Annotated in this window: 36 protein-coding genes, 1 tRNA gene and 1 pseudogene (1 of these 38 running past the window's edge); 10 read left to right on the plus strand and 28 right to left on the minus strand. The window is 66.7% G+C overall.

The features are described from left to right. Nucleotides 1-868: the 5' portion of an ROK family glucokinase gene (locus QRM95_RS19030; RefSeq protein ID WP_285248998.1), read on the minus strand. It extends 224 nt beyond the left edge of the window; the window shows 868 of its 1,092 coding nt (coding positions 1-868); its start codon is at nt 866-868; its stop codon lies beyond the left edge, outside the window. 172 nt (nt 869-1,040) lie between these two features. Here QRM95_RS19030 and QRM95_RS19035 point away from each other — a divergent pair, with 172 nt between their 5' ends. Beyond that, complete coding sequence (locus QRM95_RS19035; protein ID WP_285248999.1) at nt 1,041-2,849, plus strand: AMP-dependent synthetase/ligase; 1,809 nt, start codon at nt 1,041-1,043, stop codon at nt 2,847-2,849. A 72-nt stretch (nt 2,850-2,921) separates the two neighbouring features. Here QRM95_RS19035 and QRM95_RS19040 read toward each other — a convergent pair whose 3' ends face one another. Then, on the minus strand, nt 2,922-6,320 hold the full coding sequence (locus QRM95_RS19040) for a pyruvate carboxylase (RefSeq protein ID WP_285249000.1): 3,399 nt from the start codon (nt 6,318-6,320) through the stop codon (nt 2,922-2,924). A 302-nt stretch (nt 6,321-6,622) separates the two neighbouring features. Between QRM95_RS19040 and QRM95_RS19045 the strand changes: the two genes are divergently transcribed. Beyond that, nucleotides 6,623-7,441, plus strand: coding sequence for a ParA family protein (locus QRM95_RS19045; protein WP_285249001.1), 819 nt, complete (start codon nt 6,623-6,625; stop codon nt 7,439-7,441). 66 nt (nt 7,442-7,507) lie between these two features. On the opposite strand, the gene QRM95_RS19050 is transcribed toward QRM95_RS19045, so the two are convergent. The 5 genes from QRM95_RS19050 to gcvH all read right to left on the minus strand — a co-directional run bounded on the left by QRM95_RS19050 (nt 7,508) and on the right by gcvH (nt 10,595). Next, a complete protein-coding gene (locus QRM95_RS19050; RefSeq protein WP_018763528.1) occupies nt 7,508-8,101 on the minus strand; it encodes a MerR family transcriptional regulator in 594 nt (197 codons plus the stop codon). A gap of 231 nt (nt 8,102-8,332) precedes the next feature. Continuing rightward, nucleotides 8,333-8,836, minus strand: coding sequence for a bifunctional nuclease family protein (locus tag QRM95_RS19055; protein ID WP_285249002.1), 504 nt, complete (start codon nt 8,834-8,836; stop codon nt 8,333-8,335). Beyond that, entirely contained in the window at nt 8,836-9,552 is a 717-nt protein-coding gene (gene ftsR, locus QRM95_RS19060) for a transcriptional regulator FtsR (protein WP_018763526.1), read from the minus strand. Before ftsR ends, QRM95_RS19055 begins: the two co-directional genes overlap by 1 nt. A 23-nt stretch (nt 9,553-9,575) precedes the next feature. Beyond that, a complete protein-coding gene (locus QRM95_RS19065; RefSeq protein ID WP_018763525.1) occupies nt 9,576-10,052 on the minus strand; it encodes an FHA domain-containing protein in 477 nt (158 codons plus the stop codon). A 156-nt stretch (nt 10,053-10,208) separates the two neighbouring features. Further along, nucleotides 10,209-10,595 carry a glycine cleavage system protein GcvH gene (gcvH, locus tag QRM95_RS19070; RefSeq protein WP_018763524.1) on the minus strand — a complete coding sequence of 129 codons (387 nt, stop codon included), beginning with the start codon at nt 10,593-10,595 and terminating at the stop codon, nt 10,209-10,211. A gap of 167 nt (nt 10,596-10,762) precedes the next feature. Between gcvH and QRM95_RS19075 the strand changes: the two genes are divergently transcribed. Beyond that, complete coding sequence (locus tag QRM95_RS19075; RefSeq protein ID WP_285249003.1) at nt 10,763-11,632, plus strand: Fpg/Nei family DNA glycosylase; 870 nt, start codon at nt 10,763-10,765, stop codon at nt 11,630-11,632. A 97-nt stretch (nt 11,633-11,729) separates the two neighbouring features. Here the strand turns inward: QRM95_RS19075 and QRM95_RS19080 are convergent. The 10 genes and pseudogenes from QRM95_RS19080 to QRM95_RS19125 form a co-directional block, all read right to left on the minus strand. Continuing rightward, nucleotides 11,730-11,806: transfer RNA gene (locus QRM95_RS19080), tRNA-Pro, on the minus strand. Between the two features lie 148 nt (nt 11,807-11,954). Further along, nucleotides 11,955-13,505: a ribosome biogenesis GTPase Der gene (gene der / locus QRM95_RS19085; protein WP_285249004.1), complete on the minus strand. Its 1,551-nt coding sequence runs from the start codon at nt 13,503-13,505 to the stop codon at nt 11,955-11,957. A 10-nt stretch (nt 13,506-13,515) separates the two neighbouring features. Then, nucleotides 13,516-14,233 (minus strand): annotated as a pseudogene (locus QRM95_RS19090) (lysophospholipid acyltransferase family protein). After that, a complete protein-coding gene (gene cmk, locus QRM95_RS19095) occupies nt 14,226-14,939 on the minus strand; it encodes a (d)CMP kinase (protein WP_018763520.1) in 714 nt (237 codons plus the stop codon). The pseudogene QRM95_RS19090 and the gene cmk overlap by 8 nt, the downstream one beginning before the upstream one ends. Continuing rightward, the gene (locus QRM95_RS19100) at nt 14,939-16,048 is read right to left on the minus strand and encodes a prephenate dehydrogenase (RefSeq protein ID WP_285249005.1); all 1,110 of its coding nucleotides are present in this window, start codon (nt 16,046-16,048) and stop codon (nt 14,939-14,941) included. Before QRM95_RS19100 ends, cmk begins: the two co-directional genes overlap by 1 nt. 3 nt (nt 16,049-16,051) lie before the next feature. Then, a complete protein-coding gene (locus tag QRM95_RS19105) occupies nt 16,052-17,263 on the minus strand; it encodes a pseudouridine synthase (RefSeq protein WP_285249006.1) in 1,212 nt (403 codons plus the stop codon). 112 nt (nt 17,264-17,375) lie between these two features. Next, nucleotides 17,376-18,044, minus strand: coding sequence for an SMC-Scp complex subunit ScpB (gene scpB / locus QRM95_RS19110; protein ID WP_285249030.1), 669 nt, complete (start codon nt 18,042-18,044; stop codon nt 17,376-17,378). Nucleotides 18,045-18,046: 2 nt separating this feature from the next. After that, on the minus strand, nt 18,047-18,862 hold the full coding sequence (locus QRM95_RS19115) for a segregation and condensation protein A (RefSeq protein WP_285249007.1): 816 nt from the start codon (nt 18,860-18,862) through the stop codon (nt 18,047-18,049). Between the two features lie 8 nt (nt 18,863-18,870). Continuing rightward, nucleotides 18,871-19,770, minus strand: coding sequence for a ParA family protein (locus QRM95_RS19120; protein WP_018763515.1), 900 nt, complete (start codon nt 19,768-19,770; stop codon nt 18,871-18,873). A 231-nt stretch (nt 19,771-20,001) separates the two neighbouring features. Then, a complete protein-coding gene (locus tag QRM95_RS19125; RefSeq protein WP_285249008.1) occupies nt 20,002-21,345 on the minus strand; it encodes a cation:dicarboxylate symporter family transporter in 1,344 nt (447 codons plus the stop codon). A 158-nt stretch (nt 21,346-21,503) separates the two neighbouring features. Between QRM95_RS19125 and QRM95_RS19130 the strand changes: the two genes are divergently transcribed. Together QRM95_RS19130 and QRM95_RS19135 are read left to right on the plus strand one after the other, a co-directional pair. Then, nucleotides 21,504-23,138 (plus strand): sensor histidine kinase, encoded by a 1,635-nt coding sequence (locus QRM95_RS19130; protein ID WP_285249009.1) that lies wholly within the window; start codon nt 21,504-21,506, stop codon nt 23,136-23,138. After that, complete coding sequence (locus QRM95_RS19135) at nt 23,135-23,848, plus strand: response regulator (protein WP_285249010.1); 714 nt, start codon at nt 23,135-23,137, stop codon at nt 23,846-23,848. The genes QRM95_RS19130 and QRM95_RS19135 overlap by 4 nt, the downstream gene beginning before the upstream one ends. 25 nt (nt 23,849-23,873) lie before the next feature. Here QRM95_RS19135 and QRM95_RS19140 read toward each other — a convergent pair whose 3' ends face one another. Then, complete coding sequence (locus QRM95_RS19140; RefSeq protein WP_285249011.1) at nt 23,874-25,778, minus strand: propionyl-CoA synthetase; 1,905 nt, start codon at nt 25,776-25,778, stop codon at nt 23,874-23,876. A gap of 173 nt (nt 25,779-25,951) precedes the next feature. On the opposite strand from QRM95_RS19140, the gene QRM95_RS19145 reads away from it, so the two are divergent. The 4 genes from QRM95_RS19145 (at nt 25,952) to QRM95_RS19160 (ending at nt 30,224) form a co-directional block, all read left to right on the plus strand. Beyond that, nucleotides 25,952-26,608: a GntR family transcriptional regulator gene (locus tag QRM95_RS19145; protein ID WP_285249012.1), complete on the plus strand. Its 657-nt coding sequence runs from the start codon at nt 25,952-25,954 to the stop codon at nt 26,606-26,608. Beyond that, entirely contained in the window at nt 26,601-28,121 is a 1,521-nt protein-coding gene (locus QRM95_RS19150; RefSeq protein WP_285249013.1) for an MmgE/PrpD family protein, read from the plus strand. Before QRM95_RS19145 ends, QRM95_RS19150 begins: the two co-directional genes overlap by 8 nt. Further along, entirely contained in the window at nt 28,121-29,023 is a 903-nt protein-coding gene (gene prpB, locus QRM95_RS19155) for a methylisocitrate lyase (protein ID WP_109864181.1), read from the plus strand. Before QRM95_RS19150 ends, prpB begins: the two co-directional genes overlap by 1 nt. A 61-nt stretch (nt 29,024-29,084) precedes the next feature. Beyond that, a complete protein-coding gene (locus tag QRM95_RS19160) occupies nt 29,085-30,224 on the plus strand; it encodes a bifunctional 2-methylcitrate synthase/citrate synthase (RefSeq protein WP_285249014.1) in 1,140 nt (379 codons plus the stop codon). A gap of 114 nt (nt 30,225-30,338) precedes the next feature. On the opposite strand, the gene QRM95_RS19165 is transcribed toward QRM95_RS19160, so the two are convergent. From QRM95_RS19165 to QRM95_RS19210, 10 genes are all read right to left on the minus strand, one after another. Next, nucleotides 30,339-30,821, minus strand: coding sequence for an 8-oxo-dGTP diphosphatase (locus QRM95_RS19165; RefSeq protein ID WP_285249015.1), 483 nt, complete (start codon nt 30,819-30,821; stop codon nt 30,339-30,341). A gap of 175 nt (nt 30,822-30,996) precedes the next feature. Beyond that, nucleotides 30,997-32,040, minus strand: a complete 1,044-nt coding sequence (xerD, locus tag QRM95_RS19170; RefSeq protein ID WP_285249016.1) for a site-specific tyrosine recombinase XerD — start codon at nt 32,038-32,040, stop codon at nt 30,997-30,999. Further along, the gene (locus QRM95_RS19175; RefSeq protein WP_285249017.1) at nt 32,040-32,699 is read right to left on the minus strand and encodes an NUDIX domain-containing protein; all 660 of its coding nucleotides are present in this window, start codon (nt 32,697-32,699) and stop codon (nt 32,040-32,042) included. Before QRM95_RS19175 ends, xerD begins: the two co-directional genes overlap by 1 nt. 27 nt (nt 32,700-32,726) lie before the next feature. Next, entirely contained in the window at nt 32,727-34,502 is a 1,776-nt protein-coding gene (pyrG, locus tag QRM95_RS19180; RefSeq protein ID WP_285249031.1) for a CTP synthase, read from the minus strand. Nucleotides 34,503-34,529: 27 nt separating this feature from the next. Beyond that, nucleotides 34,530-36,269: a DNA repair protein RecN gene (gene recN / locus QRM95_RS19185; RefSeq protein ID WP_285249018.1), complete on the minus strand. Its 1,740-nt coding sequence runs from the start codon at nt 36,267-36,269 to the stop codon at nt 34,530-34,532. A gap of 4 nt (nt 36,270-36,273) precedes the next feature. After that, the gene (locus QRM95_RS19190; protein WP_285249019.1) at nt 36,274-37,299 is read right to left on the minus strand and encodes an NAD kinase; all 1,026 of its coding nucleotides are present in this window, start codon (nt 37,297-37,299) and stop codon (nt 36,274-36,276) included. 13 nt (nt 37,300-37,312) lie between these two features. Then, nucleotides 37,313-38,128, minus strand: a complete 816-nt coding sequence (locus tag QRM95_RS19195; RefSeq protein WP_285249020.1) for a TlyA family RNA methyltransferase — start codon at nt 38,126-38,128, stop codon at nt 37,313-37,315. Beyond that, complete coding sequence (locus QRM95_RS19200) at nt 38,128-38,376, minus strand: hypothetical protein (RefSeq protein ID WP_285249021.1); 249 nt, start codon at nt 38,374-38,376, stop codon at nt 38,128-38,130. The genes QRM95_RS19195 and QRM95_RS19200 overlap by 1 nt, the downstream gene beginning before the upstream one ends. 9 nt (nt 38,377-38,385) lie before the next feature. Then, complete coding sequence (locus tag QRM95_RS19205) at nt 38,386-39,375, minus strand: HAD-IIA family hydrolase (protein ID WP_285249022.1); 990 nt, start codon at nt 39,373-39,375, stop codon at nt 38,386-38,388. Between the two features lie 6 nt (nt 39,376-39,381). Continuing rightward, nucleotides 39,382-40,419, minus strand: a complete 1,038-nt coding sequence (locus tag QRM95_RS19210; RefSeq protein WP_285249023.1) for a hypothetical protein — start codon at nt 40,417-40,419, stop codon at nt 39,382-39,384. A gap of 18 nt (nt 40,420-40,437) precedes the next feature. Between QRM95_RS19210 and QRM95_RS19215 the strand changes: the two genes are divergently transcribed. Continuing rightward, nucleotides 40,438-41,088 (plus strand): hypothetical protein, encoded by a 651-nt coding sequence (locus QRM95_RS19215; protein WP_285249024.1) that lies wholly within the window; start codon nt 40,438-40,440, stop codon nt 41,086-41,088. Nucleotides 41,089-41,825: the final 737 nt, after the last annotated feature.

Consider the following 41,825-nt stretch of genomic DNA (forward strand, 5'->3'; position numbering starts at 1 on the left):
CCAGTCCCAGGCCAAGCCATTCGCCCACTTCCTCGATCAGCTCGCGCGACGCACGGTCGCCTGCCAGGGCCAGTTCCGTGACGATAGCACCCGTGATGGCTTCCGCTCGTCCGCCCACGGCCGCGAGCAGGTCCTGGGCTACGGGCGAATTTGCCCGGGCGAGGAGCCGGGCCTCCCGGCCCAGGGCGTTGCCCGACGCGTACTGTTCCCAGCATCCGCGGTTGCCGCACTCGCACCGGTGGCCGCCGGGCATGATGATCTGGTGGCCAAACTCGCCGGCGACTCCGAAGCGGCCGCGTTCCACCCTGCCGTCCATCACCATGGCCCCGCCGATTCCGGTCCCCAGGGTGATGCACACCAGGCGGTCCTCCCCTTGGCCGGCACCGAAGCGCCATTCCGCCCAGGCCGCAGCATCGGCGTCATTGGTCAGGAGCACAGGGCGGCGAAGGAGCCGCTGCAGGTTCTCGCGGAGGGGTTCGTTGCGCCAGGCCAGGTGCGGACTGAAGAGGACAGTTCCGCCGGCCAGGTCCATCCACCCTGCGGCGCCGATTCCCACTGACCAGATGCGGTGGCCCCGGCCCAGTTCCTCGACGAGTTCCACGATGACCTGCTCCACCGCCCGCGGGTCGGTGCCCGGCGTGGACCGGCGCGCTTCGCTGAGAATCCTGCCTTCGGCGTCCACAACGCCCGCGGCGACCTTGGTCCCCCCGATATCGATCCCGATAGCCAATCCCTTGCGGCCGAGGCGCAGGTGCCCGCGGACGCCGGCGCCGTGCAACCGTCCGGCGCGCTGGATGGCGGGACGGCGCCGCCAGGGAGCCGGTCTTCCAAGGGGGCCGGCCTGATCGCCGGGCAACGCTCCGTACATAGTCCACCATTCTAGGCGGGCACCGGAATTGTCTTGACATACACGGCCGCATGCGGCGCTCATTGACGGCTAAGTTACTCGCCAGTAGGTTTGTGTACTGCACGGTCCCGCCCGGGGTATTAGTCTTTAGGCAAACCCCTTGCGCGGGACTTCAGATATCAAAGGAGCTATAGTGCGCGAATTCAGTGTTCCGCCCCTGGTTGTTGTCCCACCCGAATCCAACATCACCGACCTGGTGTTGCGGCAGGCAGGCAAGGCCAGCAATCCGGCACTGTTTTCGCGCCTGGATGCCGCGGGCGCGTGGGAGAACGTGGCCGCCACAGAGTTCCTGGCCGATGTCAGGGCCTTGGCCAAGGGCCTGATCGCCAGCGGCGTCGCTGCAGGCGACCGCGTGGGCATCATGTCCCGTACCCGCTATGAGTGGGCCCTGGTCGACTTCTCCATCTGGTTCGCCGGTGCGGTGTCGGTCCCCATCTACGAAACGTCCTCCCCGTCCCAGGTCGCCTGGAACCTCGGCGATTCGGGCGCTGTGGCCGCTTTCGCCGAATCCGCGCACCACGAGAACGTCGTCCGCCAGGCCGTTACGGCCGAGGGGCTCACCGACGTGCAGCACGTCTGGCAGCTTGAGGGCCAGGGACTCGACGCGCTCCGCGATGCCGGCCGGGACGTCACCGATGAAGAACTCGAAGGGCGACGCAGCGCACCGAACCTTGGCGACGTCGCCACCATCATCTACACCTCGGGAACCACGGGACGGCCCAAGGGCTGCGAGCTGACGCACGGGAACTTCGTGGAGCTCTCGGACAACGCCCTGGCCATCATCGGCGACATCGTCCACGAGAACGCCAAGACCATCATGTTCCTGCCGATGGCCCACGTGTTCGCCCGCTTTATTTCCGTGCTTGCGATGGCCGCAGGCACCACCGTGGCCCACACCCCCGACATCAAGAACCTCCTCGGCGACCTGCAGAGCTACGAACCCACCTTCATCCTGGCGGTCCCTAGGGTCTTCGAGAAGGTCTACAACTCCGCCCTGACCAAAGCGGAGGACGGCGGCAAGGGTGCCATCTTCCATCGGGCAGCCGAAACCGCCATCGCATTTTCCAAGGCACGCCAGGACGGACGGGTGGGGCTGGGCCTGAAGCTGCGCCACGCCCTGTTCGATAAACTGGTGTACGGCAAGTTGCGGGCGGCGATGGGCGGACACGTCGCGCACGCAGTGTCCGGCGGCGGCCCCCTGGGTGAGCGGCTGGGTCACTTCTTCCAAGGAATCGGGCTGCAGGTGCTGGAGGGATACGGACTTACCGAGACCACCGCTCCCATCACAGTCAACACGCCTTCACGGATCAAGATCGGATCAGTGGGCAAGCCGCTGCCGGGCAACGCGGTCAAGATCGCCGACGACGGCGAGATCCTGGCCAAGGGCGTCTGCGTCATGCGGGGCTACTACCGTCGGGAAGACCTCACCGCCGAGGCATTCACGGACGGCTGGTTCCACACCGGTGACATCGGCCGGCTGGACGAGGAAGGCTTCGTATGGATCACCGGGCGTAAGAAGGAGATCATCGTTACGGCCGGGGGCAAGAATGTGATCCCGGCCCTCCTGGAGGACCAGATCCGCGCTGACGCCCTGGTCTCCCAGGTCCTGGTGGTGGGCGACAACAGGCCCTTCATCGGTGCCTTGGTCACCCTGGACCAGGAAGCACTGCCGGGCTGGCTCCAGCGCCACGGCCTTCCAGCGGACACCACGCTCGAGCAGGCCGCGGGCAATCCGGTGGTGAAGGCGGCCGTCCAGGACCTGATCACCGCCGCAAACACGTCGGTGTCCCAGGCCGAGGCCATCAAGTCCTTCCGGATCGTTCCGGCGGACTTCACCGAGGCCTCCGGGCACCTGACCCCCTCCATGAAGGTGAAGCGGGCCCAGGTGATGAAGGACTTCGAAACGGTCATCGAGGAAATGTACTCCGCGCCGCGTTCGTAACAGGGCGTCAGCACATCGAAGGGGGCCTCCCGTTGCCGGGAGGCCCCCTTCGTTTGCCGGGCTGTGGCCCGTCTACTCCTCGATCACCAGCAGCAGATCCCCGCCTTGGACCTGCTCGACGGCGGAGATGGCGAGCCTGGCCACCTTGCCGGCTACCGGCGTCGTGATGGAAGCTTCCATCTTCATCGCCTCGATCGTTGCCACGGTGTCTCCGGCCTTGACCGTGTCGCCGGGCTTGACGGTGACAGTGACGGCGCCGGCGAAGGGTGCGGCCACCTGGCCGGGCTGGCCGGGATCGGCTTTCTCGGCCGCCTTGACGTTACTGACCACGGAACGGTCGCGCACCACGACCGGCCTGGACTGGCCGTTGAGGGTGCACATGACGGTGCGCATGCCCTTCTCGTCAGGCTCCGAAACGGCTTCCAGGGAGGCGATAAGGCGGACGCCGCGTTCCAGCTGGATTTCGTGCTCCGTGCCGCGCTGGAGGCCGTAGAGGTAGTCGCGGGTGTCCAGCACGGAAATGTTGCCGTACGTGTCCACGCTCTTGAGGTAGTCCTTGGTGGGTCCGTCGAAAAGCAACCGGTTCAGCGTGTGCTGGCGGGTCTTCGAATCGGACTTCAGTGCCGCACTGTCCTCGGCGCTGAGCTCGGCATCGCGGACCTTCACGCTCCTGCCCTGCAGGGCCTTGGTACGGAAGGGCTCGGGCCAGCCTCCCGGAGGATCACCGAGCTCGCCGGACAGGAAACCGATGACGGAGTCGGGGATGTCGTAATTCTGCGGATTCGCTTCAAAATCCGCGGGATCGGCGTTGAGGCCCACCAGGTGGAGCGCAAGGTCGCCCACCACCTTCGAGGACGGCGTCACCTTCACCAGGTGGCCCAGGATCCTGTCCGCGGCCGTATACATGTCCTCGATCGCTTCGAACCGCTCGCCCAGGCCCAAAGCCATGGCCTGCTGGCGGAGGTTGGACAACTGGCCGCCCGGGATTTCGTGCTTGTATACGCGGCCCGTGGGGCCCGGCAGGCCGGACTCGAACGGAGCGTAGACGCGGCGCACCGCTTCCCAGTACGGTTCCAGTGAGCTGACGGCGTCCAGGCTGATGCCGGTGTCGCGCGGCGTGTGCGCCAGGGCCGCGACCAGGGCCGACGCCGAGGGCTGGCTGGTGGTTCCGGCCAGCGATGCCGCTGCGACGTCCACGGCGTCCACACCGGCGTCGACGGCGGCGAGCAGGGTGGCCAGCTGGCCGCCCGCAGTATCGTGGGTGTGCAGGTGGACGGGCAGGTCGAACCGTTCCCGCAGGGCGGCCACGAGCTTTGCTGCCGCCGCAGGGCGGAGCAGGCCCGCCATGTCCTTGATCGCCAGGATGTGGGCGCCGGCGTCCACGATCTTCTGCGCCAGTGCCAGGTAGTAGTCCAGGGTGTAGAGCTTCTCTTCCGGGTCCAGCATGTCGCCGGTGTAGCAGAGCGCCACTTCGGCGACGGCGGTGCCGGTGGCGCGGACCGCGCGGATGGCCGGGGCCATCTGGTTGACGTCGTTCAAGGCGTCAAAGATACGGAAGATATCGATGCCGGTGGCGGCGGCCTCGTTGACGAAGGCCTCGGTCACCTCTTCGGGGTACGGCGTGTAACCAACCGTGTTGCGTCCGCGCAGGAGCATCTGGATGCACACGTTCGGCATCGCCTTGCGGAGCGCAGCGAGCCGGTCCCAGGGGTCCTCGCCGAGGAAGCGCAGGGCAACATCGTAGGTTGCACCGCCCCATGCCTCAACGGACAGCAGCTGCGGGAGCAACGCCGTGACGGCAGGCCCGGCGGCAACGAGGTCGCGGGTGCGGACGCGGGTGGCCAGCAGGGACTGGTGTGCGTCGCGGAACGTGGTGTCCGTGACCGCCACGGCCGTCTGCTCGCGCAGTGCCTTGGCGAAGCCCTCCGGGCCCAGCTCGAGGAGCCTCTGGCGCGAACCCGCAGCCGCCTCCTTGCCCTTGACGTCGGGCAGCTTGTCGGCCGGGTTGGAGTGCACAGTCAGCTCGCCGTTGGGCTTGTTGACGGTGACCTCGGCGAGCCACGTCAGGAGCTTGGTGCCACGGTCGGCCGAGACACGGGCCTTGAGCAGCTCAGGGCGCTGGTCGATGAAGTTGGTGGCGACGTCGCCTGCGATGAAATCGGGGTCGTCCAGGACGGCCTGGAGGAAGGGGATGTTCGTGGAGACACCGCGGATGCGGAACTCGGCCAGCGCCCGGCGGGCACGGGCCACCGCTGACGGGTAGTCCCGGCCGCGGCAGGTGAGCTTGACCAGCATGGAGTCGAAGTGGGGGCTGATCTCGGCACCGGAGTACACCGTGCCGCCGTCGAGCCGCACGCCGGCGCCGCCGGCCGAGCGGTACCCGGTGATCTTTCCGACGTCGGGCCGAAAACCGTTGGCGGGATCCTCGGTGGTGATGCGGCTTTGCAAGGCGGCGCCGCGGAGCTTGACGGTGTCCTGGGACAGTCCAAGGTCGGCCAGGGTCTCGCCGGAGGCGATCCGCATCTGGGCCTGCACCAGGTCCACGTCCGTGACTTCCTCGGTGACGGTGTGCTCCACCTGGATGCGGGGGTTCATTTCGATGAAGACGTGCTGGCCGGCGCGCTCACCCTCGGTGTCCACCAGGAATTCGACCGTGCCGGCGTTGACGTAGTTCAGGGCCTTGGCGAACTTCACGGCGTCCCGGTAGAGGGCCTGCCGGATTCCCTCATCGAGGTTGGGGGCGGGGGCGATCTCGATGACCTTCTGGTGCCGCCGCTGGATGGAGCAGTCGCGCTCGAAGAGGTGCATGACGTTGCCCTCTGCGTCAGCAAGGATCTGCACTTCGATGTGGCGGGGGCGCAGGACGGCCTGCTCCAGGAACATGGTGGGGTCACCGAACGCCGCGTCCGCCTCGCGCATGGCGGACTTCAGGGCCTCAGGCAGGGCTTCCCGGGTGTCCACCCGGCGCATGCCGCGGCCGCCGCCGCCGGCTACAGCCTTGGCGAAGATGGGGAATCCGATCTCATCGGCGGCCGCCAGCAGCTCGTCCAGGTCCTTGGAGGGCTCGCTGGACTTCAGCACCGGGACACCGGCCTCGCGGGCAGCCTTGAGGGCCGCGACCTTGTTGCCGGCAAGCTCCAGCACTTCCGCAGGCGGACCCACGAAAGTGATGCCCGCGGCCTTCGCCGCGCGGGCTAGCTCAGGGTTCTCGGAGAGGAAGCCGTACCCCGGGTAGATGGCGTCCGCGCCGGACTCCTTGGCAACCCGGACCACCTCGGCCACGTCCAGGTAGGCCCGGACCGGGTGTCCTTCCTCGCCGATCAGGTAGGCCTCGTCCGCTTTCTGGCGGTGGATCGAGTTTCGGTCCTCCTGCGGAAAAACGGCAACGGTCTTGGCGCCCAGCTCATAGCCGGCGCGGAAGGCCCTGATCGCGATTTCACCGCGGTTGGCCACCAGAACTTTGGAAAACATACTTCTCCTGCATCATTGCGGGGTGGATCGATGAGTGGTCACAGTGTCTAGGACCTACAAGGACAAACACAAATCTTTGTGGCCACCATCACAGATTTCCCCGTCATGTCCCGAACGCTTTCAGCCTGGCTGGCGGAAACCGCCCCGGCAGCACAGTCGATGCCATGCCGACGCGCGATAAAACAGGATTCGCCGACGCATCAACATATGATGAGTAGGGCGGCAGGACCGTCCGGCTTCGGCTCTGCCGAGGCAAACATTACCCCCAACACGGCATCCGGCGTTAGGTTTTGGTCTCTCAAGTGCAAGTAGTCAGCATCAGCAGCCTTAAGGGTGGAGTCGGCAAGACTTCCGTCACCACAGGATTGGCGTCTGCGGCGCTTGCCGCCGGAATTCGCACGCTGGTGGTGGACCTCGATCCGCATGCCGACGCCACCACGGCCCTGGGAGTCCAGCCCGGAGATCACCTGGACATCGGCAGGATGCTGAAGAGCCCCCGCCGGGCAAAATTGGCCGAGAACGTAGTGCGAAGCAACTGGGCTGACCGCGTCCCCGCCAATGGTTCCGGCCCCGCCGTCCTGGACGTCGCCGTCGGCTCCGCCTACACGGGCATCTACGACCGGCCGGACCTTGGCCGCCGCGACCTCCGCAGGCTGTCGGCCGTACTCGCCGGTGCCGAGGACTACCAGCTGGTCCTGATCGACTGCCCGCCGTCCCTCAACGGGCTGACCCGCATGGCCTGGGCAGCCAGCGACAAGGTTGCCCTGGTCGCCGAGCCGGGCCTCTTCTCGGTGGCAGGTACCGAACGGACCATGCGTGCCATCCAGCTGTTCCGCCAGGAGTTCGCCCCCAACCTTTCGCCTGCCGGCATCGTGGCCAACCGGGTCCGCACGGGCTCCTCCGAGCACACCTACCGGCTGGCGGAGATGGAATCCATGTTCGGCGAACTCCTGCTGAGCCCGAGGATCCCGGAACAGGCCAACTGGCAGCAGATCCAGGGTGCGGCCCACCCCGTGCATCACTGGCCCGGCGACTCGGCCAAGTCCGCGGCAGCGTTGTTTGACGACCTCCTGGCCAACCTCATGGCCGCAGGCGCCGGCCTGCGCAGCCGTACCCGCTAGGACCCGTTACAACGAGTAAGGGCCACCCTCCGTCCGGAGGGTGGCCCTTACTTATTGGAAACCGTGTCAGCTGATCTTCCGCGCCGCACGGCGCTTGCTTAGTTCGTCGTCGGGAAAGGACTGCTCCGCGGCATGTTCGCTGGGCAGCGACGCGAGGCTGCCCTCCACTTCCCGCCAGACGCGGCCGACGGCGATGCCGAAGACGCCCTGTCCGCCCTGGACCAGGTCGATGACCTCGTCAGCTGAGGTGCATTCGTAGACGCTGGCGCCGTCGCTCATGAGCGTGATCTGCGCCAGGTCCTCAACTCCGCGTTCCCGCAGGTGTTCGACGGCGGTCCGGATCTGTTGCAGGGAAACCCCGGTATCCAGGAGGCGCTTGACCACCTTGAGGACAAGGATGTCGCGGAACCCGTAAAGCCGCTGTGAGCCGGAGCCTGCGGCACCGCGGACGGCGGGTTCCACCAGACCGGTCCTCGCCCAGTAGTCGAGCTGCCGGTAAGTGATGCCGGCCGCCTTGCAGGCAGTGGGTCCGCGGTAGCCTGCGTCCTCATCCAGTACCGGAAGGTCCTCGGTGAACAGGAGGCCCTGGGCACCGCTCACGGGCACAGCAACACCAGCCGTGGGCTGTTTCAGCCCGCCTGCTTCGCCTTTGGGACTCACCTGGATCCTCCTTGTCGTACGCTCCCAGGAACTCTCTAAGGCAGCTTCGGCATGAAGACCATGCGTGTAATTGTCGCGGGGCGCACTTTCCAGTGTGACTTGCGCGGCTGCCGTAAGCAAGGGAACTTGATACTTCGACGTTAGGCCCGGCAGGTCCCGAGGTCAAAGACGTTGAGGGGTTCGAAGAGGCGTGTCGAAACTTTCAGCCTCAACTTTAACCTTAACGTGACCTTAGCCGTCGAAATCCTCGGGCTCCACATCGTCGAGGAACTCGCGGAACCGGCGCATTTCGCGCTCCTCGTCCACCGTGGGGCCCGGCTCGGTGTCCTCCCCCTCATCGTGCTCCGTGATGCGCACTCCGGCCTCGTCCATGACCGAATCGGCACACCAGATCCGGCACTTGGCCCGCAGCGCGATGGCCAGGGCGTCGGAGGCGCGGGAGCTGACCGTGATGCCGTTCTCGAACTGCAGCTGGCCGTAAAAAATGTTGTCCTCCACAGCCACGATGTTGACGCTGACAACGGAGTGCCCCAGCGACTCCACCACGTCCACCAGGAGGTCGTGCGTCATGGGCCGGGGCGGGACAACACCCTGCTGTGCCAGCGCAATGGCACTGGCCTCAGGGGTGCCGATCCAGATGGGTACGTGGCGTTCGCCGTGCATCTCCTTGAGCAGGACCAGCGGCTGGTTGGACGGCAATTCGATGCGAACGCCTACGATCTCTACTTCAATCATCAGATGTCCATGCGTGAGATGTGGTCTTGCACCAGGGCCCGGTGCAGGGTGAGGCAAAGATCGCTGATCTCGCGGGCGGCCTCGGCCGCTCGTGCCTGCGATGCCGAGTCCTTGCGCGAGGCCAGCGGCGCGACGGCACGTTCCACCAGGCCAAATTCCCTCTCGGCCGCCGCCTGGAAAGGGCGAAGGTGGCGCGGCTCGAGCCCATGGCTTTCAAGCTGCACGCACGCGCGGGCGACTTGGAGGGCATGCTCGTCGAACTGTCCGTTGCTGTGGCTGATGAGGCCGAAGCTCAGCAGGGATTGCAGCAAGGGGACGCTGGCTCCGGATTCGGTCCGAAGCTGCTCCTCGCTCAGTTTCCGTCCCCTGTTCTGCAACTCGGCGGCAAGTTCGTCCGAGACGATACGCGGGGACACCACGACGCCGGGCGGCAGGTTTTCCGGCCGCTCTCCCCTGTCGATCGCGTCAAGGTAGTCCTTGATGACCTTCAGGGGCAGGTACTGGTCGCGCTGCAGGGCGAGCACGAACCGCAGGCGTTCGACGTCGCCGTCCGAATACTGGCGGTAGCCGGCAGGTGTGCGGCGCGGATTAATCAGGCCCTTTTCCTCAAGGAAACGGATCTTCGACGCCGTCATGCCCGGGAAGTCAGCACTGAGCTGGGCGAGGACCTCGCCGATATTCAGGACCTGGGGGCCCCGGCGTTCCGGTTGTGCCATTGCCACAGGCAGTGGTCCCCGGGTCAGCTGCGGCCTGCAGCCGTGGCAGGGCTCAGGTAGAAGGTGAGGCGGAACTTGCCGATCTGGACTTCACTGCCGGACTTGAGCTCCACGCTGTCCACCCGGTCATGGTTGACGTAGGTGCCATTGAGGCTGTTCTTATCCACGACTTCGAAGCTGCGCGCGGTGCGGCGGAACTCGACGTGCCGGCGCGAGACCGTGACATCGTCCAGGAAGATATCCGCATCCGGATGGCGGCCGGCGGTGGTTACGTCCGAATCCAGGAGGAACCGGGCACCGGCGTTCGGGCCGCTGTGGGCCACCAGCAGCGCGGAACCGGCAGGCAGGGCCTCCACGGAATTGCGCTCGTCCGAGGAAAGCTTCGGGGCGATGGTGGGCTCATCGGTGACCGGCGTGAGATGGATCGAGGTGGTCTCCGACGCCTTAGCCGCACCCGTGCCGTAATCCCCATCGGCAGGGTTGTGTCTGTGGCCAGCCATGGATTCCTCCTCTTAGATGTGCAGGGCCTTGGCCCGCAACCGACGATTGCTCACCGACCCTGCCCGGCAGGTCCGGCACCGGCTCCCGATCCGGCCACTGACGTGCGAAGACGTCCTGCCTGCAATGCGGGGCCGGACCGGATTAACCGGTTAGCTTTAGCCTACCTGTTGTTCGTACTCCGATGCACTGAGCAGCGACTCGACGGCGTCAGGTTCGGCCAGTTTGACCTCGATAAGCCAGCCATCACCGTAGGGATCGGTGTTGATCAGGGCAGAATCGCTGTCCAGGGAGTCGTTGCGCGCCACGACTTCACCGGAAACGGGCGCGTAGATGTCGCTCACGCTCTTGGTGGACTCGACTTCGCCCACCACTTCGTTTGCCGTAATCTTCGTGCCGACTTCGGGCATCTGGGCGTAGACGACGTCGCCAAGGGCGTCCTGGGCGAAGTCGGTGATTCCCACGCGGACCACGCCGTCGGCATTGGGGGCCGTAACCCACTCATGTTCGGCGGTGTAGGACAGGTCTTCGGGAATGTTGCTCATGGGGGGCCTTTCATCGGGGTGCGCGCCAAGGTCACGAGGGGCCCGGAAATCGGGCCGCCGCTGAAAGTATAGGCATAACTGCCGGGGCGGGCACCGGGGTTTCTGACAAGATGGGACCCATGAGTGCAAGCACTGGTGCAGCATCCTTGCGGCGGGGCAGGTAAGCCATGCCGGAACTGCCCGAAGTGGCCGGCCTGGCCACGTTCCTGGACGAACAGCTGCGCGGGTGCACGATCTCAAGGTTGCAGATCGTGTCCTTCGCCGTCCTCAAAACCGCCGACCCGCCCTTCAGCGCCCTTGAGGGACAGCTGGTTTCCGGGGTCCGGCGGTTTGGAAAATTCATCAGCATCGACGCCGCGGGCGTGTCGCTGGTGTTCCACCTGGCGCGCGCGGGGTGGGTTCGCTTCACCGACTCCCCCGCGGACAGCCAGCTGAGGATGGGCAAGGGGCTGATCGCCGTCCGGTGCACCTTCAACGGCCCGGACGGCCCGCGGGGCCTGGACCTGACCGAAGCGGGCACCAAGAAGAGCCTCGCGGTTTACGTGGTGCGCGATCCGCAGGATGTGCCGGGCATTGCGGCGCTGGGTCCCGATCCGTTCACGGAGGCGTTCGACGCCGGCATGCTGGCGGAGATCCTGCAGGGCAGTTCGCAGCAAATCAAGGGGCTCCTGCGCAGCCAAAGCGTCATTGCAGGCATCGGCAATGCCTACAGCGACGAAATCCTGCACGCCGCGCGGATCTCCCCGTTCGCCATCGCCAAGTCCCTGGACCGGGAGACGGTCCAGGTGCTTTATGACGCGATCCACAGCGTGCTGGGCCAGGCGCTGGTGGAAGCCCGCGGCAAGCCGCCCAAAGACCTCAAGGACGTCAAGCGAAGCCACATGCGGGTGCACGCCCGCGCCGGCCAGCCCTGCCCTGTCTGCGGCGATACCGTCCGTGAAGTCTCTTTCGCGGACACGGCGCTGCAGTACTGCCCCACCTGCCAGACGAAGGGCAAGATCCTGGCAGACCGGAGGACGTCGAAGTTCTTGAAATAGGCAGTCCCGGAACCAGGCACCCGGCCGGACCGGGAACGGCCGGGAACGCCAAAAAAGCGGAAAGCGCCGGAGATGATCTCCGGCGCTTTCCGCTTTTTGGTCGGGCTGACAGGATTTGAACCTGCGACCCCTTGACCCCCAGTCAAGTGCGCTACCAAGCTGCGCTACAGCCCGCTGGTTCCGCCGTTCTCCGCTGATCCGGATCCAGGGATTCCTCCAAGGATTTCCATCAGCAGTCCGGCCGAACCACCTAGAAGAGCTTACACGATCCGGAGGGGTGCCTGTGACACTTTCCGGTGATCAGCCCCAAGGTGTGTCGCAATTAACGCTTCCGGCCGCGCTTCTCACGCACGCGCATGCTGACCTCGATGGGGGTGCCTTCGAAGCCGAAGGTTTCGCGCAGCCGGCGGGTGATGAACCGGCGGTAACCGGGGTCCAGGAAGCCGGTGGTGAACAAGACGAACTTCGGCGGCCGGCTGGAGGCCTGGGTGCCGAAGAGGATGCGTGGCTGCTTGCCGCCGCGGACCGGGTGCGGGTGCGCGGCCACGAGTTCGCCAAGGAAGGCATTGAGGCGCCCGGTGGGGATGCGCCGGTCCCAGTTCTCCAGGGCCAGGTCCAGGGCCGGAACCAGGCGGTCTTTGTGCCAGCCGGTCTTGGCGGAGATGTTGACCCGCGGAGCCCACTCAACGTGGGCAAGGTCCTGCTCGATTTCCCGTTCCAGGTAGCGGCGGCGTTCGTCGTCGAGCAGGTCCCACTTGTTGAAGGCCAGCACCAGGGCGCGTCCGGACTCGATGGCCAGCTGCAGGATACGGACGTCCTGTTCACTGAGGACCTCGTCCACCGCGAGGAGGACGACGGCGACCTCCGCCTTTTCGAGCGCGGCCTGCGTCCGCAGGGAGGCATAGTAGTCCGCGCCCTGGGCCATGTGCTGGCGGCGGCGGATACCGGCGGTGTCCACGAAGCGCCACGTGCGGCCGCCGAGTTCGATGAATTCGTCAACGGGGTCACGGGTGGTGCCGGCGGTATTGTCCACCACCACGCGTTCGGATCCGGCGAGCTTGTTCAGCAGCGAGGACTTGCCCACGTTGGGACGGCCGATCAGGGCGATCCGGCGGGGACCGCCGGACCGTTCTACGCCCTCGACGGTGGAGAACTCGGGGAGGACGTCCATGACGTGGTCCAGGAGGTCGGCCACGCCGCGGCCGTGGAGCGCTGATACCGGGTACGGTTCACCGAAGCCGAGGCCCCACAGCGCGGCGCTGTCCGCTTCCTGGGCGAAGTCGTCCACCTTGTTGGCCACCATGATGACCGGCTTCTTGCTGCGGCGGAGCATCTTCATGACGCCTTCGTCCGTGGCGGTGGCGCCGACGGCGGAGTCCACCACGAAGAGGACGGCGTCGGCAAGTTCCACGGCCATCTCGGCCTGCTCGGCCACGCGGGCGTGGATGCCGCGGGCGTCATGTTCCCATCCGCCGGTGTCCACCAAAGTGAAGTTGCGGCCGTTCCAGTTCGCCGAGTACATGACGCGGTCCCGGGTGACGCCGGGGGTGTCCTCCACCACGGCCTCGCGCCGGCCCAGGATTCGGTTCACCAGCGTAGATTTGCCCACGTTCGGGCGGCCGATAATGGCCAGGACCGGATCCAGCTTAAGAGGGCCCTCAAGGTCTTCGTCGCCGTAATCCCCGCTGAGCAGGGCGGCGTCGTCCTCGTCGAGGTCGTAGTCCTCAAGGCCGGCCCGGAGGGAGGCGGCACGCAGCTCCGCTTCGTCGTCGTCTATTGCCGCCAGCCGTTCGGCGACCTGGTCGCTGCCGGAGGGTACGTATTCGTCGTCGCCGGCACCGGAATGCCCGGAAGTCTGGGTGGTGTCGCTCATTGCACTGTCCTTAGTGGTCATCTGCCGGCGTCCCCGGCTACTGCTGTCAGGTCTTGGTGACCAGCGAAAGGCAAGGGCTGCCCGCTGGTGGTGATGGTGTCCTGGACATGCCCGGCCAGGGCCGCACGGATTTCCTGCGCCGCCCTGTCCATTGAAGCACGCCCGCTTTCGCCGGCCCGGCGGGCCAGGGTAAGGGCTGTCCCGAAGCTGACGTGGAAGCGCCGCCCGGGCCGCGGAACGGAATCGAGGTGTTCGGCTCCCTGGCGGGTCCCGAGGATGGCCACCGGAACCACCGGCGCGCCGGTGTTCAGGGCCAGCCACGCCACGCCGCCGTTGATGTCCGCTGCTGCCCCGCTCCCCCGCGTACCCTCCGGAAGAATCCCAACGCAGCGTCCGGCGTCGAGCACAGCCTTGCTGCGCTGCAGCGCGCCCCGGTCCCCGCGCCGGTCCACGGGAAGTTGTCCGGAGGCGGTGAGGACCCGGCCCAGGAAGCCTTTGAACATCTCCTGCTTCACCAGGATGTGCATCGGCCGGGGGGCCGCGCCGAACATCACCGGCCCGTCCAGGAAGCTGATGTGGTTGGCCGCAAAGATGACGGGACCGCCGGTGGGGACGTTGCTCCTCCCGGTCACGGAGGTCCGGTAAACCACGTGGTCCAGCACCCAGCCCACGGGCCTGCTCCATACCGTGGTCAAACCGGACGGCAGGCCGGCTCCGGTGTCAGTCACGGTTGAGCACCTTGGTGACGATCACGAGCGCGGCGTCCACGGTCTGTTCGAAGTCCAAGTCCGAGGAGTCCAGGGTGACCACGCCGTCCGCTGCCTGCGTGAAGTTGACCACGGTTGAGTCCTTGGCGTCCCGGTGCGTGACCTGGGCGGCAAGTTGTTCGGCGTTCTGGGTGCCGCCCAGTTGGATGCCGCGCCGGCGCAGGCGGGCTTCCTCGCTGGCCGTGAGGAGCATGCGCACTTCGGCGCCGGGCGCGACGACGGTGGTGATGTCCCGGCCTTCCACCACCATGCGGCGGTGATGCTTTTCAATCAGGTCCCGCTGCCGGCGGATCAGTTCGGTCCGGGCGCCGAGGGTGGTGGCGACGGCGCTGACGGCCGAGGAGATTGCGGGCTCACGGATGGCGTCAGTGACGTCCACGCCGCCGACCCGCACGTATTCCTCCTGCGGGCTGGTGCTCAATTCCAGCACAAAGTCGCGGGACGCCTGCTCCACGGCAGGGGTGTCCGCCAGGTCGATGCCCTCGCTCACGCAGTACCAGGTCAGGGCACGGTACATGGCACCGGTGTCCAGGTAGGCAAGCCGGAGCCGGCGGGCGACCTCCTTGCTCACGCTGGATTTACCGGAGCCGGACGGCCCGTCGATGGCGACCACCAGGGGCCGGCCGATACGCAGCGCGCGCATGGTTTCGAGAAGTTCCTGTGTCATTACTGGAGTACCCGCCATCCGCGGTCGTTGAGGGCTTCGATCAGGTGGTCGTGCTTGTTCGGCAACACTGACAATTCCACCATGCCGACGTTTTGTCCGGATGAATGATCCAGCCGAAGATCTTCGACATTCACGCCGATTTCACCGATCTCGGTGAGCAGCTGCGCGATCTGGCCCGGTTTGTCATCCACCAGCACCGTCAGCCAGGAGTACGCCTGCGGTGGGCCGCCGTGCTTGCCGGGAATCCGCGCCTGCCCGGCGTTGCCCTCGCTGATGAGCTGGGCCAGGTCCAGGCGGGCGCCCGGTGCAGTGGGCTGCTCCAAGGTTCCGATGAGCCGGTTCAGGTCCTCGCGGACGCCGTAAAGGATCTCCACGACCTTGGCCGCGTTGCCGCCCAGGATCTGAACCCACAGGGTGGGATCGCTGGCGGCGATCCTGGTGACGTCGCGCAGGCCGTTGCCCGCCAGGGACAGGGCATGCAGCGGCGTGCCCTGCAGCCGGCTGGCCAGCAGCGAAGACATGACCTGGGGCAGGTGCGACACCAGGGCGACGGCTTCATCGTGTTCCTCCGCCGTGAACTGCGAGACGACGGCGCCGAGGTCCGAGGCAAGAGAGCGGGCCACCTGCAAGGCGTGGTCCGAAGTTTCCTCTGACGGGCAGAGCACCCACGGCATGGAAGTGAACAGCTCGCCGCGGGCGGCTACCGGACCGGACTTTTCCCTGCCGGCCATGGGGTGCGTGCCCACATACCGTGAAAGGTCGGCATCCAGGCTCCGAAGCCGGGCAAGGATGTCCGCCTTGACGCTGGCAATGTCCACGACCACGGCGTCAGGGTAGTCGGAGAGTGCCTGGCAGACGACGTCGGCCGTAACGTCCGGCGGGGCGGCAACCACCACGAGTTGGGCTTTTCCGCTGCCGAGCTCGGACAGCGGGCGGCCCGCCCCGATATCCACCGCCACTGCCTGGTTGGTGGGTGAGGGGTCGGACAGGAACACCGCTACGCCGCGCCCCCGCAGGCCCAGCCCGATGCTGGCACCCAGCAGTCCGGCGCCAATGACCACCACAGGCCCGTCCAGGTGGCCGCGGCCGTGGCTTTTGAACGCGGACATGGATCAGAGCCCTACGGATGCCAGCAGGTGGCCGACTTCCTGCTTGCCCAGGTTGCGGATGCTGCCCTGTCGCTGGTCTCCGAGCCCAATGGGGCCCACCTTGACGCGGACAAGCCGCTGCACCGGGAACCCGACGGCGTCGAAGAGGCGGCGGACGATCCGGTTCTTGCCGGAGTGGAGTACAACCTCGATCAGCACGTGGCCGGGCGTGGAGTCCACCAGTCGGAAGGAATCGACGCTGGCAAAACCGTCCTCAAGCTCGACGCCGGCCTTCAGCTGGGCACCAACACCCTGCGGGAACGGCCCGCGCACCTGGACCAGGTAGGTCTTGGGTACCTCGTAGGAGGGGTGGGTCAGCCGGTTGGCGAGCTCGCCGTCGTTGGTCAGCAGCAGCAGCCCCTCGGTGGCGACGTCCAGCCGGCCCACGTGGAAGAGGCGTTCGCCGGTGTTCTTGTTGTTCTTCAGGAAGTCGCTGATGCAGGGGCGGCCCTCCGGGTCCTCCATGGTGGATACCACGCCCTTGGGCTTGTTGAACACCATGTAGACCAGGTTTTCGTCGAGCTGGATCCGCAGGCCGTCGACGTGGATGACGGCGGTCTTGGGATCGACGCGGACACCGAGCTCGGTGACCACCTGGCCGTCCACTTCCACCCGGCCCTCCGCGATCATCTCTTCGCAGACACGCCGGGACGCCACTCCAGCCGACGCCATCACCTTCTGGAGGCGGACGCCGTCGGCATCGTGGAGTTCGGACTGGGGAACGTTGCCGCGGGGGCCCTTCCTGCGGGCCGGTTTGCGGACCGGGCCGAGGTTCTGGCCGAAGCGTTCGCTGCCGAAGGCGCGGGAGGCGGCGGCGCCGGGCGCGCCCGTCCGCGATTTGGGCTTGGGTGCGCCGGGAGTTCCGGGGGCCTTCTTGGACCCCGGCTTGCGGGCTGCGGGCTTGCGCGACGACGGCGCGGCCGGCTTGGAGCCTCCTGCTGCGCGTCCTTGCTGGTCCCCGGCAAGGTCGGGGTCGATGAAGCGCTCCTCGCGCGGCTTAGGTGCCCGCTGCGGGCGGTCGCCGCCGAACGCGGACGCACGCTTTGCCGCGCCGCCCCGTGAGCCTCCGCCCTGGTTGCCGCGCTGGGGTGAATTCCCGCGCTGTGACGCGTTGCGGTCGCTCCCGCCGCGTCCTGATCCGTTACGTGGTGAACCCTGGCGTCCCGCCTGTGTCATGACCCGTCCTTCGATGTTTTGGCCCGCAGAGATGTCCAAGGACAACCCTAGCCAGCCGTGCAGACTTCGTCTGCCCTGGTAAGTGAATTGACGCGGACAGGGCGTGCCCTGCCTACATCATGTCGGCGTCGTAGAACTCTGCGATCCCGTCGAGCCCCGGTAGGTGCGGCGACAGGTGGGGCAACTCCCCCACTGAACCGATTCCCATCCGTTCAAGGAAATAGGAGGTGGTCCGGTAAAGGATTGCGCCGGACTCGGGATCGGTTCCCGCATCCTCGATCAGCCCGCGCTGGGCGAGTGTCCGTACGACAGAATCAACATTGACTCCGCGAATTGCAGACACCCTGGCCCGTGAAACGGGTTGGCGGTACGCGATGACAGCCAGTGTTTCCAATGCCGCCTGGGTGAGCCTGGTGGTCTGCCCGTCGAGCACGTACTTGCCCACGATGTCGGCAAATTCGGCGCGTGAGTAGATCCGCCAGCCACCGGCGATGTTCCGCAATTCAAAACCCCGGGGCCTGGAGCCAAAACCAGCGTGGCTGGCATTCTCCATATCCGGGGCGTTAACAGTATAGCCGTCATACTCGCGTTGAAGTTCTTCCAGCAGGGAGCGCACCGAGGCGGGCGTGAGGCCGACCCCCGCGGCGAGCTCATCCTCCGTGGCCGGCTCGTCCAGGACCATCAGGACGGCCTCAAGGGCGGCCTTGGCGCCCCCGGGAAGCCCTTCGGCGTCGTGGGCATCGCCAAAGTCCTCTTCCGGCTCCGGCTGTTGCGGTTCCAGGTTCACGATTGTTCCTCGTATTCTTCGCTGAGATGCTCCGCCGACCAGTCCCGGCCATCGGCTGTCCAGTGGATTGCCAGCTCTGCCAGCGGGGACAGCTGGTCGAACGAGACGGCCTTGTCGCGGAACAGCTCCAACAGCGCCAAGAACCGGGCGACCACCACCAGGGTTGACTCGGCGTCGGCGATCAGGGAGCGGAAGGTCAGCGGGGACTGCCGTTGCAGGCGCAGCCCCAGCATCTCGGCCTGCTCCTTGACGCTGACGTTGCCCCCGTGGAGGTGGCCAAGGGCCACCTGCGGCGGCTGCGCCGGAGCCTTGGGCCGGAGTGCGGCCCCGGCCAGGGCGGCGAATTGTTCAGGCGTGTGCTTCCAGACGAGTTCGGGAAGCATCGCCGCGAACTGCTCCTCCAGTGCCACCTGCCGCGGGAAGCGCCGGCCCTCCCGGTGCAGGGTCTCGCCCAGGATTCCGGCCACGTGCTTGAAGGCCTTGTACTGGAGCAGCCGGGCGAAGAGCAGGTCCCTCGCTTCGAGGAGGGCGATGTCTTCGTCGTCCTCGACCTCGCCGGCGGGGAGGAGCCGTGCCGCCTTCAGGTCGAGCAGAGTCGCGGCGATCACCAGGAATTCGCTTGCCTCATCCAGCGCCCATTCTTCGCCGAGTTCCTGGAGCTTCCGGATGTATTTGATGAACTCATCCGTCACCGTGGCGATGGCCACCTCGGTGATGTCCAGCTGGTGCTTGGCAATGAGGCCCAGGAGGAGGTCGAAAGGGCCGGTGAAGTTGGCCAGCCGCACCTCGAAGCCGGGCTTTGGTTCGGCCACGGCGTTGGTTATGGTGCGCCGCCGCGGGCGATCAGTTCCTTGGCCAGCCGGCGGTAGGCGTCAGCCCCCACGTGGTTCCCCGCGTAGCTGGTGATGGGTTCGGCGGCGACTGTGGCGTCGGCGAACTTGATGGAGCGCTTGATGACGGTCTCGAAGACCTTGTCGCCGAAGGCCTCCACCAGGCGGGTGATGACCTCCCGGCTGTGCAGGGTGCGGGCGTCGTACATGGTGGCCAGCACGCCGTCCACCTGCAGGCGCGGGTTCAGCCGGTCCTGGACTTTGTCGATGGTTTCTACCAGGAGCGCCACCGCGCGGAGCGCAAAGAACTCGCAGATCAGAGGAATGATGACACCGTGTGCTGCCGTGAGGGCGTTGACGGTCAGGAGGCCGAGGGACGGCTGGCAGTCGATGAGGACGACGTCGTAATCGTCTTCGACTTTCTTGAGTGCACGGTCCAGGACCTGCTCGCGTGCCACTTCGTTGACCAGCTGGACTTCCGCGGCGGAGAGGTCGATGTTGGCCGGCAGGAGGTCGACATTCTCGACGCCGGTCTGGTGGATGGCGTCGCGGATGTCCACCTTCCGGTCCATCAGGACGTTGTAGACGGTCAGGTCAAGCTCGTGCGGATTGACTCCCAGGCCCGCCGAGAGCGCACCCTGGGGGTCGAAGTCCACCAGCAGGACGCGGCGGCCGTATTCCGCGAGCGCTGCGGCGAGGTTGATGGTGGAGGTCGTCTTCCCGACGCCGCCCTTCTGGTTGACCATGGCAATGACGCGGGCCGGGCCGTGGGAGGACAGCGGCGCGGGTTCCGGGAACTCCCGGTATGGGCGCCCGGTGGGGCCCATCACCGCGTTTTCCAGGTCGAATTCCGTGCCCTCCAGAGTTGCTGAACCCTGTTCGCTGCTCACGTATCTGTCCACACTTTCGATGACGGTGATTTCCTGCCGCTGGCTCGCCAGCGCCGTTCGTTCTGATCCTTAGGTTACAGCGCCCGACACGGCATTCGACGGAACTTGACTTTCCGCGAATGTTGAGCCTTGACCCTCTAGTTGAGGTCGAAGGTTGAGGGCTGGACGCAACAAAACCGCCCCTGCAGCGGAGGCTGCAGGGGCGGTTTCGGGCGTTGTCGCAGGTGCCGGTCAGGCCTTGGCGACCTCGAGGGCGCTTTCTTCCTTGGGTGCCATTTCGCCGTGTCCGGCGATCATGGTCTGCTCATCGAACGGGGCCTCGCCGGAGAGGACGCGGGTGACCTGGCCGCCGTCGATCTCCTTGACCCAGGTGCCGATCAGGACGGTGGCGACGGCGTTGCCGGTGAAGTTGGTCAGTGCACGGGCTTCGGACATGAAGCGGTCGATGCCGACGATCATTCCCACGCCGCCGAGCAGCTCGGGACGGTGTGCCTGCAGGCCTGCGGCGAGGGTGGCCAGGCCGGCGCCGGTCACACCGGCGGCGCCCTTGGACGCAATGATCATGAAGATCAGCAGGGAGATCTGGGCGCCGAGGTCCAGCGGGGTCCCCATGGCGTTGGCAACGAAGAGGGACGCCATGGTCAGGTAGATGGCCGTTCCGTCCAGGTTGAAGGAGTATCCGGTGGGAACGGTGACGCCGACGACGGGCTTCGAGACACCCAGGTGTTCCATCTTCGCGATCAGCCGCGGGAGCGCAGCCTCGGAGGAGGACGTTGAGAAAATGAGGAGGTATTCGCGGGCCAGGTACTTCATGAGTTTGAAGATGTTGACGCCGGCCACCACCTGGAGGAGTCCGCCGAGGATCACGACGATGAACAGGGCACAGGTGATGTAGAACGCCACCATCAGGGTGAACATGCTCACGATGGCCTGGACGCCGGTAGCGCCCACGACGGCGGCGATGGCACCGAAGGCGCCGACCGGGGCGAGCCACATGATCATGATGAGGATGCGGAACACCAGGGCCTGGCCGTGGCCGATGGCCTTGAGGATCGGAGCGCCCTGGGGGCCCATCTTTTGCAGTGCGAAGCCCACCAGGATCGCCGCCAGCAGGGTGGGCAGCACGGGGATGTCGCTGGGGATGATGCCCAGCAGGAAGTCGACGGTGCTGTCCGTGGCTGCCTTCTTGTTGGGGTCATAGGGGCTGAGCTTCAGGCCCTCGCCGGGGTGGATCAGGTTGCCCACCACCAGGCCGATGGCCAAGGCGAAGGTGGACATGATGACGAAGTAGCCCAGCGCCAGGCCGCCCACCTTGCCCACGGTGGCCGCCTTGGCGATGGATCCGATGCCCAGGACGATGGTGCAGAAGATGACCGGCGCGATCATCATCTTGATGAGCTTGATGAACCCGTCGCCCAGCGGCTTGAGGTTCTTGGCGACCTCCGGGAACAGCAGGCCCACCAGTGCGCCCAGGATAACTGCAGCGATGACGGCGATGTACAGGTAGTGGGACTTGTCCAGTCCCTTGCGCCGCGGCGTCGCGGTTCCGAGCGACTCTCCTCGTTGAGAAGCCATGATGTGTCTCCTTGTGGATATTCTGATAGACGCTGCGGCACAGGCTCTGGGCTCGATACGTCCTTGCAATGTGATATCCATCATTGGGCACCCCGTGATCCAGCTCACCGTTGCGTTCATATTGGTCGCGGCACCCGCAGGGTCAGATGGAGGTACGCATGATCCACCGTTGGAGTATCGCCCGCCGGCTCTTCGTGGCGAACCTTCTGATCGTCGTGTGCTTCATCGCCATCGTGGGAACTGCCGCCTACCTCGACGCACGGGACCGGACCTATGACGAAGCCGGCCGCCGGATGGAGGGCGTGGCTGCCTCCATCGCCGCCAATCCTTTGGTGCTCCAGGCAGCAGCCACGCCGGATCCCTCCGTCCTCCTGCAGCCGTACGCCAAGGATGTCACCGCCGCGGCACAGGTGGACTTCATCACCATCATGGCCCCCGACCGGACCCGCTGGACGCATCCCCGGGATGAGGAACTGGGCCGCCCCTACATCGGTTCCATCGATGCCGCCCTGCAGGGGCGCACCTTTACGGAAGTCACGGCAGGTACCCTGGGCCCTTCCGTCCGGACCATCGTTCCGGTCAAGGATTCAGCGGGAACAATCAAGGCGCTGGTGGCTGTGGGTGTGACGGTCCGCAACGTCGACGTTGCGTTCGCTGCCCGGCTCCCCGTGCTGCTGGCCCTGGGCATTGCCCTGCTGGTGGGCGGGTCCCTGGCCTCCTGGCTGCTGGGCCGGTACCTCCGCCGCGTGACCCGCGGATGGGGCCCCGAACAGTTGGCCCAGCTGTTCGCCTACTACGAGTCGGTACTCCACTCGGTCCGGGAAGGGCTGATCCTGATCGATGCCAGGAAGCGGGTGGTGATGTACAACGACCAGGCCGCCGAGCTGCTGGGCCTCACCGAGACCGGAAACAACGATCCCACCAAGCCGCCGTCGTTGGCCGATCTCCCGCTGGACAGCGAGCTTCGCAGCCTCTTCGAGTCCGGACGCACCACCAAGGACGAGATGGTCCTGACAGGTTCCCGCGTGCTGGTGGTCAACCAAGGCCCCGCCCGGGGCCCGGAGGCCCCCGGTGCGCGCGGCAAGGTACCGGTGTACGGCACAGTTGCGACACTCCGGGACAGGACGGAGATCGAAGCACTGGGCAACGAGCTGCAGACCATGCGGACCCTGTCCGATGCGTTGCGGGCGCAGACCCACGAACACGCCAACCGGCTGCACACCATGGTCTCGCTCCTTGAGCTGGGCCGGACCGGGGAGGCACTGGAGTTTGCCACGAAGGACCTGGCGTTAAGCCAGCAGCTGACCGATGACATGGTGAGCTCCATCGACGAACCGGTGGTGGGCGCCCTGGTCATGGGCAAGGTGGCCGAGGCCCACGAACGCGGGGTGCAGCTGGATGTGTCCACCCTGGGTTCGGGCTCAACGCCGGGGGTGGCAGTCCAGGACCTTGTGACGATCATGGGCAACCTGCTGGACAACGCCATTGACGCGGCAGCCGATGCTCCCGCTCCGCGGCGGGTCCAGCTGACCCTGGAAGCTGACGAGGAAGGACTGGACATCGCCGTCAACGATTCCGGGACCCCCATCGACCCGGCCGATGCCGGACTGATCTTCCGGCATGGCTTCAGCACGAAGCCGGCCGGCCCCGGAGGCCGCGGGGTCGGACTGGCGCTGGTCCGACAGGCTGTGGGGCGTTTGGGCGGTACGCTGGCCATCAATGGACGGAACGGCGCCAAGTTCGAAGTATTCCTGCCCGCGGCGGTGCCCCCGGAGAAGGAGCACACCCAGTGAGCAACATCCGGGTCCTCGTCGTTGAGGATGAAGCGATCGCCTCCGCAGCCCACGCCGCCTACGTGGGACGGCTGCCCGGATTCGAGCTTGCCGGGACCGCCCCGGACGGCCAGTCGGCCCTGCGGCTGCTGAACGAGTTCGTGGCAGCCGGAGAGCCCGTGGAACTGGTCCTGCTGGACATGAACCTGCCGGACCTGCACGGCCTGGACATTGCCCGGCGCATGCGTTCGGCCGGAATCCTCGCCGACATCATCGCCATTACCGCCGTCCGCGAACTGGCCATCGTCCGCAGTGCCGTCGCCATCGGCGTGGTCCAGTACCTGATCAAGCCGTTCACGTTCGCCACGTTCTCCGACAAGCTCGAAAGCTACCGCCAGTTCAGGCAGCAGTTGGCCGGGTCCGGTGCCGGGGCCGGCAGAGGGGGCGCCTCGCAGAGTGATGTGGACCAGGCCTTTGCCAGCTTGCGGGCTCCCTCGGAACTGCCGTTGCCCAAGGGGCTCTCCACCTCCACCCTCGGTTCGGTCCAGGAGTTCCTCCGCCAACAGCCCGACGCAGTATCTGCCACCGAGGTCATGGATGCCCTGGGCATGTCCCGCGTAACGGCGCGGAGGTACCTGGAATACCTTGCCGATGCCGGCACCGTTTCCCGCACGGCCCGTTACGGCACCCCCGGCAGGCCGGAGAACGAATACCGGTGGACCGCCCGCTGAGGTGCAGGGCGGACATCCCTGCGGCTCAGTCTCCTCCTGCGCGCCCCGGCCGCAGTACGCCGGCCAGTTGGTCAATGACCCGGGGGTCTTCGATGGTTGACGGCACGGTGTACTCCTCTCCGTCGGCTATCTGCCGCATGGTCTTGCGGAGGATCTTTCCGGATCGGGTCTTGGGCAGGGCCTCCACCACCGTGACGTGCTTGAAATCCGCCACCGCGCCAATGTCCCGCCGCACCAGGGCGATCAGGTCTTTCTCGAGGAGTTCCGGGGGTATGTCCACCCCGGATTTGAGCACCACATAGCCGCTGGGGCGCTGGCCCTTCAGGGAGTCCGCGACGCCGATCACCGCGCATTCGGCAACGGCCGGGTGCTGGCCGATCACCTGCTCCATGGCACCGGTGGAGAGCCGGTGCCCGGCAACGTTGATGATGTCGTCGGTGCGGCCCATCACGAAGAGGTAGCCGTCCCCGTCCCGATAGCCGGAGTCTCCGGTGGCGTAGCTCCCCTCGAAGGCCTGCAGGTAGGAGGAGATGTACCGTTCGTCGTTCCGCCACAGGGTGGCAAGGGTGCCCGGGGGAAGCGGCAGGTCGAGGACGATGTTGCCTTCGGTGCCGGCCTCCACTTCCTCGCCGGCGGCGTCGAGGATCCGCAGCCTGAAGCCGGGCATCGGAACACTGGGCGAACCCGCCTTGATCGGCAGTGTGTCCAGTCCGCGCGGATTGGCGCAGATGGCCCAGCCGGTTTCCGTCTGCCACCAGTGGTCCACCACCGGCACGCCGAGGATGTGGGAGGCCCAGTGGAAGGTGTCCGTGTCCAGCCGTTCCCCCGCGGCGAAGAGAGTCCGCAGGCTGGAGATGTCGAAGTTCTTCAGCAACACTGCCTCCGGGTCCGCCTTCCGGATGGCACGCAGCGCGGTCGGGGCGGTGAAGAGCACGTTGACCTTGTGGTCCTGGATCACCCGCCAGAACGCGCCGGCGTCCGGGGTTCCTACCGGTTTGCCCTCGTAGATCACGGTGGTGGCGCCGGCCAGCAGCGGACCGTAGACGATGTAGGAGTGGCCCACCACCCAGCCCACGTCCGAGGCGGTCCACATGACGTCGCCCGGGCCGACGTCGTAGATGTTTTCCAGGGTCCATCGCAGGGCGACGGCGTGGCCGCCGTTGTCCCGCACCACGCCTTTGGGGGTGCCGGTGGTTCCGGAGGTGTAGAGGATGTAGAGCGGATCCGTGGCCATGACGTCCACCGGTGCGGCGGGATCCGCGGATGCCATTTCGCTGTCCCAGTCCAGCCAGCCGGCGTGGTCCGCCGCGGAGTCCTTGAAGCCGTCCCGGCCCTTGACCAGCACCGGGGTCGCCGGCGTTCCGGCGAGCTCCAGCGCCTCGGCGACGGCCGGCAGGTATTCGATCCGGCGGGAGGGCTCGAGCCCGCCCGAGGCGGTGACGACGGCGGCGGGGGCGGCGTCGCGGATCCGGGCGGCAAGTTCCTTGGGGGCGAAGCCGCCGAAGACCACCGAATGGATTGCGCCCAGGCGGGCAGTGGCCAGCATGGCAATGGCGGCCTCAGGAATCATGGGCAGGTAGATCACCACCCGGTCGCCCTTGCCCACGCCGTTACGCCGGAGCACTCCGGCGAAACGGGCCACAAGATCGGTGAGTTCTGCATAGCTGAAGCGCTGCTGGATGCCCAGCATGGCGGAGTCGTAGATCAGTGCCGTCTGGTCTCCGCGGCCCGCGGCCACATGCCGGTCCAGCGCATTGACGCAGGTATTCAGCTCCCCGTCAGGGAACCAGCCGTAGAGCGGGGCGCGGCTCGAATCCAGGGCGCGTATGGGCTGGACGCTCCAGTCGACGGCCCGGGCGGCGTCGAGCCAGAAGTCCTCCGGCTGCTGCACGCTGCGCCCATAACATTCCCGATAGCTGCTGGTGCCCATGAAGTCATCCCGTCCACGACATTGTGATGCAGGTCATGCTAGTTCCTCCGGAGGCTCAGCACAAGCCTTGTGTATACACAAGCGCGGCCTAAAGCTGGGCATTGGTGAATTTACTTGGTCCAACCGCAGTCTGTGTATACACTGAGGATCATCTACCGAGGAAGGAGACCTCCGTGCGCGCCAGCGAGAAGGCCTACGCCGCCCTCCGGGACGACATCGTCGAATGGCGGCTGGCCCCCGGGACCGTCCTTGCCGAGGTGGAGCAGTCCGATCGGCTCGGCGTCTCCCGCACCCCGCTGCGCGAGGCCCTCGGCCGGCTCACCGCGGAAGGCCTGACGACGCCGGGCGGCCGCGGCGTGGTGGTCACCGATATCTCCCTTGAGGACATCGACGAACTGTTCGAACTGCGCGAAACCCTTGAAGGCAAGGCCGCTGCGCTGGCCGCCAGCCGCGGCGATACCGCCACTTTCGAACAGTTGCGCGGCGAGCTGGTCCGCGCCCCGGAGATGATCAACGGCAACGATCCCACGCGCCACGAGTACTACGAGCTGGTGGGACGCCTGGATACCGCCATCGATGCCGCCATCTCCAACTCCTACCTGGCCCAGGCCATGCGAAGCCTTCGCGTGCACCTGGTCCGCATCCGCCGGTTGGCCGCCGATGACGCCGAGCGCCTGACGGCCGCGGCGGCCGAGCACGCGGCGATTGCCGAGGCAATCGCTGCCGGCAACCCCAGGCTCGCCGAAGCAGCCACGATTGTGCACCTGCACCGCAGCCTCTCCCACGTCAAAGCAACCCACGCATCCCACCACAAGGAGCACCATGGTTAAGGAACACCACGTCCGCGTCTACAAGAGCGAAGAGAACCTGGCCCGCGAGGACCAGCTTGCCTTCAAGATCGCCAAGGTGGCCGCGGATCCTGTGGCGGTGACCGATGACGTCACCGACATGGTGATCAACCGGATCATCGACAACGCCTCCGTGGCCATCGCGTCCCTGAACCGGGCCCCCATCGTCGCCGCCCGCGCCCAGGCACTCACCCATGGCCCCACCACCGGCGGCAAGGGCTCCAAGGTCTTCGGTATCGAAGAGCGCGTCGCCCCGGAATGGGCGGCCTGGGCCAACGGCGTCGCGGTCCGCGAACTCGACTACCACGACACCTTCCTGGCCGCGGACTACTCCCACCCGGGCGACAACATCCCGCCGATCCTCGCCGTTGCCCAGCACGTCGGCTCCAACGGCCAAGACTTGGTGCGCGGCATCGCCACCGGGTACGAGATCCAGGTGAACCTGGTCAAGGCCATCTGCCTGCACAAGCACAAGATCGACCATGTGGCCCACCTCGGCCCCTCCGCCGCGGCCGGCATCGGCACGCTGCTGGGCCTCGATGTGGAGACCATCTTCCAGTCCGTGGGCCAGGCGCTGCACACCACCACCGCCACCCGCCAGTCACGCAAGGGCGAGATCTCCACCTGGAAGGCCCACGCCCCCGCCTTCGCCGGCAAGATGGCCGTCGAGTCCGCCGACCGTGCCATGCGCGGCCAGACCTCGCCTGTGCCGATCTACGAAGGCGAAGACGGCGTGATCGCCTGGATGCTGGATGGCCCCGATGCCAACTACTCGGTACCGCTGCCCGAGGACGGCGAGGCCAAGCGCGCCATCCTGGACACGTACACCAAGGAGCACTCCGCCGAATACCAGGCCCAGGCCTGGATCGACCTGGCCCGCAAGTTGCACGGCGAGCACCCGGAGGTCACCGACCCGGCCAACGTCGAGTCCGTGCTGATCAAGACCAGCCACCACACCCATTACGTGATCGGCTCCGGCGCGAACGACCCCCAGAAGTACAGCCCCACCGCGTCCAGGGAAACCCTGGACCACTCCATCCCGTACATTTTCACCGTGGCCCTGCAGGACGGTGCCTGGCACCACGTCGACTCCTATTCCCCCGACCGCGCAGGCCGGCCGGACACGGTGGAACTCTGGCACAAGGTCACGACGGTGGAGGATCCCGAATGGACCCGCCGCTACCACAGCCTGGACATCGCCGAGAAGGCCTTCGGCGGCTCGGTGGAGATCACGCTCAAGGACGGCACCGTCATCACCGACGAGATCGCCGTCGCCGACGCCCACCCGCTGGGCGCCCGGCCGTTCGCCCGCGAGCAGTACGTCAACAAGTTCCGCACCCTGGCCGCCGGGCTCGTGGAGGAGGCCGAGATCGAAAGGTTCCTCGCCGCCGTCGAACGCCTCCCCGAACTCGCCGCAGGCGAGCTGGACCAGCTGAACATCACTGCCGCCCCCGGCGTCATCGACCTGGCGGCAGCACCGAAGGGACTCTTCTAATGCTGTATTCGAAGACCACCCCGGAGCAGAAGCGGATCCGGTTCCGGGAACTGCTCGCCTCCGGGACCATCCAGCAGTTCCCCGGCGCCTTCAACCCGCTCTCCGCACGGCTGATCGAGGAAAAGGGCTTCGCCGGGGTGTACATCTCCGGCGCCGTCCTCGCCAACGACCTCGGCCTGCCGGACATCGGCCTGACCACCCTCACCGAGGTGGCCACCCGGGCCGGGCAGATCGCCCGGATGACGGACCTGCCCTCCATCGTCGACGCCGACACCGGCTTCGGCGAACCCATGAACGTGGCACGCACCGTGCAGGAACTCGAAAACGCGGGCCTGGCCGGCCTCCACATCGAGGACCAGTTCAACCCCAAGCGCTGCGGCCACCTCGACGGCAAGAACGTGGTGGACCTCGAGACCGCCACCAAACGGATCCGCGCCGCGGCCGACGCCCGGCGCGACCCGAACTTCCTCATCATGGCGCGCACCGATATCAGGGCCACCGACGGACTCGAGGCGGCACAGCAGCGCGCCAAGGCCCTCGTTGACGCCGGCGCAGACGCAATCTTCCCGGAAGCCATGAAGGACCTCAGCGAATTCCAGGCCATCCGCGATGCCGTGGACGTCCCGATCCTGGCCAACATGACCGAATTCGGCAAAAGCGACCTCTTCACGGTGGACCAACTGGCCGGCGTCGGCGTCAACATGGTGATCTACCCGGTAACGCTGCTCCGTAGTGCCATGGGCGCTGCTGAGCGTACTCTGGAATCGATCAAATCCGACGGCACCCAGGAGGCCCAGGTTTCGAGCATGCTGACCCGCGCGCGTCTCTATGACCTCGTCGACTACGAGGCCTACAACCGCTTTGACACCGGGGTCTTCAACTTCCAGATCCCCGGAATCTGACACCCCACCGGACTGCCGGCCCCGGCCGGTCAACAGGCGTTAGGAACAAAGGAGTTTCAGCATGGCTGAAAATGAGATCAAAAAAGGCCTCGCCGGCGTCGTGGTGGATTACACCGCGGTGTCGAAGGTCAACCCGGACACCAACTCGCTGCTCTACCGCGGCTACCCTGTCCAGGAACTGGCTGCCAAGTGCAGCTTCGAGGAAGTCGCCTACCTGCTGTGGAACGGGGAGCTCCCTGCCAAAGAGCAGCTCGCCGAATTTTCCGCGCGGGAACGCGCCGGCCGGGCCCTGGATCCGGTGGTCAAGACAGTCATCGACACGTTGCCCACCACGGCACATCCGATGGACGTGTGCCGCACCGCAGCCTCGGTAATGGGCGCACGGCACCCCCTGGCCGAAGATTCGTCCCGCGACGCCAACATGGCCAAGGCCATCGACCTGTTCGCCGCCATGCCCGCGGTGGTGGCCTACGACCAGCGCCGCCGGCACGGCCAGGACGTGGTTGAACCCCGCGATGACCTGGGCTACTCGGCAAACTTCCTCTGGATGGCCTTCGGCGAAGAACAGGTCCCGGAAGTGGTGGAGGCCTTCAACGTCTCGATGATCCTCTACGCTGAGCACTCCTTCAACGCCTCCACCTTCACCGCCCGTGTGATCACCTCGACGCTCTCGGACCTGCACTCCGCAGTGACCGGAGCCATCGGGGCCCTCAAGGGTCCGCTGCACGGCGGCGCCAACGAAGCCGTCATGCACACCTTCGATGAGATCGGCATCCGGCAGGAGGAATCCCTCGAAGAAGCCGCCGCCCGGGCCAAAGCATGGATGGAAGATGCCCTGGCGCAGAAGAAGAAAGTCATGGGCTTCGGCCACCGCGTCTACAAGCACGGCGACTCCCGCGTTCCCACCATGAAGGCCGCCCTGGACAAGATGATCGCCCACTACGGCCGCCCGGAGCTGCTGGGGCTGTACAACGGCCTGGAAACCGCGATGGACGAGGCCAAGGCCATCAAGCCGAACCTCGACTACCCCGCCGGGCCCACCTACCACCTCATGGGCTTCGACACCCCCACCTTCACTCCCCTGTTCGTGGCCAGCCGGATCACCGGCTGGACCGCGCACATCATGGAGCAGTTGGACTCGAACTCGCTGATCAGGCCGTTGAGCGAGTACAACGGCGTGGAGGAACGGCACCTTCCCTAGCGTGTGGTGGACGACGGCGGCCCGGGCACCGAAGTGCCCGGGCCGCCGTCGGGCGTTAAACGCCATGGCTGTCCGGAAACACCGTGGCTGTCCAGGCGAAGGTTGCCCGGCAGGTCAGCCCAATAGGCTTTCGGACGAGGCGACGGATTCGTTGTCGGCGTCCATGGTGACCACGACCCTCACGGTCCCGCCTTCGAGCACCACGGGGAGCCAGTGGTCCGCGTCCTGCCACATCCGCTCGACCGGCAGGGTATCCACCGGGAACCATTCGGGCAGGATTTCGTCGCTGGGGGCCGGCTCGCCGTGCCACAGGCGGGCGGTGAAGAGCCTGGTCTGCATGTTCCATTCCGGCCGGGCCGGAAAGACGAAGTGGACCGATCCGGCGTCGGCCAAGTCTTCCGCCTGCAGCACCACTCCGGTTTCTTCCAGGACTTCCCGCACCGCGGCCTGCTGGCCGGTCTCCCCCGGCTCGACATGGCCGCCGATGCCCACGATCTTGCCCTTGCCGAAACCTGTCTGCTTCAGCCCCAGAAGGACCTCAGTCCCGTCGGCCCCGTCACGGAGCAGGAAGCAAAGAGTCACGGCGGCTGCGGTCATGGCTCCAGCTTAACCGGCACCTCCGCGGATACCGGGCTGCATCACATCTGCGGGATACAGTCGTGGCCGGACTGGGCACTTCCTTCCTGGCCCTGTCCCTCGGCGCAGCGGAAGTAACCCTGAACCTGGCCCGAATAGACGATCTCTTCCTGTCTCCGGCAGGCTCCGGGACTGGCTAGCCCAGAGCCCGCGGATGGGCGGCGGCGTAGATCTCCCGCAGCGTATCGGCCGTGACCAGAGTGTAGACCTGGGTGGTGGTTACGGAGGCGTGGCCCAGCAGTTCCTGCACCACCCGGACATCGGCGCCGCCTTCGAGCAGGTGGGTGGCGAACGAGTGGCGCAGCGTGTGGGGTGAGACGTCCCTGGTGATGTTGGCTTTCTCCGCGGCAGCCTTGAGGATGGTCCAGGCGCTCTGCCTGCTGATCCGTCCGCCGCGGGCATTGAGGAACAGGGCCGGTGTGCCTTTGCCCTTGGCGGCGAGCAGCGGGCGGCCGCGGACCAGGTAGGCATCGAGGGCGCGTGCTCCGTAAGACCCTAGCGGGACCAGCCGTTCCTTCGAGCCCTTGCCGAAAAGCCGGACGATGGCGGGACCGGCCCCGGGTTCTGCGAGGGTGATGTCATCGACGTCCAGGCCCACGGCCTCGCTGATCCGCGCTCCGGTCGAATAGAGGAACTCGAGCAGGGCCCGGTCCCTCAACCCGGTGGCAGTGTCAGTGCCCGCGGCCTCGAGGATCCGGGTCACCTCGTCCACGCTGATGGCTTTGGGCAGCCGCTTGCCGGCCATCGGCGGATGGACCTCACTGGCGGGATCGGCCGGCGTGTACCCTTCGAGGGCCCAGAACTTGTGCAGTCCCCTTACCGCCACCACTGTCCTGGCCGCTGACCGCACTCCCAGGGCGGAGCCGCCGTCGGAACCGTCGGAAAGGGCGCGGACGTAACCGGTGACGTGGTGCCGGGTGATGTCCTCCGGGCGGCTGCAGCCGGCGGCGGCGAGGTACCGGGCGTACCGGGCGAGGTCGCGGCGGTAGGCTGCCAGCGTGTTGGCGGCCAGTCCCCGCTCCACGCCCACGTGTTGCAGGTAGTCGGTAATGGCCCGGTCGATGGCCCCGGAACGTCCTGCGGCCGGTACCGCGGCCGGTTCCGCGTCCGCAGCGGCCGCAGCGGTGTACGGTGCCGTTCCGACGGAAGGCACCGGTTCAGCCGAAGGACCGGGACCCATCAGCGCTGGCTGGGGTGTGCGGGCCAGGGGGCGTCGGCGGGGCGGAGTTCCTGGAAGTTGCCGGCACGGGCGGCTGCGGCGGCAAGGATCCCGACGACGGCGGACGGGTTGTGCAGGCGTCCGGCCAGGACGGAAGCCACGGCATCGTCCAGGCTGACCCAGTGGAACTCGATCTCCGCTTCCTCGTCGGTCCGCTCGTGGCGTTCGTGCTCCGGGATTTCGGTGAGGTCGCGGGCCAGGTAGATGCGGATTGCTTCGCTGGATGAGCCGGGCGAATTGAAGACGTCGGCAAGGACGTGCCAGGTTCCGGCGGCGAGGTCGGCTTCCTCGGCAAGTTCGCGGGCGGCGCCCACCACGAAGTCTTCGCCTTCGACGTCGAGCAGGCCGGCCGGCACCTCCCACAAATCCATCCCTACCGGGTGCCGGTACTGCTTCAGGAGCAGGATGCGGCCCTCGGCATCCATGGGCAGGACAGCCACTGCCCCGGGGTGGTCGATGTAGTCGCGGGTCAGCGCATCCCCGGACTCGGAAAGCTGGAAAGTGTCGCTGACGACGTCCCAGATCCGGCCCTGGTACACCTTCTCGGTAGACAAAAGACGGCGCGGGCTTGGTGCATCCGAAACCTGCGTTGCAGGGGTGGTTTCAGGTGTACCAGGCATCGCGCCGTCCTTCTTCTGCTCTATTGACTACTTAGCGGTAACCGTAGCGGATGCCGCGGCCTTCCCGGCCACGGGCGCAGCCGTGTCGGCAACCGCCCGGGATCCGGCGCCCTGGTGGTCCAGGGCCGCCTTGACCAGGCCTGCGAACAGCGGGTGCGGGCGGGTAGGCCGCGAGCTCAGCTCGGGGTGTGCCTGCGTGGCCACGTAGTACGGGTGCACGTCGGCGGGCAGCTCGACGAACTCCACCAGCTTGCCGTCCGGCGAGGTACCTGAGAAGACCAGGCCCTTGTCGGCAATCTGCTGGCGGTACTTGTTGTTGACCTCGTACCGATGCCGGTGGCGTTCGCTGACGGTGGTGGCGCCGTACGTCCCGGCAATGACGGAGCCTTCGTCAAGTTTGGCTTCGTAGAGGCCCAGGCGCATGGTTCCGCCGAGGTCTCCGCCGCCTTCGACGAACTCGAGCTGTTCCTCCATGGTGGCGATGACGGGGTATTTGGAGTCCGGTTCGAACTCGCTGGAAGAGGCACCCTCCAGGCCCACCACGTTGCGGGCGTACTCGATGACCATGCACTGCAGGCCCAGGCACAGGCCCAGGACGGGGAGCTTGGTTTCGCGGGCGAACTTCAGGGCGCCGAGCTTCCCTTCAAGTCCGCGGATGCCGAAGCCGCCCGGCACGCAGATGGCGTCGACGCCGTCGAGCGCCTTAATGGCGCCTTCGCGCGTCTCGCACTCGTCCGACGGGACCCAGCGGATCTTCACCTTGGCTTCGTTGGCGAAGCCGCCGGCGCGCAGTGCTTCGGTCACCGAAAGGTAGGCGTCGGGCAGGTCGATGTACTTGCCCACCAGGGCGATCTCGACGTGGTGCTTGGGGTTGTGGACGGCGTCGAGCAGTTTGTCCCAGCTGGTCCAGTCGACGTCCTTGAACGGCAGGTCGAGGGCGCGGACGATGTAGGAGTCCAGTCCCTGGGAGTGCAGGGTCTTGGGGATGTCGTAGATGCTCGGGGCGTCGGCGGCGTTGACCACGGCGTCGATGTCGACGTCGCACATCCGGCCGATTTTTTCCCGCATGGCTTCGGGAACTTCGCGGTCCGAACGGATCACGATCGCCTCAGGCTGGATGCCGATGGAGCGCAGCGCGGCCACGGAGTGCTGAGTGGGCTTGGTCTTCAGTTCCTGGGACGGCCCGATGTAGGGCACCAGCGAGACGTGCAGGAAGAATACATTTCCGCGGCCGATGTCCTGGCGGACCTGGCGGGCGGATTCGAGGAACGGCTGGGACTCGATGTCGCCAACGGTGCCGCCGATTTCGGTGATGATGACGTCGGGGGCGTTCTTTCCCTCGGCGGGCAGGCGCATGCGGCGCTTGATCTCATCCGTGATGTGCGGAATGACCTGGACGGTGTCGCCGAGGTATTCGCCGCGGCGTTCCTTCGCGATCACCGTGGAGTACACCTGGCCTGTGGTCACGTTCGCGGAACCTTCAAGGTTCTCGTCGAGGAAGCGCTCGTAGTGCCCGATGTCGAGGTCGGTCTCGGCGCCGTCGTCGGTCACGAAGACCTCACCGTGCTGGAAGGGGTTCATTGTGCCCGGATCCACGTTCAGGTAGGGATCGAGCTTCTGCATCGTCACGGACAGGCCGCGGGCCCGGAGCAGGTGACCAAGGCTTGAAGCCGTCAGTCCCTTACCGAGCGAGGACGCCACACCGCCGGTGACGAAAATGTGCTTCGTCGTCTTGGAGGAGCCCGGGAACCGGGAATTTACACGGGAATTTGATCGCTGCACCACGGAATTCGAGCCTATCATCAATTCAGCCATCCCGTCGTTGTCCCGTCAGGCCCGCTGGGGCAGGAGCTTGGCGTCGTCCAGCAGTTCGCGGGCGTGTGCCTGCGCGGATTCGGAGTCCTCCTGGCCTGCGAGCATGCGGGCCAGTTCACGGACCCGTTCGGGACCGTCGAGGAGGCGGACATCACTGGACGTGAAGCCTGTGGCGGTTTTGCCGTCCGCTCCCCTGACCGAGGTTTTGGTCACAGTGATGTGCTGGTCCGCGAAGGCGGCCACCTGGGGAAGGTGGGTGACCACCAGCACCTGCACGTGGCGTGCCAGCATCGCCAGCCGCCGGCCGATCTCGACGGCGGCCCGTCCGCCGACTCCGGCGTCCACCTCGTCGAAGACGAACGTGGGGACCGGATCCACGGCGGCAAGCACCACCTCGATGGCCAGCATGACGCGGGACAATTCACCGCCGGATGCACCCTTGCCCAGCGGCCGGGCCGGGGCGCCGGAATGGGGCTGGAGCAGGAAACTGATGTCGTCCGCGCCGTGCGGGCCCAGTTGTCCGGCTGATTCCAGGTTGATCACCAGGGTGGCGTCTGCCATGGCCAGCGCCGTCAATTCGGCGCTGACACGGGCCGAGAGGTCCTTGGCGGCCTTGGACCGGATCTTGCTGATCGCGGCCGACTGCTTCTGGAGCTCCGCTTCGGCCCGGACCACCTCGGCATCCAGCGCCTCGATCCGGGAGGAGTCGTCCTGCAGTTCGTCGTAACGGACCCGCGCGGTTTCAGCCCACACCAGCACCTCGTCAATGGTGGGCGCGTACTTGCGGACCAGCTTGGCCAAGGCGGCCCTGCGGTCCTCGATTTCGGCAAGCCGTTCCGGCCCCTCCGAGTCCAGTCCTGCCTGGTAGCTGGCAAGTTCCGTAGCGATGTCGTTGAGCAGGAAACCAACTTCTGCCAGGCGTGCGGCGGCGGAACCGAGCTCGGCATCGTGCTCTGCCACATGCTCCAGGGTGCGCTTGGCAGCATCCACAAGCGTCGTTGCATCGGCGGCTTCGCCAAAGTCCTCGGCGATGAGGGCCTGGTGGGCGGTGCTGGCGGCGATCCGCAGTTCCTCGACGTTGGCAAGCTTTACGGCTTCGGCCTTCAGCTGCTCGTCCTCGCCCGGCTGCGGGTCCACGCCATCGATCTCTGCGAGGGCCGCCTCCAGCGACTCCGCTTCCCGGAGCCGGTCGCGGGCGGCGCTGCGCAGGCTGTCCAGCTCTGCCTGGCTGGCTTTCCACCGGCCGTAGAGCTCCTGGTAGGCGGCCAAGGGCCCGGCCAGGGCATCGCCGGCGAACTTGTCCAGCGCCTCCCGCTGGGCCGTGGCGCTCTTGAGCCGGATCTGGTCCGACTGGCCATGCACCACCACCAGCGACTCGCCGATCTCGGCCAGTACACCCACCGGAGCGGCCCGGCCGCCCAGGAACGCCCGGCTGCGGCCGTCCGCACCCAGGCGGCGGGCCAGGATCAGCTCGGCGCCGTCGTCGAACTCTTCTGCTTCCGCGCCGGCATCAAGGGCGCGGGCGATGGCCGGGTGCCCGGCTTCAAGCTTCAGGACGGCCTCGGCGGTGGCGCTCTTCGCGCCGCTGCGGACGGCCCCGGCATCCGACCGGGCACCCAGCAGGAGGCCGACGGCGGTGACCACCATGGTCTTGCCGGCACCGGTTTCGCCGGTCACCACGCTCAGGCCCGGGCCGAGCGGCAGCGTCGCGTCCGTGATGACGCCCAGATCGCGGATTCTCAGTTCTTCAATCATGGATTCACTTTGCAGTCGACGGATCGGGGTCGCCGCCGGCGCCGTCCGGCTCCGGGACCTGCAGCGGCGGCATGGGCCGTGGCGTGCGGACCAGCGGGATGGGACCGGTGTGCACAGCATCGGCCTTGGGTACGGGGCCGCGCCAGCCGTGGATGGGCAGTTCGAACTTGCGGACTAGGCGGGCGGAGAAAGGTGTCTGGTGGGTGCGGGCCAGCCGCACCGGGTTGGCGGACTTGGTGACCTCGACGCGGGCACCCGGCGGCAGGTCCACCGAGCGCCGGCCATCACACCACAGCACGCCCTGCGCGTCGGTCCGGCCGAGGACCTCGACGGCCAGCCTGGACCGGGGCGAGACAACCAGCGGCTTGGCAAACAGTGCGTGCGCACTGATGGGCACGATCACCAGGGCTTCCACCTCCGGCCAGACCACGGGGCCTCCGGCAGAGAACGCGTAGGCCGTTGAACCAGTGGGGGTGGCCAGTACGATGCCGTCGGAGCCGAAGGATGTGAGCGGGCGCTCATCCACTTCGGTGACGACTTCGAGCATCCGTTCGCGGTTGGCCTTCTCGATGGCGGCTTCGTTCAAAGCCCAGGTGTGCCAAATCTTTTGTCCCCTGACCCATACCTGGACGTCAATGGTCATCCGCTCTTCGACCGTGTATTCACGGCTGGCGATCCATTCGACGGTCTGGGCCAGGTCCGCCCGTTCGCTTTCGGCCAGGAAGCCTACGTGCCCCAGGTTGACGCCCAGCAGGGGCACGTCCTCCTCGCGGACCAGTTCGGCAGCGCGCAGGATGGTTCCGTCGCCGCCAAGGACCATAACGAGTTCGACGTCGGGCAGCTGGACATGGTCGTGGAGCACCTCCACCGGCTGGGCCAGGTGGCCAAAAAACCGCTCCATGTCCCCGAGCTCGGACTCCTGCATCACGGGGACGATGCCCGACGCGTGCAGCAGGGCGCAGGCTTCCCAGGCAGCCTTCAGTGATTCCTCGCGGCCGGTGTGGGCAAGGACCAATACACGCCTGCTCATCAGGTTCCGCTCTCTAGTGGTTCGGCCAGATTTGTCCGAGCAACGCAGCGGCTGCTGCCTCTCGCTCTTCGATCTTAGGCAAGTCTTGGGTGTTCCTGCGTTTTATCCACAGGAAGTATTCGACGTTGCCATCCTGTCCCGGAAGCGGGCTGACCGCCAGCCCGCACAGGTCCAGCCCGGCGTCGAGAGCCGCCATGGCGACTTTCTCCACGGCCAGCCGGCGTTCGCGCTCCGACGTGACCACGCCCGTCCTGCCCAGGCGGTCCTTGCCGATTTCGAATTGCGGCTTCACCATGAGCACCAGGTCGCCGCCGGGGTGGGTGCAGGCCGCCAGCGGGCGCACCACGAGGGTGAGCGAAATGAAGGAGAGGTCGGCCACCGTCAGGGCGCAGGTCCCGCCGATGTCCTCCGGCGCCATGTACCGGACATTCATTCCCTCGTGGACGGCCACGCGCGGATCGTTGCGGAGGTGCGGCACCAACTGGCCGTGCCCGACGTCGACCGCCACCACGTGCGCGGCCCCGCGGCGGAGCAGGACGTCCGTGAAGCCGCCGGTGGAGGCGCCGGCGTCGAGGCACCTTTTGTCCTGGACGGTGATCGCCGGAAAGGCGTCGAGGGCACCGGCCAGTTTGTGACCGGCTCGGCTGGCGTAAACATCCTGGTCATCGTGCTCGACGGCGATGTCCCGGCCGTCATCGATCTGGAGGGATGCTTTGGCGAGGACCTGGCCGCCGGAACTGACCTTGCCCTCCGCGATGAGCGACGCCGCGTGCGTGCGCGACCGTGCCAGGCCGCGGGCCACCAGTGCCTGGTCGAGGCGGACGGGCATCAGGCGCCGCCTCCTGCGGGAGCATTGGCGGCAGGTGCGTCCGTGGGGTCGGTGTTGAGCGCGGCCAGCAGTTCGTCGTGAAGGCGGTTGTACAGGTCTTCGTGACCGGCGGTTGGCAGCAGGGGTATCTCCTGCAGCCGGTACAGGGACTGCGCCACGTGTGGATCGGGGATGTCCTGTCCGTCGGCCTGCGGCCACTCGGGAGCAGGCTGGGCTGGCACGTTGTCCGGTTCCGTCAGCTCAGTCATGGAACCATCCTAGTGATCCATCCACACCATCTTGGGCGCCTGCGGGGCGGATGCGTCCGGGGTCGAGGCCCACCAGGCGGCACATGCTGCCCGCCAGGAATCAATGTTTTCCTTGCTGCCAATGATGCCCACCGCGCCGTTGGCCACGCGGGCCGTTGCCTGGCCGCAGGCGTAAGTGCCGTCGTCGTGCGTCACGTCCGGGTACGGACGGTGCAGCCCGGCGAGGTTTTCGATGATGTAGTCGGGCCGTTCCGCGGACCGCGCCGCGAGGATGCTTTCCCGGGTGTCGACGCCGGTCAGGACGGCGACCGTGGCAAACCCTGCGTTGTTGCCGCCCAGGATGTCCGTGTCCAGCCGGTCGCCAACGACCAGGGGCCGCTCGGCCCCGAGGCGCTTGGCGGCCGAGTGGAACAGCGGTGCCTCGGGTTTGCCGGCGACTTTGGGTTTCTGTCCGGTCGCCGCCGCGACGGCGGCCACCAGGGTCCCGTTCCCGGGTGCGATGCCGCGGGCCTGCGGAATGGACATGTCGGTGTTTGTTGCAACCCACAGGGCACCGGCGGACACCACGTAGGAGGCTTCCGCCAGGTCCTTCCAACCGATGGACGGGCTGAAGCCTTGCACCACGGCCACCGGTTCCTCGTCCTGGCTGCCAACGGGTACCAGGCCTGCCAGCTCTATTTCCCGGGCCAGTGCGGAACTGCCGGTGATCAGGACATGTGAGCCGGTTGGAAGAAGCGATGCCAGCAGGTCCGCCGCCGCCTGGGACGAGCTGACCACCTGGTTGTCCTCTGCCGGGGCGCCGAGCTCGCGAAGGTGCTCGGCCACCTCCGCCGGTGAGCGCGAGGCGTTGTTCGTTACGTAGCCCAGCCCGATACCCAGCCCGGAGAGCTGCTTCAGCGCGTCGACAGCGCCCGGAATGGCGTGCGGGCCGGCGTAGACCACGCCGTCCAGGTCTGCGAGGAGCGCGTCGAAGCGGGAAACCAGGGAAACGTCACTCATCCGGTGTCAGTCCTCCCGGCGTTCGTCGGTGTGCGGGGCGTTGCCTGCCCCGTCTTCGTGGCCTTCTTCCGAGGCGTCGGTAACAAGCTCGTCCTCTTCCACCGAGTCCGGGTCGGATTCGGCGTCGTCGGAGACGAAGTAGTCGGCGTCCTGGTCGTCGAGATTGCTGTCCTGGACCGTCTTGGCCTCGGGGGCGCGCCCGGCCTGGGCGCTCTCCGTTGAAGCGGTTGCGGAGCCTTCGGTTTCGGAGCCCCCTGCGTCCGGGGACGCGGACGCACGGTCCAGCAGCTTCCGACGTTCGGCTTCTTCCCGGGCTTCTTCCTCTTCGTCCCAGCCGAGGTCGATGATTTCGGGTTCTTCATCGGCGCCCTGGCCGAGGGCGTTTTCGGCAACGACGGCCTGCCGGCTCCACTTCTCCGACTCTGCTTGGCGGCCAACAGCGGCGAGGGCGTCAGCGTAGGCGCGGAACAGCCGCGGGCTGTAGGAGAATGCCCGGTTGATGTCCAGCTGCTGGATCTCGAGCTCGGCTACAGCGGCATCCAGCTGGCCGAGGTCGGTGCGGGCGCCGGCCGCGACGATGGCCAGTTCCACTTTTCCGGGTGCGTCAAGGTCCTGGGCTTCCTCGGAGCGGGCAACGTCCAGCGCCCTGTCCGGGCGTCCCAGGCCGCGTTCGCAGTCGGCCATGACAGGGAGGTGTACGTTGGAGCCGCTGATCCGGCGGAACGTGCGGAATTCGCGGAGCGCCTCGCCGTAATGCCCGGCTGCGTAGGCGGTCAGGCCCACCGCTTCACGGACGGCTGCAAGCCGTCCACCACGCCGGCTCGCGGCGAGGGCATGCTGGAACGCCAGCTCAGGTTCGTCATCGATCAACCGGCCGGCCATCACCAGGTGGCGGGCCACCCACTCAGCGCTCTTCGGCTCGAGGGTCTTGATCTGGTGGTGGGTGGCGCGGTCCAGTTCCTTGCCCGTGACGTCCTCATCGATTTCGGGCGAACGTTCGCGGTCCGGCCGGTTGGCGCTGCGGAGATCGGCTGCGTTCGGCACGCGGACGGGGCGCTCCTCTTGGCGGTCACGGCCGAAGCCGCGGGCACCGGAACCGCCCCTCCCCGAGTCTGCACGGGAATCTCCACGATCGAAACTGCGGGGCGCGCGGTCCTGGCGGTCCCCGAACGGCTTGCGGTTCTCGCCGCCACTGAATCCGCGGCGGTCACCCTCACCATCACGACGCGGACGATCACCAAACGGCTTACGGTCACGGTCACCGAACGGTTTCCGGTCACGGTCGCCACCGCCGCTGAACCCACGGCGGTCACCCTCCCCATCACGGCGCGGACGATCACCAAACGGCTTACGATCACGGTCACCACCGCCACTGAATCCCCGGCGGTCACCCTCACCATCGCGACGCGGACGATCACCAAACGGCTTACGATCACGGTCACCACCGCCACTGAATCCCCGGCGGTCACCCTCACCATCGCGACGCGGACGGTCACCGAACGGTTTCCGGTCACGGTCACCACCGCCGCTGAACCCACGGCGGTCACCCTCACCATCACGGCGCGGACGGTCACCGAACGGTTTCCGGTCACGGTCACCGAACGGTTTCCGGTCACGGTCGCCACCGCCGCTGAACCCACGGCGGTCACCCTCACCATCACGGCGCGGACGATCACCAAACGGCTTACGATCCCGATCACTGCCGCCTGCTGATCCGCCACGGGGTTCACGATCCGACCTGGAGCGGAACCCGCGCGGGTCCCCGCCGGAATTGTTGTTGCCTCGGAAGGCCCCCCGATCATTGCCGCGGTTGCCACCGTTGTGCTCGGCCATTTGGATTCCTCCTGTTATGAGCCGACCACTGGCGCAACTGCAGCCGCTCGTTTCGTTTCCTACGCAACCCGAAATCAAGCGCTTCGAAGTCCGTGTATCTTCATCAATTCTAGTGGAGACGCAAAATCCCGCGGGACAGCGGGAGCCCTGGCGGCCGAATCGTGGCAATCTTCACAACTGGCACCAGGTGGATCCGGCCTTATCCGCGCCCGACCCGCTCTGCGCCCTCAACGCCCGCTCACATCCTGCAGCCCCAACCCAAACGCGCGCTCACATCCGGCAGCTTCTCCCCCAACGCCCGCTCAGTTGTTGCGGGTTACCCTCCAGGTATGAGCGGGCGTTCGGGTTTTACCTGTCAGGTGTGAGCGGGCGTTCCGGTTTTACCTGTCAGGTGTGAGCGGGCGTTCCGGTTTTGCCTGTCAGGTGTGAGCGGGGGTTGGTGGGTGGCCTGTCAGAGGTGAGCGGGGGTTGGTGGGTGGTGTGTCGGGTGTGAGTGGGGGTTGGTGGGGTTGTGGTGTTAAATGTGGGAGGCCCCAACCGTGTTGGTTGGGGCCTCGACCGAGTGTGTGTCCGGCGGTGTCCTACTCTCCCACACCCTCCCGGGTGCAGTACCATCG

It is taken from the genome of Pseudarthrobacter sp. efr-133-R2A-89 (genome assembly GCF_030209315.1).
Lineage (GTDB): Bacteria > Actinomycetota > Actinomycetes > Actinomycetales > Micrococcaceae > Arthrobacter.

What these genes read in the sequence shown, in the direction of transcription:
- QRM95_RS19040 (WP_285249000.1), bottom strand. Translation starts at nt 6,320, where the DNA reads ATGTTTTCCAAAGTTCTGGTGGCCAACCGCGGTGAAATCGCGATCAGG.
- QRM95_RS19055 (WP_285249002.1), bottom strand. Translation starts at nt 8,836, where the DNA reads ATGATTGAAGTAGAGATCGTAGGCGTTCGCATCGAATTGCCGTCCAAC.
- ftsR (WP_018763526.1), bottom strand. Translation starts at nt 9,552, where the DNA reads ATGGCACAACCGGAACGCCGGGGCCCCCAGGTCCTGAATATCGGCGAG.
- QRM95_RS19065 (WP_018763525.1), bottom strand. Translation starts at nt 10,052, where the DNA reads ATGGCTGGCCACAGACACAACCCTGCCGATGGGGATTACGGCACGGGT.
- gcvH (WP_018763524.1), bottom strand. Translation starts at nt 10,595, where the DNA reads ATGAGCAACATTCCCGAAGACCTGTCCTACACCGCCGAACATGAGTGG.
- QRM95_RS19075 (WP_285249003.1), top strand. Translation starts at nt 10,763, where the DNA reads ATGCCGGAACTGCCCGAAGTGGCCGGCCTGGCCACGTTCCTGGACGAA.
- der (WP_285249004.1), bottom strand. Translation starts at nt 13,505, where the DNA reads ATGAGCGACACCACCCAGACTTCCGGGCATTCCGGTGCCGGCGACGAC.
- cmk (WP_018763520.1), bottom strand. Translation starts at nt 14,939, where the DNA reads ATGACACAGGAACTTCTCGAAACCATGCGCGCGCTGCGTATCGGCCGG.
- QRM95_RS19100 (WP_285249005.1), bottom strand. Translation starts at nt 16,048, where the DNA reads ATGTCCGCGTTCAAAAGCCACGGCCGCGGCCACCTGGACGGGCCTGTG.
- QRM95_RS19105 (WP_285249006.1), bottom strand. Translation starts at nt 17,263, where the DNA reads ATGACACAGGCGGGACGCCAGGGTTCACCACGTAACGGATCAGGACGC.
- QRM95_RS19125 (WP_285249008.1), bottom strand. Translation starts at nt 21,345, where the DNA reads ATGGCTTCTCAACGAGGAGAGTCGCTCGGAACCGCGACGCCGCGGCGC.
- QRM95_RS19130 (WP_285249009.1), top strand. Translation starts at nt 21,504, where the DNA reads ATGATCCACCGTTGGAGTATCGCCCGCCGGCTCTTCGTGGCGAACCTT.
- QRM95_RS19140 (WP_285249011.1), bottom strand. Translation starts at nt 25,778, where the DNA reads ATGGGCACCAGCAGCTATCGGGAATGTTATGGGCGCAGCGTGCAGCAG.
- QRM95_RS19150 (WP_285249013.1), top strand. Translation starts at nt 26,601, where the DNA reads ATGGTTAAGGAACACCACGTCCGCGTCTACAAGAGCGAAGAGAACCTG.
- prpB (WP_109864181.1), top strand. Translation starts at nt 28,121, where the DNA reads ATGCTGTATTCGAAGACCACCCCGGAGCAGAAGCGGATCCGGTTCCGG.
- QRM95_RS19160 (WP_285249014.1), top strand. Translation starts at nt 29,085, where the DNA reads ATGGCTGAAAATGAGATCAAAAAAGGCCTCGCCGGCGTCGTGGTGGAT.
- QRM95_RS19165 (WP_285249015.1), bottom strand. Translation starts at nt 30,821, where the DNA reads ATGACCGCAGCCGCCGTGACTCTTTGCTTCCTGCTCCGTGACGGGGCC.
- xerD (WP_285249016.1), bottom strand. Translation starts at nt 32,040, where the DNA reads ATGGGTCCCGGTCCTTCGGCTGAACCGGTGCCTTCCGTCGGAACGGCA.
- QRM95_RS19175 (WP_285249017.1), bottom strand. Translation starts at nt 32,699, where the DNA reads ATGCCTGGTACACCTGAAACCACCCCTGCAACGCAGGTTTCGGATGCA.
- pyrG (WP_285249031.1), bottom strand. Translation starts at nt 34,502, where the DNA reads ATGATAGGCTCGAATTCCGTGGTGCAGCGATCAAATTCCCGTGTAAAT.
- recN (WP_285249018.1), bottom strand. Translation starts at nt 36,269, where the DNA reads ATGATTGAAGAACTGAGAATCCGCGATCTGGGCGTCATCACGGACGCG.
- QRM95_RS19190 (WP_285249019.1), bottom strand. Translation starts at nt 37,299, where the DNA reads ATGAGCAGGCGTGTATTGGTCCTTGCCCACACCGGCCGCGAGGAATCA.
- QRM95_RS19195 (WP_285249020.1), bottom strand. Translation starts at nt 38,128, where the DNA reads ATGCCCGTCCGCCTCGACCAGGCACTGGTGGCCCGCGGCCTGGCACGG.
- QRM95_RS19200 (WP_285249021.1), bottom strand. Translation starts at nt 38,376, where the DNA reads ATGACTGAGCTGACGGAACCGGACAACGTGCCAGCCCAGCCTGCTCCC.
- QRM95_RS19205 (WP_285249022.1), bottom strand. Translation starts at nt 39,375, where the DNA reads ATGAGTGACGTTTCCCTGGTTTCCCGCTTCGACGCGCTCCTCGCAGAC.